Raw genomic sequence first — 57,671 nt, forward strand, 5'->3', positions numbered from 1 at the left:
CGAGCCGGGCGGCAGGGTGTCGGCGAAGGACATCCCCGGCAGATCGTGCACCCGGTTCACCGTGGTCAAAGTCAGTGAGGGCCAACGGAATTGCCATGCACCGCCGGGGCCGGGCGCGTGGTCGACGATGCGGAAGTCGCGTTCGGGCGCCAACCCGAGCTTGCTCAGGTGGTAACCGGCCGACAGCCCGGCTTGGCCGGCACCGATCACCAGGATGTCTACGTCGGTTTGCGGCACAGCTGTGGATGCTATCGCCTTCCCGGGGGTTGTCGGTGGCCTGTGGCAGAGTGTGAATATCCACTAAATCCAGTGATTCTGGGAGGGACGCATGCTCGGCGTGACCCGCGATGGCGACGCGATCACCATCGAATTGCAGCGCGAACAACGACGCAACGCGCTCAACGAGGACCTGGTCGGCCAGTTGCGCGCCGCGGTGCTCGATGCCGTGGCCCAGGGCGCGCGTGCCATCGTGCTCACCGGCCGCGGCCCGATCTTCAGCGCGGGCGCCGACCTGTCGGGGGTGTACTCCGAGTCGTTCCTCACGGGCCTGCTCGACATGCTGCACACCATCGAATCCGTTCCGGTGCCGGTGATTTCGGCGATCAACGGCGGTGCGCTGGGTGCGGGCGTGCAGTTGGCGCTGGCCTCTGACCTTCGGGTGATCGAACCCGACGCCTACATCGCCGTCCCCGCGGCCAAGCTCGGCATCTCCGTGGACCGCTGGACGGTCTCGCGACTGGCCGCGCTGATCGGCGGCGGTCCCGCGCGCACCATCCTGCTCGGCGCCGAATCCGTCTCTGCCGCAGACGCTTACGCGTACGGCTTCGCCAACAAGCTCGGCACGCTCGCCGATGCCAAGGACTGGGCCAAGTCGATCGCGGCGCTGGCGCCACTGTCGCTGCAGGCCATGAAGTTGATGCTCAACGACGACGGCACCGGCGATCCGGCCAGCGCGCAGCAGGTCGCCGCGCTGGAGGCGGCGTGGAGCAGTGATGACGCGAAAGAGGGCCGTCTGGCCCGGCAGGAGAAGCGTCCGGCGAAATTCACGGGGCGCTGATGCGTATCTCACGTCTGGCGAGTTCGGTCGCGAGCACCGTCGGTCTGGCCTGGATGGCCCGCGCGGTGTGGGGTCTACCGACCGCGATCGGTGCCGGCCCGTCCTCGATCGCGCCGACCGCCCTCGGCAAGTCCTCGTACCGCGACGGCCGTTTCCACAACACCGAACCCAGCGCCATGCTCGCCGCCGGTGCCGCGCCGTCGCTGATCTGGTCGGGCCTGACGAAGGGCCGCGTCGGTCGTCCGCCGAGGCCGGTTCCGCTGGTCACTCCGGCCGTGCCCGCGCAGGCCGCCGACCTCGCGGTCACCTGGTACGGACACGCGAGCGCACTGGTCGAGATCGACGGCTACCGCGTGCTGGCCGACCCGGTGTGGAGCGAACGGGTCTCCCCGTCCCCGGTGGTCGGCCCGGCCCGGCTGCATCCGGTGCCCGGCGAGCTGTCGCAGGTGCCCAAGGTCGACGCGGTGATCATTTCCCACGATCACTACGACCACCTCGACAAAGCCACCATCGACGAACTCGTGCGCACCCAACTGGCCCCGTTCGTAGTCCCCACCGGTATCGGCGCGCACCTGCGCCAGTGGGGTGTGCCCGAATACCGGATCGTCGAGCTGGATTGGGGCGGCTCGGTATCGCTGGGCCACGACGCCAACGACCGCGGCCTGACCATCACCTGTGCCGAGGCCAGGCATTTCTCCGGCCGCGGCCTGGTCCGCAACACCACGCTGTGGGCGTCGTGGGCGCTGTCGGGCCCGACCAAACGGGTCTATTTCGGCGGCGACACCGGCTACACGAAGGCGTTCGCCCAGGCGGGCGCGGTCCTCGGCCCCTTCGATCTCACCTTGCTGCCGATCGGCGCGTACGACGACCGCTGGACCGATGTGCACATGAACCCCGAAGAGGCGGTGCGCGCGCACGCCGACCTGTGCCTTGGCGACGCGAGCTACGGCCTGCTCGTCCCGATTCACTGGGCCACGTTCAATCTGGCCTTCCACGGCTGGTCCGAACCCGTCCGTCGACTGGTGTCGGCGGCAGCGGAAGCGGGTACCCCGGTGGTAGTGCCCAAGCCGGGCCAGAGGGTGGTTCCGAATGACCTCCCACCACGGGATTCGTGGTGGGAAGATGTGGAGTGACCCTCCTCTCGAAAGGAACATCGTCAGATGAGTCTCGTAGATACCTTGAAGGGCCTGCTCGGTAAGGGCAAGGTGGCGGTCGAGCAGAACGCCGACAAGATCAATGAAGCGGTCGACAAGGCCGGCACCTTCATCGATGACAAGACCAAGGGCAAGTACAGCGACAAGATCGAGAAGGGCAAGGACGCGGCCAAGAAGGTCGTGCCCCCGCAGGCAGGCCCCGGCACCACCCCCGGCGGCGCGGCACCGACCGATCCGGGACCCAAGGCCTGATTCGGTACGCGGGGGCCGTTGGTCGGTCCCCGCGGCTGGATCGCGTCGATGGTCCGCCGGGAGTTTCGGGGCGCACCGGGTGAACCGGATATCGAGGTTGAGCTCAGCAACCTCGACAAGGTGTTGTACCCGCAGACCGGCACCACCAAAGGCGAAGTGATCGCCTACTATTCGGCGATCGCCGATGCCGCGCTGCCGCATCTGGCGGGGCGCCCGGTCACCAGGAAACGGTGGCCCAACGGGGTCGATCACCCCGACTTCTTCGAGAAGAACCTGCCCGAGCACGCGCCGGCGTGGATTGCCCGCCGCGCGATCGAGCATTCCAGCCGCCGGGTGGTGTATCCGTTGATCGAGTCCGAGGCGGCGATGGCGTGGCTCGGACAGCAGGCGTCGCTGGAAATCCATGTGCCGCAATGGCGTTTCGACGGTGACGAGCGTGGCCCGGCTACCCGGATCGTGTTCGATCTCGATCCTGGACCCGGTGCCGGGCTGGCTGAATGTGCGCGGGTCGCGTTGGCCGTGCGCGATATGGTCGCAGACATCGGGATGCAGGCGTACCCAGTGACCAGTGGTAGCAAGGGAATTCACGTCTACGTGCCGTTGGACCGGCCGGTGAGTTCGCGTGGCGCGTCCACTGTCGCCAAGCAGGTGGCCACCAATCTCGAAGCGCTGCACCCGGATCTGGTGACCGCGACCATGGCCAAGTCGGCGCGCAAAGGCAAAGTGTTCCTGGACTGGAGCCAGAACAGCGCCGCCAAGACCACCATCGCGCCGTACTCCCTGCGTGGTCGCCCCGAACCCAATGTCGCCGCACCACGCACCTGGGGGGAGATCGAGGACGCGGAGACGTTGCGGCAGTTGCGATTCGACGAGGTGCTGGCTCGATGGAAGGCCGATGGTGACCTGTTGGCCGGACTCGACCCGCCGCTGCCCACCCGCCCCGAGGCCGACTCCCTCACCAAATACCGCAGCATGCGCGACCCCCAGCGCACCCCGGAACCCGTCCCGGCGGCCACCCCGGAACCGGGCCCCGGCAACCGCTTCGTCATCCAGGAGCATCACGCCCGCCGCCTGCACTGGGACGTGCGCCTCGAACACGACGGGGTGCTGGCGTCCTGGGCGGTGCCGAAGGGCCCGCCGACCGAGCCGAAACACAACCGTCTCGCCGTGCGCACCGAGGACCACCCCCTCGAATACCTGGATTTCCACGGCACGATCCCCAAGGGCGAGTACGGCGCGGGCGACATGACGATCTGGGATTCGGGCACCTATGTCACCGAGAAGTGGCGCGAAGACGAGGTGATCGTCGAACTCGACGGCGAGCGTGTGCAAGGCCGCTACGCCTTCATCCAGACCAAGGGTGACCAGTGGTTGATGCACCTCATGCGCGATCAGTCGCGTCGAGAACCGGTGGAGGACAAAGGGTTTCCGCGCGGCCTGTCACCGATGCTGGCTACGGCGGGTGATGTCGAATCGTTGACCTCCGCGGATTGGGCGTTCGAAACCAAGTGGGACGGCTTCCGGGTGATCGTCGAGATCGACAACGGCACCGTCACCGTCCGCAGCCGCGCGGGCAACACCGTGACCGCCCGCTACCCGCGCCTGGCCGTACTCGGCGAGGAACTGGCCGGCCACCAGGTGGTACTCGACGGTGAAGCCGTGGTGCTCAACGATGCGGGGTTATCGGATATCTCAGCGCTGCAGGCGGATTCGGCGCGCGCGGTGTTCATCGCGTTCGACGTGCTCTACCTCGACGGCACCTCGCTGCTACGCAAGAAATACACCGACCGACGCACTGTCCTGGAAGCACTGGGCAAGCTGTCGCCGTCGTTGAATATCAGTGCGCTGCTGGATGGTTCGGGTTCCGATGCCATGCGACTGAGTCGAGAGCAGGGCCAGGAAGGGATCGTCGCCAAACGCCTCGACTCGGTCTACCAACCCGGCAAACGCACCCAAACCTGGCTCAAACAACGCAACTGGCGATCCAGGGAAGTGCTGGTCGGCGGCTGGCGACGCAGCGACAAACGACTGTTCAAATCCTTACTGCTGGGCATCCCGCACGAACACGGCCTCACCTACATCGGCCGAGTAGGAACCGGATTCGGCTACGAACAGGCCCGCCGCATCGCCGCCGAACTCGACGGGTTGCGCACCGATACCTGCCCGTTCACCAACGAGATGACCGCCGACGAACGCCACGACGCGCAATGGGTCACCCCCGAACTGTCGGGCACCGTCCGCTTCCAGGCGTGGACCGACACCGGCCGCCTGTGGCATCCCGTATGGGACTCGTGAAAGCTGCAGTGTTGCTAGGGTAGTCGCGGTTGTATCGGTGAACAACGATCGAGGAGTACGCGGTGGATTTCAAGAACCTGGCCGGCAAGGCGATGGACCTGGCCTCCGAGCATGCGGACAAGGTCGACGGCGTGATCGACAAGGCCGGTGACGTGGTCGACGACAAGACGGGCGGCAAGTTCGCCGGTCAGGTCGATTCCGCCCAGGACGCGGCCAAGAACGCGCTGCGCGAACAGAATTGAGGTTTCCGAGGGGCGATACTGCGCCTGCGGCGTTCCGTCTCGCCCCTCGGATCCGAGGCGGCCGAAAATCCGGTGCTGAGAGATTGCCGGTGTCAGTTTTCGGCCATCAAACCGGTGATGGTGTCGATGTCGGTGACCAGCGCATTGCCCTGGAACGCGAAGTCGTCGTACGCCCGAGCCATCGCCTCTTTGTCGCGACCGCCGCAGGCATCGCTGATAACAACGGGCACGAAGCCCAGATCCGTGGAGTGTGACACCGTCGGCGCGATGCCGATCTCGAGCGCCACGCCCGCGATGGCGTAGGAGCCGATCCGCAGATCGCGCAGCAGTGTGGCGAGCGGTGTGCCCTCGAACGCCGACATCGACATCTTGTCCAGCACCAGTTCATCCTCGCGCGGCACCAGCTCCGGTACCAGCTCGAACGCGGGCGTATCGCGTTGCAGGATGAAGGCCACGTCGTCGACGGTGTCGGCCTGCTGCCAGCTCATCAGAAGCCGCATCCCGTACATGCCGGTCAAACGCCGGGGCGGGAAGAAGTGCCGCAGGAAGATCACCGGATAACCGCCGCGCCGGGCCGCTTCGACCACGCGCACCACGTTTTCCACGATGTCCTGGCCGTCGGGCAGTTGGCCCAGGACGCCGACCTGCATGTCGTAGACGATCAGCGCCATCCGGTCGGGCGCGCACAGATCGCGCAGGGTTTCGGGAATGTCGAGTCCGTTTCCTTGTCGCACCGACGCCAGTGTAGGCGTCGGTGCGACAAGGAGATCAGATTATTTTCCTGCCCACTGGGTGGTGCCGGGAGGCGCGTTCCAGGTGTTGATCAGGTCGATGCCCGCGATGATCAGCGTGGGCCCACCGGCGACCAGGGTGCCGATGACCCCGCCGACACTGGCCCCGGTGACCAGGCCGGGCAGCGCGCCGACCCCGCCCGCGGCCGCACCGACCACCAGGCCGATGACGGCGCCGATGGCCATGCCGACGAAACCGCCTACGGCAGTAGCCATTCCGAAGGTGGAGTTGAAGTTCGTCTGTGCCGCATAGTTTTCCTGCGGCGAGGCGACCGGTGTCAGGTTCGGCCGCGCGGCCGCGACATCCTTGACAGCGGTCAGCTCGAGCACCGTGCTGTCGGCGGAAACCGCATGCGGCAGTGGGTATTCCAACAGCCCGTCGCGCACCGACAGCGGCAGCGAGACCAGGGTCGCGCCCGCGGAGTCGCGGATGTCGACCGCGCCGCCGGTGAGCACGAAGGTGCCGTGGGTGAGGGTGGTGATGATGGTGTTGCCGACGAGTTCGGTGCGGTACTCCACATTCGGGGTCACCGGCTCGGCGCCGGCGATTCCGGTGCCCACCAGGGCGGCGGCGAGCGCGGGAATAGCGGCCGCGGCGATCTTACGGATGATCATAGGAACGTTCCCATCTGGATTTCATCAGGTGTGAAGCGTGTACGAACGCCGTAACCGCGAGTCCCCCACGGGTGACGGCGTGTGAAGCTGCCTAGCTCGAATCTTGTGAAGAACGATAGCGGCCAACAGGTTTCGTGACAGTGAAATCCGGGTATTGCGGCTACTTCAAAATGTTGATAGAGCGGGCGATCACCATCGCGCCCAGGACCAGCGAGATCACCGATTGGGCCATCATCATCACCTTGCACCAGCGCGACAGCGGCAGCACGTCGGCGGGCGCGAACGAGGTGGCGTTGGTGAAGGCCAGGTACAGGTAGTCCAGGTATTCGGGTCGCCAGTCCTTGTCGACCAGGCCAGGGGTCTGCATCTGCGGAAACAGGAAGTCCGGCTTCGGTTCTCGACCCGCGGCTCGCGCGGCCGGACCGCCACGGTCGAACTCCCAGTACCACAGGGAGAACGCGATGATATTGGTCGTCCAGATGATCGCGCCGCTGCGCAGCAGCTCGTCGGGCTGCGAGTCGATCGAGCCCGCGACGATGGCCTGTACCAGCCGCACGGTCGACAGTGCGGTGGCGAAACTGATCAGTGCCGACAGCAGCAGACTGAGCTTGCGGATCCACGGCTCCTGCCGGTCCATCCGGCTCGGGTTGGCCACCAGCAGCACCGCGAGAACACCCAGTTCCAGCGCGGGCAGCAGCCAGGCCGGCGAGGGCAGGAACTGGTTGGGCAGCATGGCCTGCACGCCCACCAGCGCGAGGATCGCGAGGGTGGCGGACAGGCGCGATTCGCCTTCGGTGGGCTTGCGCCAGGCGGGGAGCGTGTGCTCGCTGTCGGTCACATCGGTCAGTATCGCCCGCGGATCGGGTCGCGCCGGGGAGGCTCAGCTGAGCACGTTGCTCAACACCACCGACCCCGCGCAGACCGCGGCCACGATCGTCAGCGCGACGGCGTCGCGGCGGGCGGGCCGGCTGGGCAGCGCGGTGAGCATGCCGGTGCCGCCGCGCGCGGTGATCGCCTCGCCGAGTTCGCCCGCGCGTCGCGAGGACACCGCCATGCACGCCGTGAGGATGTCGATGAGCGGGTTGTCGGCGGCGCGGTGCAGCAGTTTGTCCTTGGGGCGCAGTTTGCGGGCGGCGCGCAGCACCCGGATCTCGTCGAACAGCAGGGGTAAACCGCGCAGCGTCAGTGCCACCACCACGGCCCATTCGTCGACCGGTAGACGCAATTTACGAAGGGGCGCACCGAGTTTCGCCAGGGCGGGCGCGATCTCGCCCATCGGCGTGGTGAAGGCGATCAGGAACGACGCCGCCACCAACACCATCCCGAACACGAACACCTGCGCGTAGGTGAGCACGGCCTTCATGCCGATCGGTGCGTTGATCAGACCGCCCAGCACCACCAGCCCCCAGAACCACCACGGCAGCCGGGGGATCGCGCCCAGAGGCAACCGCCCCAGCGCCCAGATCAGCACCAGGAACGCGATGATCACCCCGAGCACCGGCCAGGTCGGCAGGAACATCAGCAGCAAACTGATGCTGAACGCGGCGATCATCTTCGTGCCCGCCCACAGGCGATGGATGACGCTGTCGACGGGGACTTCACGCAGCAACACGGTGCTCATCGGATCGGGCCTTTCGGTGCGCTGATCTGCGAGTTCGCCGTGTCGCCGGGAAGAGGTGAGCCGGTTCGATGGGCCGGGCCCTGGCGTCCGATAGGCGGCGAGTCGGTGCGATGGGTCGGGCGCTGCCGTCCGATCGAAGGCGAGTCCGTACGCAGGTTGGCCGTCGCGCCTTCCTCTCCTCGGCGTCCCAGGGCAAGCCCCGCCGCGAACGACGCTCGCTCACGAGAGCGGTCCGACCTGGCGACGGCATGTGCGTCCGCCGACACGAGCACTCCCTCGTCCAGATGCACCGTGCGATCGCACACCATCGACATCTCGGCGACATCATGCGAAATGATCACCAGCGTCAGACCCGAATCTCGTAGTCGCGCAATCAGTTCCACGATCTCGGCGCGACCCTGCGGATCCAGCCCGGCCAGCGGTTCATCGAGCACGACCACCTGCGGACGGCTGGCCACCATGGCCGCGAGGACCACCCGTTTGGCCTGCCCGCCGCTGAGTTCCTCGATCGAACGCGCGGCCAGCCGACGATCCAGGCCCACCGCGTCCAGCGCCTGCCCGACCGCACCCGACCCGGTCGCACGTCCACCCCAGTCGGAGATCTCGGCACCCACGGTCTGCTTCTGCAGTTGCAACCGCGAGTGCTGGAACGCCAGCGCCACCCGTCCGACCTGCTTGTCGACCGCGGTGCCACGCAGTTCGCAGCGTCCCGAACTCGGCGCGATCAGCCCCGCGATGATCCAGGCCAGCGTCGATTTGCCGGACCCGTTGCCGCCCACGATCAGCAACGCCTCACCCTGCCGCACCGACAGGTCGACGCCGTGCAGCGCGGGCGCTTCCCACGGCGTGCCGCGGTTGTAGGTGTGTCGCACGTCGGCGAGTTCGAGCACGGGGGCGCCCATCGGCGCGCGGCGTTGATCGCGGGCGGGGTGCGGCCAGGTCGCGAGATGGTCGACCATGCGGCCGTTCGCGAGGTGGATCACCCGGTCGGCGGCGGTCGCGTCGGCTTCGTGGTGGGTGACCAACACGACCGCGGTGCCGTGGCGGCGCGGCAGTTCGGCCAGCAGCGCGACCAGTTCACGGCGACCGTCGGGGTCGATCATCGAGGTGGCCTCGTCGGCGATGAGCAGCGCGGGGCGGCGGGCCAGTGCGGCGGCCACGGCGAGGCGTTGCTGTTGGCCGCCGGACAGGGTGGCGGTCTCGCGCGCGCCCATGTCGGCCAGGCCGACCTCGGCGAGCAACCCGGTCACGTCGACCTCGGCGGCCGATTCCGGCGACAGTCCCCACACGACATCGTCGGCGACCGAGACACCCAGCGTCTGACTTTCCGGACGTTGCAGGACCAGCGCGGTCCCCCCGATCGCGCCCAAGCCCGCCGAGCCCGGCCGATCCACCACGCCCGTGGTCGGGGGTCTGCCTGCCAGCACGCGGGTCAAGGTGGATTTGCCCGAACCGTTGTGCCCGACGACGGCCACGAACTCGCCCGGATGGATGCTCAGATCGATATCGGCCAATGCGTCGGTATGTGTGCCCTCGTACCGGTAACCGACTCCGTGCAACGCGACCGGCAACGGTCCGACCGGCCGGTCATCGGCGGGCGCGTCGAGCCGATCACTGCCGGGCAGCCACTCGAGTCGATCGAGCACCGCGCCCAGCACGAACCACGACACGATGGCGCTGACCAGCACACCGAGGCCTGTGAACACACCGAGGTAGACCCACCACCAGCGCAGCACCGCATCGGTGGCCTCGGCGGCCATGCGCCCGAGCGGTTCCAGCGCGGCGACGTTGGCGGCGTGATCCTGGATCCCCTTCGCGGTGTTGCGAATCGCCTCGAAGAACAACTCCCTGGCACGTGCGAGGACCAGCAGCGTGCCGATCGAGAACACACCCCATCCCGCGCCCGCGATCACCGCGAGCACGACCACCGCGGGCAACCCACCCCCGCACCGCTTGACCGTGCCGATGATTCCGGCCAGCGTCGCCGCCCCGGCCACCCCCAGCGCGGGCATCATCCCGGCGGCCACAAAGGTCACCAGTATCGCCGCGATAGTGGCCGTGACCAGCGCCCGCAACCGATACCGCTGCGCCAGCAACCCCAACGGCACCGCCGCGACCAGCTGCAGTGCGGCGGCCATCGGGACCAGCGAGCCGACGGTGATCAGTCCGACGGTCAGTCCCGCCATCACCGCGCCACTGGCGAGCTCGATCGGGCGCAGTGGACCGCTGGGCAGACCCACAGGCTTGTCTCTCACGTGTCCAGTCTGCCAGGGGAGCGGGCTGGTGGCCGTCGGGTCAGGCGGTGCGTGCCGGGGTCAGCTCTTCGTCGTTGATGGGGGAGGGTGTGCGGAACATGCTCGGCTTCAGGCGGGCGATGGCCACGCCCGCCAGGCACAGCGTGCCGCCGAGCAGGGCGGTCGCGGTGGGGACTTCGGCGAGAAAGATCCACGACATCACGATGGCCAGTGCGGGAACCGCGTAGCTCGAGGAGGCCGTGACGCCCGCGGGAGTGTGCGTCAGCGCGTAGGCCCACAGTTGGAAGGCGATAGCGGTGGGAATCAAGCCGAGATAGACGACGCCGATCGTGGCCGACAGCGGCGCGTCGGCGAGTTCGCGGACCATGCCCGGCGCCCACGGCAGCAGGACCGCAGCCCCGGCGATGGCGCCGATCGCGGTCGCGGGCAGCGGGTCTGTCGTGCGCAGCACCAGTTTCTGCGCGACCACGCTGATGCCGTAGAGCAGCGCGGCCGCCACCGCGAGCAGCACGCCGATCCGGTCGCGATGGCCGGGCCCGGTGAACGCGATGATCGCCGCTCCGCTGAAACTGACCGCGATCCCGACGATGAGCAGCGGCGGGAACCCCTCGTTCAGAAACAGCCCGGCCAGCACCGCGACCACGATCGGCGCGATGTTCACCAGCAGCGCGGTGGTGCCCGCGTCGAGATGCTGTTCGGCGGCGTTCACGAGCACCGTATACAGCCCGAACCACAACACGCCGTACGCCAACGTGAGCCACAGCGCCAGCCCGCGCGGCATTCGTCCGCCACGAACCGCCAACAGCCCACCCAGCACGACCGCGGCCACGAGCAGCCGCCCCGAGGCCATGGCCACCGGCGAAACATACGGTGCGATACCGCGAATGATCACGAACGACGAAGCCCAGGCGACCATCACGGCGACCAGGGCGAAAGCGGGCAGGCGCGACTTCATGCCTCTACGGTGGCCTCGCCAAGAGATAAGCACAAGCGGTTATGAAGGGGCCCGCATGATCGACACCCATCGCCTGATGATCTTCCGCTCGGTGGTCGCGACCGGTTCGGTGGCAGCGGCCGCGTCGACGCTGGGCTACTCGCCGTCGGCGATCTCCCAACACCTCACCGCGCTGCAACGAGAGATCGGCTTGCAACTGCTCGAGCGCGTCGGCCGCGGCGTGCAACCCACGCCGGCGGGCCGGGTGATCGCGGGCGAGGCCGCCAAAGTGCTCGATGAACTGAACGCGCTCGGCTCGACGGTCTCGGACCTGCGAGCGGGCAAAGCGGGCCGCATCACCATCAACACCTTCAGTTCCGCGGGCACCAACTGGATGCCCGACGTCGTCGCCACCCTCACCCACGAATTCCCCGACACCCGAATCCGCCTGCGCATCGTCGACGAACTGGCCGACGTCTCGGTCCACCGCCCCGACATCGCCCTCACCATCCGCCTGGACAAACCCACCCACGTCCCCGGCTACACCCACCGCGACCTGATGACCGAGCCCTACGTGGCAGTGGTCCCCGCAGGCCACGAACTCGCGGGCCGCACCACGGTGGACGTGGCCGAGCTCGAGCAATACCGCTGGATCGACAGCGACATCAGCCGCGGACCCTGCCGCCAGGCAATGCTGAACGCTTGCGCCGCAGCAGGTTTCACGCCCCGCTTCGAAGTGGAAACCACCGACTACCCGTCGGCCCTGCGCTTCGTGGCTCGCGGAATCGGCATCACCGTCATCCCTCGCCTGGGCGCCACAGAACTTCCGCCAGGGGCTTGCGCGTTGGAACTGACCAACCCGACGCCGAGGCGCACGGTCTGCGCGCACGTCAAAGATTCCGAGTCCTACAACCCCGTCGTCATCCGAACGATGGAATTGCTCTGCGCTGCAGCCGGACCGGCGTAATCGTCCAAAACGCTCCAGAAAAAACAGAATCTGGCCTTTCGAGCGGCCGATTGGACGATTACGCCGGGTCGTGGCTTCCGTAGTCGGTCAGCCGGGTGGCGGCTCTCCCAGCCAGCCGCCCATCGCGACGGTGCGGAAATGTGTTGTGAGCCCGAAGTTCTCGTCGATCACGTGCAGGGCGATGGCGGGGTCGGGGGCGTAGTCCATCACGCGATGGGGTGGCGTGACCTCCCACGCACCACCCAGCACCGACGCCGTACTGGGGCAGGTGATCATGGGTTTGCCCGCGAACGTGGTGGCGATCGGGGAGTGGGCGTGGCCGGTGAGGATGCCGACCACGCGCGGATCGCCAGCGACCACGGCGGCCAGGCGACCGGGATCGGCGAGCGCGATGACATCCACGACCGGGCTGAACACCTTCTTCGGCGGGTGGTGCAGCGCCACCAGGATGGGACCGTCGGCCGGTGCGTCGGCGAGGGTGGCGCGCAGCCAATCGAAGGTGTCCTCACCGAGCAGACCTGCGGGTTCGCCGGGGATGCTCGAGTCGAGCATGATCACGGTGAGCGCGCCGATGCGGTGCACGGAGTTGATCGGAGTTGTCGCGGCGGGCTCGCCCAGCAGGGCGGTGCGGAAGTTGGCTCGGTCGTCGTGGTTGCCGGGCAGCAGGTACACGGGGATGTCGGTGCGCAGGGCCAGGCGTGCTTGCGCGTACTGCTCCGGCGCACCGGAATCGGTGATGTCGCCGGTCACGAGGATGACGTCGGGCCTGCGCGGCAGGTCCGCCAGATAGCCCATCACCGCCTCCACCCGTTCGGTGTTGCGTGCGCTGAGGTCGAAGTGGGTATCGCTGAGCTGAGCCGCCAGGATCATCGGCAGTCGCTTTCTTCTCTGGGATCGCTCCGTTGCGTCAGAGTGTGCCGGGATTGCTCATCGGCACCATTCCAGGCTAGATGACCTGCGTTTATTCGTCTCCATGAGTCGCACCACGGGCGAAAACCTGCATAGTGGTCTGTGTCACCTTTCACGCCTGCGGATCTGTGCGTTCCGGTGTGTGGGATGCGGCGGGGTGCTACGTCGCGCACTGCGTAGCTTTACCGGTGTGTCACTCTCTTTTGCTGTACCCAAAGCGCGAGTCCTACTGGGCGCGTTGACGATTCCGCTCTCGCTGGCCCTGTTCGGATGCGAGGCGTCGTTCTCGATCGGCGGGCCGGACTACGACGCCCTGGAAAAGGACATCACCACCGAGCTCGACAAGGCCTACGCGTCGATGTCGCGCAAGGTCTCCTCGGTCAAGTGCCCACGGCTGGCCGACGATCCGAAGACCGGCGATGTGTTCGTCTGCATCGCCGTACTCGACGGCAATGACGTGCGCGTCGACGTGAAGGTCGAAGACAACGAGGGCGCGGTCAAGTTCACCACCCGCGACGTGGTGTTCGACCTCGCCGAAACCGCTGCCGGACTGACCACCGAGGTCGAGGCGCAGGTGGGTTTCCCGGTGACGGTGGATTGCGGGCAGGGGATGAAGATCGTCGAGGTCGGCAGCATCTTCAACTGCACAGCGGTCGACGAGCAGGGTGAGACCGCGACGATCGAGGTGACCGCTCGCAACGCCGGCGGTAGCGACTGGCGACTGGTCTGAGTGGACCCGGCGGCTGGATCAGCCGCCGGTTTTCGCGGCCTCGAGCAGTGCTGCGGCCTCGTCGGGGTCGGTGGTCAGCGGGGTCCAGAAATCGGGGCCGGGGGTGGCCTCGAGGTCGAGGACCGGTGGGGTCAGCCAGTTCGCGTCCAGGCCCAGCTTCCAGGAGTGCAGGTGGGTGCGGGGGAGTGCGGCGGTGCGGTCGAACAGGGGATCGCCCAGGATCGGGTGGCCGATCCAGGCCAGTTGCACGCGGATCTGGTGACGTCGCCCGGTCACCGGCCGCAGCGCCAGCAGCGCGTGCTCGCCGCGACGGGCGACGGTGGTGAAGTCGGTGCGTGAGGGGTAGTTCTTGGCGGGCAGCAGGTCGGCCTCGTCGACGAACCACCGGTCGCCCTCACGCTTGATCGCTTCGCGGGGCGCGGCAATGCGCACCCGGTTCTTGCGCCCCACACTCAACGGCAGATCGATCTCGCCACGATCGGGCAGGTCGGCATCGGCCACGATCGCCAGATAGGTTTTGCGCGCGGTCTGATTGTTGAACTGCCTGGTCAACGGACCGTGCGCGGCCAGATCGGTGGCCAGCAGCACCAGCCCCGAGGTCACCTTGTCGATCCGGTGCACCGGGTACAGCTGCGTGCCCGCGGCCTGCGCCAACTCCACCAGATCGGTGTCGTGCCGCTCCCCGGTCACCGAAATCCCCGACGGTTTGTTCAACGCGAGGACCGCGTCGTCGGCGAAGACGGTGTAGTCCGCGCGCACGCTGTGCCAATCCAAGTCCACTACAACACCCTAGGCAACGGTGCGTCAGCCCAGCACACGGCCTTGATCATGCGTGTCGCAAGCGGTGCGGGCGCAGGCGGTTGAAGCCGCGCACGCGCACGCTGCGCAAATGCCGGATGGCGAATTCGGGATTGTCGTCCAGGGCATCGGCGGCGGCATCGTCGATCAGAATATTGCCCGGCCTGGCCACGCCGGTGAGCCGCGCGGCGATATTGACCACCGACCCATACAGGTCACCGAAACGCTGCAAAACCTCGCCATAGGCGAAAGCGACCCGCAATTCCGGCGTCCCACCCACGAGCATGGTCGATTCCTGAATAGCCAGCGCGATCCGGGCCGCGTCCTCCGCGTTCTCGGCGGCGAACATCACCTCGTCGCCGACATTCTTGATCACCCAACCGCCGTTGTCGGTGATCGCCGACGTCGTCGTGGACTCGAAAGCTTCTAGCAGCGTGGACAATTCGTCAGGATGCAGGTGCCGGGTGAGTCGAGTGAACCCGACCATATCGGCGAACCCCACCGCCAACGTGCGCATCGAACCCTCGCCGGTCACCTCGTTGGACCGGGCGAGCGCGGCCACTAGATGTCGACGCCACACATACGACTGCAACTGTTCGATGCTGGCCATCGTGGATTCGGTTGCGGCGCTGATTCTTTCCTCGAGCGGAACAGCCGGATCGGCCGCCGCGGCCCGCGCCTTGATCTCGGCCAACACCAGATCGGCCTGCCACTCGGCCAGCCGCGCCATCCCCTGACCGATCGTGCGTGCCGCCGCCGCCTGCTGCCGAATATTGGACGCCGCAACAACTTTCATGCTCCGAAAGTTGGTGACCGAGGTGATGTCGATCTGTGCGAAGTCGATCTCGTCGTCGGAGTTGGCCGGAAACCCCATCGCGGTCCACAACCGCCGCGACTCCGCCTCGGGCACCCCCGACTGCTCCGCGACCTGTTTCCGGTTATAGCGCCGCGGCCCACCCAGCAACGCGTCCTCGACGCTGCGCTGCACCAATTCGGTCATCTCGGGGTCCGACATAACTCGAACTCTACGGCGCGGCGAGCGTGGCGCGTGGACCTCGTCGCGGCGTTGGCAAGGTTCACAAATCCGCACGCCGATCCTGCGGCCGCGGTGGCCCGCCACACAGTCCGCTTCGCCCCGGTGGCGCTGACCTGGTCGATTACCTGAGGGTGCGCAACTGGCGACCAAAGTGCGTACTTGTCCGCCTCATGAGTGCGCGCCGAGACTTCGGGTAGGAGGAAGGTCGCCCGGCCTTCCCCTGATCGGAGCGAAGATGACCGACAAACACGTGACCGTGCTCGGCACCGGATCGATGGGCAGCGCGCTGGCGGGGGCCTTCCTCGCCGCGGGCTACCGCACCCACGTGTGGAACCGCAGCCACGCGCGGACCGCACCCCTGGTCAGCGCCGGCGCGATCGCGCACGAGCGCATCGCCGACGCCGTCGCGGCCAGTCCGGTGATCATCGCCTCCCTGACCACCTTCGCTGCTACCGGCGAGAGCCTGCGCGGAGTCGCCGAGTTGGCGGGTCGTGATCTCATCACTGTCAACAGCGGAACACCTTCGCAGGCAAGGGAATTCGCGGCGTTTGCGACTGGTGCCGGTGCGCGCTTCCTCGGCGGCGCGATCAAGAATGTCCCTGCGGCAGTGGGCAATCCGGACGCCCTGCTGTATTTCGGTGGCGACCGTGAGGTGTTCGCCGATCAGGAACAGACCCTGCGCGTGCTCGGTGGCGATCTCGAATTCCTCGGCCCGGAACCGGATCTCGCCGCCCTCTACGAATCCGCGGTCGGCGCGACCCTGCTGCCGACGCTGCTCGGCTTCTTCGAAGGCGCGGCGATTCTGGCCGCCCGTGGTCTGCCCGCGCGCACCATGGTGCCGCATTCGACGAAGTGGTTGCAGATGATCGAATCACTGCTGCCGATCATGGCCGCGGAGATCGACAGCAAGGACTACACCCGGCTCGGCTCGTCGATCGAGGTGTTCCACACCGCCATCGACGGCGATGCGCACCTGGCCGCCGAATCCGGTGTCGACCTGCCCTGGCACGGCCCTGTCCACGAGTTGCTGCGTCGCGCCGTCGCCGAAGGCCGCGGCGAGCAGAGCGTCACGGCGCTGATCGAGTTGCTGCGAACAGGGCAGTGAAACAGGGCACTCGCAGCGTCGCTACCTGGCATTTCGCTTTCCGGTCACACGTAGTTCACCGGTGCGCACCGATCTGCCTCGCACGATGCCACGCGCGCAAGCCGCCGTTTACCTGGGTCCCGAAGTTACAGGCTGTGGGCGGGCTCCTACGCTGTCTGGCATGTCGTCACCCGCTCTCGGCGAGTTCCTGCGAACCCGGCGCGCCCGCATGCAACCCGCCGCCGTCGGACTGAGCGAATACGGACGCCGCAGGATCGGCGGTTTGCGACGCGAGGACGTCGCGGCGCTGGCCGGGATGAGCGTGGACTACTACACCCGGCTCGAGCGTGGTCGCGGCGCGGATTTTCCCGATTCGGTGCTGGACTCCGTGGCCCGCGCGCTGCGCATGGACGCCGCCGAACGCGACCACCTCTACACCCTGGTCCGCCCGTCAGACCCCGATCACCACTACGCCCCGATGGTCCGCCCCGGCACCCGGGCCTTGCTCGACTCGATCACCACACCGGCGTTCGTGCTCGGGCGACACATGGAGGTCTTGGCCTGGAATGCCGTGGGCGCCAAGGTATTCGGGATCTCCGCAGGTGGCCACCGCAACCTGGCACGCTTCACCGTCCTCGACCCCGACGCGGGTGTCTTCTACCCCGACTGGGAACCCGTCGCCGCGGAAACCGCCGCGTACCTGCGTCGCCAGGTGGCCCGCTGCCCCCGTGATCGCCGACTGACCTCGCTGATCGACGAACTCACCGCGGAAAACCCTGTGTTCCACCGCATCTGGTCGATCCAGACCCAGGATTGCGCCCCCCACGGCAACCGGCTGATCCAGCACCCCGTGGTCGGCCGCCTCGAATTCGCTTACGAGGCACTGGATCTCCCCGGCGACCAGGATCAGACGCTGGTGGTCTACACGGTGCAACCGGAATCCCCGACGCACGATGCCCTCGAATCGTTGCGCGACCGCGAACTGGTCGGCGCCAACTAACCCATTCACGTGACGGCGCCGTGAAATGGGGCGTCGTGAATGGGTCGACAATTTCGGTCGCTGACAATTTGCTGATGACAGTTCAGCCACAGCCGGATCTGTCAACCGCGGATTCACACACCGACCGCGGTACCTTTCTTTTACCAACGAAAGGGGAGGTCATGTCAGTGCATATCAAGCCCATGCGGTCGCTATCCAATTTCACACTGGGCACCGTCGAATTGATCACCGGCGGATTGCTACTGACCGCCGCAGGCCTGGGAATGGTCGGCCCCCTCACCGCGGCCCTGCTCATCCACCGTAGCGCCCCCGCCCACCCCAACGCGGTCCTCCCACTGATCCTGCTCGCCATAGCCGCCTCCCTGGCCCTGCTCACCGGCCTCGCCCTGTTCGCCCTCGCCCACCACCGCAAAAATTGACTACCTTTAGGTAGTCGCGGCTGATGACTCCTAAAAGGTAGTCAGGTATGCTGACTCCTAAAAGGTAGTCAAGGAGCTGTCGTGGCATATCAAGGCAAGGTGACCAGCGCCGAATCGCTGGGCCGAATCCTGCAACAGGCACGCCTGCTGAACGGCCTGAGTCAGCGCGAACTCGCCCAGCGCCTCGGCACCACCCAGCGCTATATCTGGGAGATCGAAGCGGGCAAACCCTCGATCTACACCGACCGCCTCTTCGCCATGATGCGCGAAACCGGAATGCACCTCACCGCCACCATCGACCCGAAGAACGACCATGGCTGACCTGCTCGTCGAGTTGTACGACACCCATATCGGAACCCTCGTCGGAACCTGGCGAAACTTCGACTTCATCGCGGATTCGGCAGCAGTCGAGAAATTCGGCATCGACAGCACGATCCTGTCGATGTCCACTCCCTTGACGGCCATCGCGACGCGGCCACGTAAAGACCGGCGGCAGAACTTCTTCCGCGAGCTGCTGCCGGAAGGGCGGATGCTGACCCGCTTGGCGGCAAGACCTCGTTGGCAGGCGTGCAGGACAAGATCGTCCTGGCGCATACCGTCCACGGCTGGAACCGGGTGATCGACGGCTACCCGTCGACGCACATTCTCAAGCCGTCTTCGCGCGACCACCCGACCGCCATCTACGACGAGGAATACGGTGCCCGCTTCGCTCGCGCGATAGGGCTGGCTGAATTCCACACTGTTATAGAAGAATTCGACGGCACGCCCGCGTTGGTCGTCGAGCGGTACGACAGGTCTGTCGATTGCCCCGCCGGAAGGATTCATCAGGAAGACTTCAGTCAGGTGCTCGGAGCGGGCGGCGATCAGAAGTACCAGAAGTTCGGGGGTCGAGTCAGCACGGCCCGCATCGCCGCCGTCCTGTCTGCGGTCGGTGATCGGGTATCGATGGAGAAGCTACTGCGCATGACGACAATGTCGGTCGCACTGGGCAATCTCGACATGCACGCGAAGAACATCTCCCTGCTCCACCACCTCGACGGCTCGACCGTTCTCGCTCCCGCGTACGACGTCGTCCCGCAGGTCCACCAGCCCAATGACGGTGAAATGGCGCTCGCGGTACACCGCGAATACCGTCACCGAGCTATCACCCGCGCCCACCTCGTCGCCGAGGGCCATGCCTGGGGTCTGACCGACGCTGAGCGCATCATCGATGAAACCCTCACCACGATCGCCGATCTCGCCGTCAGCGAGGCCCCGCACCCCTGCGCACATCCCGCCCTGTCCGCGGACATCGCCCGATTCACCGAGAATCTCATCGCAGGTCGCGCCGCCGGCCATCCGACGGAAACCGGTGGCGCATAGCCGAATCGGCTATCCTGGTGACGATCACGGAGGTCACCCATGCCCATCAAGTTCCGCCAGCGCAAATCGTTCGGCCCGCTGAAGTTCAACTTCACCCAAGCCGGCCTGTCCTCCTGGGGCCTCAAAATCGGCCCCTGGTCCTGGAACTCCCGCACCCGCAAAAACAGCGTCGACCTCCCCGGCCCCCTGAGCTGGCGCCAGCGCTGATCGCCGGGATTCACCGAGTCAGCGCCAGGCCTATCGCGAGTGCGATGAGGGCGGTGCCGCAGACCCGCGAGGCAATGATCGCGGGTTTGTCCGAAGTGCCGAGCGCGCCCACGAGCTTGTTGCTGACCAGCGCTACCGCCAGCAGCAACGTGGTGCCGAGTACGTTGAAGGTCATGCCGTAGAACACGACCTGCTGCCATTCGGGGCCGTCCGACGGGCGGAGGAACTGCGGTAGGAAAGTCAGGTAGAAGAGGATGACTTTCACGTTGAGCAGATTGGTCAGCACTCCTCGCCGAAAGGCATCCGACGATCCCGTCTCGACGGGCAGCGTGGCAGCTGACGGGCGTCGCACCATCGCGACCCCGATCCACACCAAATAGGCAGCTCCCGCGTAGGTCAGCACGCTGAGCAACACGGGAGACGCCGCGACCAGAGCCGAAATGCCCACTGCGGCAAGCACCGTGTGGCACGCGGACCCAGTGGCGATCCCCAGCGCGCCCCGAACGCCTGCCCGAATCCCGCCCCCCATTGTCTGACCGATCACGAACATTGTGTCGAGCCCGGGAGTGAGATTCATGGCGAGGGCGGCACCGAGAAACGCGAGGAAGATCGGGAGGGATGGCATGAACAGGTCCGGGGTGTGGATCACTACCGAAGTATCGTCGGTGGACGTGCCGATTATCGGCTGAGGTTCGTCGGCCGTTGTAGCGGTAGCGGTTGGGCGGCAACGGCTGTAGCATTCGCCGGTTGTGATCGGCGCGGCATGGCCGCATAGACGTTGGGGGACTTGTTCTCGTGTGGAAATTCTTGGTGGAGAGCGCGTTCGGGCCAGTGTTCGCGATCGCAGGTGCGGGGCTCGTCTTTCTCATCGTCGCGGCGTTTCTCTGGGATGCGGTCAGTGCTGGGGTGGACTGGGTTCGGGCGCGTATCGGGGGAGGGGTTCCAGCGCAGGTCGAGGAACCGGCGCCGGTGCGTGCGCCTTCGGATGCGCGTCGCACCGCGCAGAGTCGTCAGCGTCGTGAGGCGCGTATCGCTGCCCGTCGCGACGCGATCCATACCAAGCGCGCGGAGGTCGAGGTTTCGCGGGCGGGGCAGTAGGGCGGTTCCCCATCGTGTCGGTTTCGTCCAAGACAGGGTGGGGACGGGGTCTTTAAGCTGACCGCAGGAAGTTTCGGAGCACGGATTTCAGGAGGATTGTGATGGCACGCGAACTGGTTTACACGGGATTCATGTCGCTCGACGGTGTGGTGGATTCGCCCGGCGGGAAGGTCGAAGGGCACCGTAGCGGCGGCTGGGTGATGGAGACCGAGTTCGTGCCGGAGGCGTATTCGCTGAAAGGGGAGGAGCTGGCCGACACCACCGCGCTGATGTTCGGTCGTCGCAGTTACGAGGCGTTCGCGCCGATCTGGCGTGATTCCGAGGATCATGCCGCGTACAAGGATCTGCCGAAATATGTTGTCTCGGAGACTCTTTCCGATGACGCGCTGATCGACGGCTGGGGCGAGATCACCATCCTGCGCTCGACCGAAGACATCGAGAAGCTCAAGCAGACCGAGGGCGGTCCCATCTACATCCACGGCAGTGCCGAACTGGCACAGCGTCTTTCGGATGCCGACCTGATCGACAGGTACAACCTGCTCGTGTTCCCGGTGCTGCTCGGCGCGGGCAAGAGCCTGTTCGGTCGCACCGATCGCCCCAAGCAGCAACTGCGCCTGCGTGATTCGGCAACCTACTCCAACGGTGTCGCCAAGATGGTCTACGACGTCGTGCGCTGAGTGAGATCCAGCGCGATCACACCCTCGCCGCCCTCGCGCAGCTGCCCCGCCGTCCGTCCGACGAAGCGGCGCAGCGCGCGGGCCAGGTGGGGTTCGTCGTAGAAGCCGAGCTTGTCGATGACATCGGCCGACGTCTCACCCGCACTCAGCAGCAGCGCCGCAGTGCGCGCACGGTCGATCTGACGGATCGCGCCCTGGGTCAGCCCGGTCGCCGCCCGGAATCGACGTTCGAGAGTCCGCTCGGTGATCGCCGGTTCCAGCCCACGCAGCGTGTCGGCGACCAGGGCATCACGAACCACCACACCCTGCCCGACCAGCCGCTCGACCAGCGCCTCCACATCGTCGGCGCGCGGAGTCTCCCAGCGTTGCCCATCCAGCCAGAACCCCCGCGCGGTCACATCGGGCAGCACGATCCCACTGTCGACCAGGGTCGGTGCTGTCACCGCACGCAGCGAAGTCCCGACCGCGAACTGCACCCCGACGAAGTCCGCCCCCTCGGGAACCGGCGCGGTACCCGTGCGACTCTCCGGCCCGGTCACCGCCGCACCCGGCACCCCGTTTTCCGCCCAGAACACCAACCCCCACGTCTGCGTCGCCACCGAGGTCATCTCCGCGACCTGCTCACTACGGCAGGTCCACACCGACTCCACCCACGCAGAATCCGACCACCGGGTCTCGAACACCAGTCCCACGGCAGCGATCCTAGTCAGCCGAAGGACCCGTGGTCATGGCGTCTGGGTTCCCCGCAGGGTGGTGATGGCCTTTTCGATTCGGCGCTGACGTGTTTCGGGTTTCTTCGCGCTGTCGATCGCGTGCACGTGGGTGCGCTTGTTGCTGTGCGAAAGGTTGTCGTATGCGGCGCGGGCGAGGGGGTCGGCGTCCAGGGCGTGGGCGAAGTCCTCGGGTTCGACGACGGTGCGGGGCTCGGTGTCCAGTTCCAGTTCGACTTCGACCTCGTCGCCGATCTCGACACCTGCGGCCTGCCGGTTGGCGTGGCTGAGGCCGATCAAATGGCGGCCGCGTAGGAGGGCGATTCGGCTCTTCCAGGAGTGGCCGTTGAGGGTGATGGTCACCGGTGGTCGTGCGCCCGCGTCGAGTGCCGCGACGACGTCGGACGGGACTTCGAGACCTCGCATGGGTTCCGGCGGCTCAACGGTGGAACGAAACTTCATGACCGTCTCCTGTTGTCAGCGGTGAATTCCCTTGCGGCAATTATCAACCCGTTGCGTTCCCGGCACCTTCCGGCGCGAGGATCAGGGCGGTGGGGATGGCGGCGAAGGCGTGGTGCAGGCGGTCGATGAGGGCTGGGCGGCCGTTGTCGCCGTCGGATCGGACCCATGCGCGGGCGGCGATGCTCCACGCCGTGGTGGTCAGTTCGGCGAGGATGTGCGGGCGCAGGTCGTCGGGGGCGAGTCCGAGTTTGGTTGTCAGACAGTCGATTACCTGGTGTTCGACGCGGGAACGTTGGTATTCGACGTGGCCCAACAGGGTTGGGGCGGTGAGGATCAGGCTGCGGGTGGCGATGTAGCGGCGGTCCCAGTCCTCGGGCAGGGACTCGACAGCTTCGGTGAGGGTGTCCCGGAGTTCGGTGAGGATGTGTCCCTCGGGTTCCCGATATTCAAGCACCGCAAGGTATTTCGACCACAGCTCCGTCTCGGATTCGACGGCGACGGCTTCCTTGGTGGCGAACGCCCGGAAGAAGGTGCTGCGTGAAACCTCGGCCTCGTCGACCAGTTGCTCCACGGTGGTGGCGTCGAACCCCTGCTCGGTGAACAGGCGAAGGGCGACGTCGGCGAGGGTGCGGCGGGTGCGCAGTCGCTTGCGTTCGCGCAGCGGTAAGGCGCGGTCGTCGGAAGGCATGTCGTCATCATAGTTCGCACCGAAACCGAGTCGCTGAAGAAACTGCCTCTAAATTGATACTTGTGCACAAATGGTACTGAGTGTCAGAATATGACCACGCCGAACGGCGCACGCGACCAAGGAGCCCGACATGACCACCACCCTGAACCCGTCGATCATCGGCCAGGCCGAAAAGCACCACACCGCGATCCTGACCCGCGCACTGTCGGGCACCACCCTGAACGAGCAGCGCTGGATCACCCTGAACCAAGCCCTGTCCGCCGACGGCCCGATCGACCGCACCGCCCACATCACCCGAGTCGCGCACATGACCCAGTGGGACCCCGCCACCATCGCCGACGCGATCACCGCCCTGGTCGAAGGCGGCCTACTCGGCGAGTCGACCGACGGTCAGCTCGAACCCACCGAAGCAGGCCGAGTCATGGTTACGCAGGTACGCACCGCATCCAGCAAAATCCTGACCCCCGCCTACGGATCCGTCTCCCCCGAAGACCTGGCCATCGCGGCCCGAGTGCTGACCACCATCACCACCTGCATGTCCGAGGAACTGGCCCGCGCGTGAGCTCGATGAGCGCCGACGGCACTTGAATCAGCGGGCCGTCAGTATTCGGCCGAACAACTACAGGCCACCGTCAACGGAGCCTTGGCGGCCGGGGGCGCACAGGCCGCGCCCCGTTGAGGGCGGGTCGTTCCCGGACGGTGCGGGCCGAACGCATGGTGGTCTGACTCACAATGCTTGACCTGAACCATTATTGAGGGTTGAGGGTTGTGTGCATGAGTACGAACATGATTCAGCCCCCGGTGATCGACGACGACACCGTGGACCACACCGCCGACATCGCCGCGATCCACCAGATTGTCACCGACACGCAGACCGCGTACAACACCAACGACGCGGAACTCATGACCGCCCAGTTCATCGCGAATGCCGTGGTGGGCAATGCCGCCGGCATGCTGATCAGCGGACGTGACGCGCTACTCGACGCGAACAGGCGCGGGTTGGCCGGATTCCTGAAGGACGAATACGTCCGATACGACGTCGCCGACGTGACCTTTTTGCGCCCAGACGTGGCCGTTGCGCGCAAGACGGCCCGCGCCACCACAGCTGACGGCACCCTGCTCGACGCCGACCCCGCAATGGTCGCACTCTACGTACTGGTCAAGCAGGACGGACAGTGGTGGACCGCGGCCAGGCAGAACACCCTGGTGCCGTCGGCGGGATGATCCCGACTCAACCACCGGTATCGCCCTGTTCGCGTGGGCTCAGTATTCGAGGTCGGTCCAGCTGAGTGTGAGAGGGAAGGGGTGGTTCAGGTCGACTTCAGGATGGACGGTCGGAGACCATTCGCTGACCAGGGCGTATTGGCGCGGTCGCAGCGGGGTGACGCCTGCCGGTAGGTCGGTGGGCGTGGCCAAGACGTAGGTCAGGATGGTGTCGATGCGTCGGCCCTCCCGGTCGAGAAGAACCTCCCAGTACTCACCGATCCCCGCCTCGGCGTAGCGGGCTTGCTTGGTCAGCATCTGGCCGATGTGGTTGGACGGGGAGAGCACTTCGCCGACGATGACGACGTCCTCAGCGAAAATCGGCGTCCATGGCTCGTCGGGGCAGTGGTAGACCATGAAATCCGGGGTGAGGAAGTCGTCTTTCGAGCGGCTCAGAAAGACATTGGTTTCGGTGTCCACTTGCCAGCACTCGCCCGGGCGGGCCTTCATGCTGCCTCGCGCGGCGTTCTCCAAGGCGTTGCGCAGGCGAGTGGCGAAACGTTGGTGCTCCGGCGGGCCGGTGCGAACCCAGACCGGATGCCCTTTGACCAGTTCGATACGTTCCGACTGATCAGGGGGTAGGGCGCTCAGCTCGGCCCAGGTCATTCGCGCGGGCAGGGGAGGGAACTCTGCGGACGGTTTCGACACCGCTTACTCCTCCTCGCACCCTGGCGAACTGTGATGCCCTCGAAAAAGCCAGGTCATAGTCGGTCGCAACTCGATCTGAGTCTAGCGCCCGGTGGGGCGGTCGCCTGCCGTTCCCGGGCTCTCGACCGATTCGCAAATTCCAGACAGCCAGGTTCCATCCCACCTCGAGGGGTCAACGGTGGGGCGAGCTGCGTCCGAGGCGGACCATGGCGCGGTAGAGGGCGCGGGGACTCGGGGCCGGTGGCAGCAGCGGTGTTTCGGTGCCTGGGGTGGCGAAGGCGCGCAGCAACTAGTTTCTGAACATCTCGAGTGGAAGGGAAAGTAGTATGGGGCAGTTAATTTATGGCCGGACCAGGAGCGATGTCAAGCGTTGGCCTTCTGACCTTGCGGCTCGAGCGGCTCTGGGACTCTATCTGGATCAATTGCCACCGGTGTCGATGTCGATGTCGGCATCCAATCTCTTCCATGGGGACGGTCTGGATCTTTCCCGCTCTGATGTATCGGGTTTGTTCTTGGAGGGCGCATCCTTGAATGGGGCCGATCTGACTTCGGCATGTGTATCCGATGCGGATCTGTATACAGCGTGGATGATTTCGGCCGATTTGCGTAATGCTGATTTCAGTCGTAGCGATCTCCGCAAGGTCGAAGGTCGTGACTGTTCGGCATCTGGTGGTATTTTCTGTGATGCTCGTCTTCAGAGCGCGGTCTTCGAGGACTCGGACTTCCGGCGTGCAAATCTGGTTGGTGCTGACTTGCGGAGCGCAAGCTTTGCGGATGCCGATCTCGGATCCGCCGATCTGCGAGGCTGCGAGTTTTCTTCGACAGACTTTTCGGACGCTCGAATGGGTGGATGTTCGGTGGCGGGCGCTTCGGGGTCCATAATTGGTCCAGTGGATGTCGGAGTGAACTCGGCTATGGTTCTCGCGGGTCCCGAGCTTAAGAAATGGTTCAGCGAAAATGGAGCTGTGGATGTCACCATTCGATCGTGAACCCCTGTCATCGACTCCGAACTTTCGAAGGCGAGGAAACACGCAAGACAACTCGGTGACTACGGAACGAGTACAACAAAATCGAGAAGTACGGTGATCGCGCTTGGCAGGATCCAGAATAGTGAGGAGGAGATGGTATGGAACCCGACAAGAATGTCTTCGTGGTTGATCACTGGTACGAACTCGACAATGGTGAGGATGTAGTTCGGACCATTGGAATTTACTCATCGGCGGAGGAGGCGGAAAAGGCAGTGGAACGCATGTCGGTCCTGCCGGGTTTTCGTGATCGACCCGATGATTTCTGTATCAATAGATTGACGCTGGGGCATGACAATTGGTCTGAAGGATTTGCGTAAGGAGAGGAGTTTGTCATGGAAGATGTCTTCCTGCTGAAGCACTCATATCGAAAACAGGGCGGAATTGATGAGGTGAAACGGATCGGCGTGTACGCCACCGAGGAAGACGCTCGCGCAGCGATCGACCGGTTGCAAGAACAAGAAGGATTTCGCGACCATCGGTACGGATTTATTATTCAGCGCTACGTGGTCGACTCCGACAATTGGACCGACGGTTATTGAGCCGAGGCTTCCTACCAGCCCACACCCGCCGCGCCTGCGTGCTGCGCTGCCTCGTCCGCCACCGGGCTGATGCCTGCCGATGGTGTCGATGCGTCGGCCTTGGTTGGTGAGCGCATGGGCGGGGAAGCGTCGGGAACTGGAGATTCTGGTGCCCTCGAAAATACCTGGTCATAGTCGGTCGCAAGTCGATCTGAGTCTAGCGCCGTGGTGGAGCGGTCGCCTGCCGATCCCAGGCCCTCAGGTCGATTCACAAATTCCACGCTGGTGCTACCATTTTGGTATGACCACCATGAGTGTCAGGATCCCCGACCACATCGCCGAGGGGCTGAAGTCGGCTGCGGATGACCTGCATATCAGCGTGAACGCCGCGGTCGTGCAGGCCATCGAGCAGTGGCAGGCCGCTCAGGGTCACCGGCGCCGCGTCGATACCGCGCTAACCGACATTCTCGGAGAGGACGCGGTGCTGCTCGAGCGGCTGGCCGACGCGTGACCGAGTACCTCAGTGTCACCGACCTGTTGAAGGTCAATGCCGCGGTTCTCGGCGCTGCGCGGCCGGCTATCCGCGATGCCGGTCTGGTGGCGGCGGCTGCGGCCCGGCCTGCAGCCACGGTCTTGGGCGAAGACGCCTACTCTGACTTGGCAGGCAAGGTGGCGGCCATGATGCATTCGATCGTGCGCTCGCATCCATTCCTGGACGGCAACAAGCGCACCGGCTGGGTCGCGGCGCGGCTGATGGCTCGTTTGAACGGCCATACCATCGCGCTGACCGAGAACGAGGCCTTCGATCTGGTCGTCGAACTCGCCGCGGTGGACACCGAGGTGCCGGCCTTGGCCAAGCAGCTGAGAGTCGAACCGATCACCTGATCGACCGCGCATCGAGGTCGAGCAGCCGTCGTTCGTCAACGGAAAGGCGCGAATTCTGGTGCCCTCGGCAGGACACACAAAACATGGGCAACCGGAAAACGCCTGGTCACCGTGGGTGACTACGCATTGTAGGTCTGGACCAAATATACCCGGCACCCGTCTCGTGAGGGAGCCGGTGCGGGTTGTGGCGAGACGGACCGGCCGGATCGACCGGGTTGCTAGCCGACCCCGACTGTGGTGCGGAAGGGCCGTTGTTCGGTGTGGATTGCCCATAGTTGTTCGGGGAGTGCGTCGGGTGCGTACTGGGGGTCGCCGCCGCCGATGGCGCCGGGGATGATCAGTTGCCCGACCCGGATATTGCGTGGCTCGAGTGCTTCGTGCAGCATCGCGCCGTAGGCGGACTCGCCTGCGAAGGCGATCGAGGTGCCCGCGACGCTGGTGTTGGGTTGAGCGGCGCTGGAGCCGTTGACGAACAAAGATCGTGCCTCTGCCGAGTTCGGTCATTCTGTCGAGTACCTGTTCGACGGCGGTGACGGGGCCGAGGATGGAGAATTCGGTCGCGGCGGAGAGGTCCTCGGCGGTGGTGTCGAGGACGGGTCGCAGGAAGTCCTGGCGGGGGACTGGGCTGTACTGGAGAACTTCGATCGGGCCGAGGTCGCTGGAGTCTGTGTCGAGCGCGGCGGCCAGGGTGGTCCGGTTTTGCACATCGGCGGGGTACCCGGCGGCTGTGGTGGATTCGGTGGTGAGTTCGTGGACGGTGCCGCTGGTGTATTCGGCGGGGCCACCGGTGAATTCGACGTCGCGCTGGGCGACGGCGGTATCGATCATGGCTTTGCCCTGGTCGAGGGTGACCGAGTGGTTGAGCCCGTTGCGGGCTGCCGCGCCCATGTCGTAGCGACTACCGCGCGGGCCAACTCGGCTACTGGTCGCGACGGTGTTTTCGCAGGATTCGCCATGTCGACGGCGCGGAAGGAGAGCGCCTCGCCGCGATGCAGACCAAGGCGATTGCCGCGCTGTTGGTTGGTCTGTCTCCGCGATCATGGGGACGGTGACGGTGGGAGCTGAATACAGGCGGTGCTGGTCGGGACAGGCGATCCGGTTGATCTGCGTGTCGTGGCAGTTTGATCGGTGTGTCGGTGACCTGACCCCGAGCCACGCGTTCGCGTTATTGCGACAGAAGCGGGCGCACGGTTTGTTTAGAAGCCCCGTTACGCGCGGCCTGCGGCAAGATCGTCCCCGGTGCTGCTAGACATGCATCCGTGCACCCAGCGCTCTCGCCATCACAGATTCGGGTTCTGCATCATCTCGTGACCGCCGAGATTCCGTTCCCTGATGCTATAGCGGCCGCAGTCCGGGGGCTTGACCAGGAGAGCATCGCAGCCGACGTGCGAACTCTCAGTTGGATGGGCCTACTGGAAGTCACCGGTGAGAGTCTGGTTATCACGCCGCGAGGCAAGGCAGTCTACTTCGAAGCCGAGTGCGCCACGCTTGGCGAACGCCTGGCTGAGGTGAGCGTATTCGCCGATGAGATGCAGCGACGTACACCCTCACTCAGTCCGGAAATGCACGCGCTCCGTGAACTCGCAGAAGGTGCATGGACCGGAACAGAGGCGGTAGCGTATGTCGAGCGTTGTGCGAAGACGCGCTGAGCTGGCGCTACGGTTTCTCGTCGGCGTTCAGATGAAGCTCGTCGTGACTGGTCTTGAGTTGACGACGGGGCCTGCGAGCCTTGTCGGACACCGGCAAGATCGCGACCTTCTCAAGGTCTGCCACCGTGACCTTGGGTCCGGCGAGGATCCGGTCCAGCAGTTCCTGTTGCACGGGAGCGAGGTCGGTGAGTCGGCGCAGCACGGAGAGCAGTTCCATGAGTTCGCGCGACCAGCTGGATGGCCACGAGTCGACATGCAAGTCGTCCAGTGGGCTCGTCTTGCGGCTGTTGGGGTTCGCCTTGCGGTATCCGAACCACTTCTTGACGATCTGCATGCCGCCGACGTCATAGTTCCACACCTCTGTGGGGACCGGGCTCACGAATCCGGCACCCAAGTACAGGGTTTGGTTCATCTCGGCGTAGTGGATTTCGCTCGGAACCTCCGTCCCGATGTGCTGGTCGTAGCGGAGCCGACGCGGATCGCCTGGAGGGAAGAGGACATCTCCTGCTGGTCGGCCGTCGTTCGGATCGATGTACCGTTCCCCGTAGGTCGAGGCCCACAGCAGACGCTCGCCAAGCTTCACGGCCTCGTGCCACAGATCGGGATCGCGAGTGAGCGGCAGCCGTACGCCAGGAGTGAGTAGTTCCTCGGCGAACCGCTCGGTGAACCCACTGTGCCCGGTGACAGCCGCCACATATGCGGCCAGGTCGTGCACCGTGATGCGGTCGAGGCCGAGCTCGGTTGCCAAGTGGGCGAGCAGCCGCGGATGCACATTGGGTGTGCCGTCCGGGTGGAGGATCGGCATGATTTTGCCGCCGCGGCCGTTGAAGTGGTGGGTGTCGGGGAGCAGCGCGGTGGCGACGACGGCCGGCCCGGTCTCGATCTCCTGGGAGGACTGCTGGTTGAGGAAGAGCTGTCCCGGCTGGAGGGCTTCCCACAGCGTGGGTCGGGCGAAGTCGATGACGCGACTGTCGGAGATCAGCCACTGCCGGTCGAAGCTGCGCATGGCGATGCGGATCAGGTCCGGCGTGAGGTCAGTTTCGTCTGCAAGCCCGTGGGCGTGCTCAGGTTGTCCGGGCAGCGGGGGCCGGCGGGCGTGCAGTGAACGATCTCGCGTCCCCTTGAACAGCTTCGCCTGTTTGTCTGGGTCGGCCTCGTGGATCAGACGCGCCCAGCGCCGTTGGAGCAACTGCTCGCTGGGGGCGTTGACCCACGAGCGGTTGGCGGTAATTCCCAGACTTCCCCAGAGGAAAAGATCATCGAGAGCGGGATGGTCCTCCCACCCCGTCTCGGTGACTGGGCGGAACGGGCGGATGGCGGCAGAGTGCGTGTCCTGCCAGCCGTCGTCGTCCAGTTGGATCTCTTTGAGCTGGCGGTACTTATCCGCTCGCCTGCCCTGTACGGCTCGGTAGTGGATGTGGGCGGGCCGATCGGGATCGGTGTCCTTGCTGCGGACGAAGATGCAGATGGCCAGCGGCTGGGCAACACCAGGGAAAATCCGGGTGGCCACATCTGGGCGATGCCCTTCCGGAGAGAGGTCTATAACCCAACCCTCGTCGCAGGTGCGCCTCAGGTAGTTACGCATGCCACGGCCACCGGGGCCAGTGGTGAAGCCAGCGGGGGTGATGAAACAGACGACTCCCTGCTGGTCCTGTTGATCGGCGTCGAATACCTTCCAGGTTGCCCAACGCCAAAAGTAGATGTAAAGGTTCTTGAGCACGTGCTCATAGCGGCCGTTTCCGGGCCACTTGAACGCTTCGATCGGGGTGCTGCCCTGCGCCGGGCTTCCCTTCTCTATCCAGCCTCCGCGGCCCATGGCCTTGTCGTCGTAGGGTGGGTTGCCGATTGCGACGGTGACCGGTGTGTTTGCCTTCACCTGGTTCGCTCGTCGACGCGATTCCGAGATCACGCCGTACGTTGAGGCGAGGGTTTCCTCGGCCAGATACGGGTTGTCCAATGTGTCGGTGACGAACAGCTTCATACCGTCGGGCGGTGCGACTGCTTGGTACCGCTTGAGCAAGTCCGAAGCCCTTAGCTCGGCGACGGCGAAGGGGCCCATCTGCAGCTCGAAACCGATGAGGCGCTTTGCCAGACTGCCTATCGCATCCGGAATCGCCCCAGGGCCATCGTTATCCGCCGTCCAAGCGGCGACGTGCTCGATAACCGCGTGTAGGTATGTGCCCGTCCCCATCGCCGGATCGACGATGCGCACGCCGTCGTCCGCGTATCCGGCCTGGCGACCCAAGCGGGTACGGAGCACATCCTCGGTGAGGCGCACCATCTCCTCGACAATTTCCCGAGGGGTGTAGTACGAGCCGCTCTTCTGGCGGAGCTTCTCGTCGTATACCTCCAGGAACGATTCGTACAGGTGTAGGTACGCATCCCGTCGACCCTTGCGGATCTCCGCCCAGTCGACAGCGTCGATCACCTGGATAAGCAGGTCGAGGCTGACCTCGAAGCTTACTGTGATGTTGTCGGTCAGGAGCTGGAGGGCTTTGCCCATCAAGGCGTGTCCGTTATCCAGGCGTCGGCCGATCTCGTGTAGCCCCACTCCTTTCACGGAGATGTCCTCTGTACGCGCCAGCAGAAGCGCGAAGGTCACCGTCTGGGCATATCCGTCGGCAAAGGTAGCGTCGTCAGCTGACGGGAAAAGCAGCCTACGCCAGTCGTTTTTCAGCCCAGTGAACCGCAGTTCCTCGGGACGCGCGCCCTCAGCTGCATACTGTCCCTCCCATTCCAGCTGCTCCAGGACGGCCGCACGTAGCAGGCGGCACAGCGGCGCGGTGCGACGGACCAGTGTGTTGATACGGCGGATCGGCTCAGGAACCCAGTGGAGGAAGGTCCTCAGAAGGGCATGGAACGCTGCAGGCTCCCGGACGGACAACGAGCGTCCTGCGCTTCCGAGATCGCCGTCGAAGAAGACTGGCGCACCGATCAGCTCGCCGGAGCGAAAGAGGCGCCATTCAGTGCCGTTGGTGTAGAGGACGTTCGGCAAGTCGCGGAGCCGTTCCCACTGCTTCTTGTTACGCCCGGTGAACTTCTCTGGATCGACCGTCTGACCGGGGCGCTTGACCTCGACATAACCTACGATTTCACCGTGCACCTCGACCGCATAGTCAGGGCGCACGCCAACATCACGCAGGGGCGTTTCGGAATGCCACAGGACGCCGTCCATGGCGTCGTGGCTGCCCACAGCTTCCAGGAGATTCTGCAGCGGTGGTCGAATTGACGCCTCGGGATCGCCCGGTCCGTTCACCATGGCCTTGCATGACGCACCGAAGATCGAGATAGCTTCTGCCAGCCAGTCGAACTCCCGACCCTGCGTCACTGCCACACCCCCGCCCTATCGATCGCGACGCGAGGAGTATGTCACATCCTAGCCCTAGAGGATGACGTGAAAGCGCTTGGGACCAAACACGTTTCGGTGCGATGATCGGCGACGGTGCGATTATCCGGCCAGAGATCGTACTCCAGCCCGCCACCCTTCATCGGCACGCACGCTCGGCCTGGCCGAAGATGTCGCATGCCGTTGACATCCGTCAATGGGCTTGCATCGGACAGGTCAGCCGTGATCGAGGATTCACAGCCGCTTCAAGACAAGTTTCGAGCTGCCCCGGTGGGCGTTGTGAACCAACACGGACCGGCATGGGTGTCAGCAATCCGAGAAGACGCTGGTCAGATACGGTACGTCTCCTCCAAGACCAACCGCTCCGCGGTTGGCCAGTTTTGGGTGCCCTCGGCAGGATTCGAACCTGCGACACCCGCTTTAGGAGAGCGGTGCTCTATCCCCTGAGCTACGAGGGCGGGGGGCACGTTTCGGCGGGCCGAGGTGAGTATAGCGTGGGGGGAGGGGTGGGGGTGTTGGCCCGTTCAGAAGGTGTCGAAACCGCCCGCGCCGCTGTCGAAGCCGGTGCCTGTGTCGAAATCGCTGGGGTTGTCGTAGGCGGTTTCGGTGGGGGTGGGGTCGTATCCGCCCTGGTCGTAGGTGGGATCCAGGGATGATTCGCCGGTGCCGTCTTCGAAGGCTCTGGTGTCGTAGTCGACTCCGCTCATGCCGGCGAACAGAGTGGTGAACAGCAGGGCTGCGCCTGCGCCCCAGGCGCCTGCGATGAGGGCGGGTTTCCACCAGGGTTCGGAGTACCAGCCCGCGGGGACGGGGCGGCCTGCTACTCGGCCGCCGGGGAAGTAGTTGGGGGTGCCTGCGGAGGGGGTGGGGGAGGCGGTGATGGCTCGGCCGTTGTGGTCGACCGTGCGTTTTTCGTCGACCTGGCCTGCGATGTCCTGGCCGTCGAGGGTGGGGATCGCGGGGCCCGGGTCCATGTTCATGGCGGTGCGGGCGGCGCGGATGTAGTAGAGGCCTTCCAATGCGGACTGTTTGGCCAGGCGGGCTTGGGCGGGGGAGCTCGCGCGGTCGATCTGGCCGCCCGCGGCGTTGTAGCGCTCGGAGGCGTCGGCCAGCGCCTGGCGGGAGGCTTCGTTGCGCGGGGTGAGTTGGTAGACCTGGCCGCCGAGTCGCTCGATGGTGACGCGGGCGTCGGCCTGCGCTTCCTCGAGGTCACGCAGGTTGCGCTTGTTCTGTTCGGCGCGCAGGTACAGCAGAGCGCCGACGGACACGATCACGATAACGACCAGCCACCACACCATCGGGCGCCTCATTTCGTCGAGGTCTCGAGATGAGGTCCAGTTTACTGACCAGTTGCCAGAACCATCCGACCGCCACTGATCAGCACATTACAGATTAGCTACCGACACCTTTTCGAGCCGTGTACCCCCCACAAGGCTCAACCCGAAGTGGCCATCACCTTTTCGGTTCGGGCAATCACCAGGAAGTCTCTACCAAAGGGGCCCACAGGGCCCCGCTCGAGCGCGCCAGCGCTCCAAAAACACAGCCACCAAACGACCCCGAACGGGCAGACCCCGACCCCTCACCCAGCCAAATGTCGCGCAATCACCAACCGCTGGATCTGATTGGTCCCCTCGAAAATCTGCATGACCTTCGCTTCACGCATGTACCGCTCGACGGGGAAGTCCTGGGTATACCCGTAGCCGCCGAAGACCTGGACGGCGTCGGTGGTCACCTTCATGGCCGCGTCGGTGGCCACGAGTTTGGCGACCGATGCCTGACGGGAGTACGAAAGGCCGGCGTCGCGGCGGCGGGCGGCGTCGAGGTAGGTGGCGCGCGCGGTATCTACCGCAGCGGCCATATCGGCAAGAACGAAACCCAGTCCCTGATGGTCGATGATCTTGCGGCCGAAGGCTTCTCGCTCTTTGGCATAGGCAACCGCTTCATCGAGGGCGCGCTGAGCAACACCGGTAGCGACCGCAGCGATGCCGAGCCGCCCCGCATCCAAAGCGCTGAACGCGATCGAAAGCCCTTGTCCCTCTTCGCCGATCAGCCGCTCAGTAGGCAGAAAAACATCGTCATAGGCCGCGGTGGTGGTGGGAATACCCCGCAATCCCATCTTCTCCTCGGGCTTGCCGAAGCTCAACCCAGCAGTATCGGCGGGAACCAGGAAGCACGAGATCCCCCGCGACCCTTCGCCGGTACGAGCGAACAGCGTGTAGAAATCAGCACGCCCACCATTGGTGATCCAGGCTTTGGTGCCGTTGAGCAGATAACCCCCGTCGACGGCGGTGGCCCGGCAGCGCAGGGCGGCCGCGTCAGACCCCGCGTGCGCCTCGGAAAGACTGTAGGCGCCAACAGTTTCGCCGGAAAGCATCCGTTCCAGCCACTGCTGTTTCTGCTCGTCGGTGCCGTAGGTGAACAACGGATGGCACGACAACCCGTGCACACTCACCGCCACGGCGACCGCGGCCCACCGACTGGCCAACTCCTCGAGCACCTGCAGATACACCTCGTACGGCTGCGCCCCACCGCCGAACTCCTCCGGGTAAGGCAGGCTGAGCAACCCTGCCGCCCCGAGCGCCGCGAACACCCCCTCGGGAAACACGCCGGTCTTCTCGCTCTCGACCACGCGCGGCTCGAGCACCTTGTCGGCGATATCGCGAGTCAGTTCGATCAGGTCGCGCGCCTCGTCGGTGGGCAGCATCCGCTCAACAGCCATGCGCGTCACAGTACGGCGGGCATTCGTCGTTCACATAGCGGCCCGGAGCCGGCCTCGCGAACGGCCGCGGATCTATTATCTGCGCATGAATGCAGGTGCACGCCCACCCCTCGCCGACGACCAGGTGGGCCTGGTGGTCGAAGTGTTCCGGATGCTGGCCGACGCGACCCGGGTCCAGGTGCTGTGGGCGCTGGCCGATCAAGAACTCTCGGTGAACGAACTGGCAACGAGGGTGGGCAAACCGGGCCCTTCGGTGTCCCAGCACCTGGCGAAATTGCGGATGGCGCGGCTGGTGCGAACCCGCCGCGAGGGCACCACGATCTACTACAGCCTCGACAACGATCACGTCCGCCAGCTGGTCGTCGACGCGGTGTACAACGCCGAGCACGCGGGTCCCGGCATTCCGCCGCACCATAGCGGCCCCGATGGTCAGCCGCCGCACAAATAGCCTGGTGACGCGCGTGAACGAGCCGACCTGCAGGAATGTTGTCGGAGGAAACGATTGCGACGTTCAAACCTTTCGGTAACATCCGTTGTGACGTGGCTCATGCCACGGCAGGGACTTGAAGGAGCACCGATGCGCAGCACCATGCAGGAAGACCAGCTTTCGCTGGCCACACTGCTCAATTACGCCGCCACCTTCCAGGGCGACTCGTACGTGTCCACCTGGACCGGCGACGGCGTGCGGACGATGACCTACCGCGAACTGGGTGCGGATTCGGCTCGGCTGGCCAACGCGCTGCGTGGTCTTGGCATCGAACAGGGTGACCGTGTCGGCACCTTCATGTGGAACAACAACGAGCACATGACCGCTTACATCGCGGTGCCCGCCATGGGTGCTGTGCTGCACGCGCTGAACATCCGCCTGTTCCCGGAGCAGTTGGTGTTCGTGGCCAACCACGCCGAGGACAAGGTCGTGCTCGTGGACGGCACGCTGCTGCCGTTGTTCGCGCAGTACCTGCCGAACCTGAAGACCGTGAAGCACGTGATCGTGGTCAACGGCGACGCCGCCGCGCTCACCGCGCCCGAGGGCGTGACCGTGCACTCCTACCGTGAGCTGCTGGACGCGCAGTCCGCGGACTTCGACTTCCCGGTCATCGACGAACGTTCCGCTGCCGCAATGTGTTACACCTCCGGCACCACCGGCGACCCCAAGGGTGTCGTCTACTCGCACCGTTCCAACTGGCTGCACGCCATGCAGGTGAACTCGCCGAACGGCATGGGCTTCAACGGTTCCGATTACGTGCTGGCCATCGTGCCGCTGTTCCACGCCAACGCGTGGGGCCTGCCGTACGCGGCGCTGATGTCGGGCGCGAACATCTTGATGCCGGACCGTTTCCTGCAGCCGGGACCGCTGCTGGAGATGATGGCCGCGGAGAAGCCCAGTTTCGCCGCCGCCGTGCCGACCATCTGGGGTGGCGTGCTGGCCACACTGGCCGCCGCGCCGCAGGACATTTCGCACCTGCGTACCGCCGTTGTCGGTGGTTCCGCGGTGCCGCCGGCGATGATGCGCGCGTTCGAGGAGAAGCACGGCGTGCGCATCCTGCACGCGTGGGGCATGACCGAGACCTCCCCGCTGGGCAGCGTCGGGCACCCGCCCGCCGGTGTCGAGGGCGAGGAAGCGTGGGCGTACCGCTACACGCAGGGTCGTTTCCCGGCCAACGTCGAGGCGCGTCTGGTCGGTGACGACGGCAAGGTCGTCCCCAACGACGGTGAGTCGCTGGGTGAGCTCGAGGTGCGTGGCGCCTGGATCACCGGCTCGTACTACTCGCCCACCGGCGCGGAGATCGACCCGGACAAGTTCGACGACGGCTGGCTGCGCACCGGCGACGTCGGCAAGATCAGCCCCAACGGCTACCTCACCCTGGTCGACCGCTCCAAGGACGTCATCAAGTCCGGTGGCGAGTGGATCTCCTCGGTGGACCTGGAGAACTCGGTGATGGGCCACCCGGCCGTGGCCGAGGCCGCGGTCATCGGCGTGCCGGACGAGAAGTGGGACGAGCGTCCGCTGGTGGCGATCGTGCTGGCCGAAGGCGCCGCCGCCGAGGCCGCCGAGCTGCGTGACTACCTGGCCGACAAGTTCGCCAAGTGGCAGCTGCCCGAGCGCTGGACCTTCATCGCCGAGGTCCCGAAGACCAGCGTCGGCAAGTTCGACAAGAAGCGTCTGCGCGCGCAGTACGCCGAGGGTGAGCTCGACGTCGTCACGGTGTAAAAGCTGAAAAGGGCGGGCGCGGAAGAAATTCCACGCCCGCCCTTTTGCTATCTCAACAGTTACGAAGCTCCGGGCTCTGGTTCAACAGCTGAGCGCGGGGGCTGATGTAGCGGGTGTAGGTTTCCCCGCCGACGGCCGAGAGCGGGAATGCCGCGACCCGATGGCAGTTCTGGAAGGCCAGTTTCACGCCGAAATGCCGTTCCAGCCCGCCGCGAATGGCGTCGGAGGCCAGTGCGCGCAGCAGCTGACCGCGGGCTACTTCGTCCGGCGGCGGGATGCGGTTGTCGGCGTATTCGTCGGTGCCGGTGCGAAGATCGTCCGCGACCCGGCTCACCACCTCCCACGCGTAAGGCAGTGAGGTACGGACACATTCGACGAATTCCGCGTCGTCGATGTCGCCGCTTTCGGCGCGTTCGAGCAGTGCTGCTGGTACATCGAGGGACATGGCGCTCTCCTCCTGCTTGGGGGTGGTCGGCGGGATGCGATGCCAGGTCCGAGTCTAAACGAAATCCGTTGTCAATAACCCTGGATTCGTTCCGAAAGTGCTTTCCGCAGTGCCGCTTTCGCGTCTGAAGCCAGGTCGGTGATCAGTTCGCCTGCCGGTTGCCCCGTGCTCAGCGAATGGGCTTGGCCCGCCCACAGATTCACCTCGTCGGTGTTGCCGGCCGCGCGGGCGGCGGCGCGCAATGGCGCTGTGGCGTAATGAATTTCGGGGTACGCGGCGGGCGCGTCGGCGGTGTGTTCGGTCAGGAATCGGTTGCGGATGCCGCGCGCGCGGCGTCCGGTGAACGCGCGGGTGAGCATTGTCGGTTCCGGCGTGCCGACCGCGCCGCGATGCACAGCGTTGGTGCCGGCTTCGGGGCAGCGCAGCAGTGCGGTGCCGATCTGTGCCGCCGCCGCGCCCGCCGCGAGCACCGCGGCCACGCCCGCGCCGGTGGCGATGCCGCCCGCCGCGACGAGTGGGCGGGAGGTGACGGCGGTGAGCAGTTGGATCAGCGTCAGCAGGCCGGGCGGGTCGATCGGGTCGCCCGCGGGGTCGTCGACGAAGCTCGCGCGATGCCCGCCCGCCTCCGCGCCCTGGGCGATCAGCACGTCCGCGCCCGCGTCGACCGCGAGCAGTGCCTCGGCGGGCGAGGTGACCGTGACCCACACCTGGGAGCCGACCCCGTGCAACCGGTCCACCTCCACCGCGGTGGGGCAGCCGAAGGTCACCGAGACCACCGCGACCGGATCGGCGACCAGCAGATCGAGCTTCTCGGCCCACCCGTCGGTGTCGTGCTCGGGGGTGCCGAGGGGGAATTCGGCGCCCAGTTCCGCGAGGTAGGTCGCGTAGGTCGACGGATCGGCGACCGCGCCGGGCGCGAACAGATTCACGCCGAACGGTGCCGCGGTGGCCTTGCGCGTGGCGGCGATCTGCGCGGCCACCGCGTCGGCGCCGAGGTATCCGGCGGCGAGTTGGCCGAATCCGCCCGCGGCCGACACCGCGACCACCAACTCGGGTGTGGACGGGCCGCCCGCCATGGGCGCGGCGACGATGGGGACGGTCAAGTTCTCGATCACCATGCGTCGAGTCTGGCCGGTCGGGGCCGTGTTCACCCCCCTGGCGAACTCGCACCGTGTCGTGTGACCCGTTCGACGCCGGGATCGTTACTGTGTGACACGCCATCTACCTGCGTCTTCGTGACAGAAGGTTGCGGAATGGTCACGGCCGGGTACAGTTCCCATCACAACGTATGCCGAACCGTTACACATAGTTCGGCAGTGGGGAACATCCAGGTGATCCCCGGACCGATCTCCGATCGGTTTCGTTCCCCTTTGTTTCCGACACGCTAGGACGAGACTTTGTCGCAGCACCGTGTGGGCCCCGAATCGGTTTCCGTGCAGGCCCTGCTGGGTCATTCGGATGGTCGGCGCCCGAGCAGGAGCAGGCACCGCGCAGAATCCTCGCGTGGCGATCGGGTGCGAGTCGCCGCCAGCGCCGCGGTCGCCGCGGGCGCCCTGGTGGGCGTCACCGCCCAGATCGCTCCGGCCCTGGCTTTCGCCGCGCCGCTGCTGCCCACCCACGACGACAACGTCGAGGAGTCGGTTGTTCCCGAGTCCGCGCGTCAAGACGTCGACCTGGTCGCCGCGCAGGCCGTCTCCGCTCACGTGGAGACTCCCGAGGTGACCGCGGTCGCCGCGCCGATCGCCGCCCCCGTGGCCGCGCCGTTCGGCATCGGCAACCTGCCGCCCGAGATCTCCGGGCCGTTATCGCAGGTCGAAGACATTCTGCAGGGCATCCAGCACCAGGTCGCGCCGCCGCAGTCGGCTCGTCCGGTCGCGGGCCCGATCAGCTCCGGCTACGGCGCCCGCTGGGGTGCCATGCACTACGGCCTGGACTTCGCCGACTCGATCGGCGCCCCGATCAAGTCCGTGTCCAGCGGCACCGTGATCGAAGCGGGCCCGGCCTCGGGCTTCGGCCTGTGGGTGCGGGTGCTGCACGACGACGGCACCACCGGCGTCTACGGCCACGTCAACGACATGCTCGTCAGCGAAGGCCAGCGGGTGAACGCGGGCCAGGTCATCGCGACCGTGGGCAACCGCGGCCAGTCCACCGGCCCGCACCTGCACCTCGAGATCTGGGATCAGGCCGGCGGCAAGATGGACCCGATTCCGTACCTGGCTTCCAAGGGTGTGCCGCTCGAATGGGGCCCCTCCGCGCACTGAGCGTGTGAGCGCGTAAATCAAGGCAAGCGAGTGACGGTGGTTCTTATGAGCCCCGTCACTTTGCCGTTTGAAGCGGCAACACGTTCTACGGCCGGGCCGATACTCCTCTAGGCCCCGAAGCCTGGCTCGGGCGACGCGTGCTCGGTCTATATGATTGCTCGATCTGCACGTGCGGGAATCGCCGCGCGTTCAGGTTCGATGAGAGGTGAATGAACTCGAATGGAAACTGCCCGTCGTTCTGCCCGCGGTAACCGTCGTCGCAGGTCGAGCAGTCCGACATTCGGGCAGTTGCTGACCGGGGCCGTCGAGTCGGCCGCCGATCGCGTCGCGGTCCGGTTCAACCCGACTGGTGCACCCGAGGACCAGCGTCAGCTCACCTACTCCGAATTCGATCAGCGGTCCTCGCAGCTGGCCCGCACTCTCATCGCCCGTGGCATCGGCCCCGGTGACGTGGTCGCCATCGGCATCGCCCGCAGCATCGAGTCGGTGCTGGCCGTGTGGGCCATCGCCAAGACCGGTGCCGCCTACGTGCCCGTCGACCCGAACTATCCGGCCGACCGCAGAGCGCACATCGTGTCCGATTCCGGCGCGGTGCTGGGGCTCACCACCGCCGCGCATCGCCCCGGGCTCGGCGACCAGGTCTCCTGGCTCGAACTCGACGACGCCGACACCGCAGCGGCCATCGCCGCGCAGCCGGTACACCCGATCTCCTACACCGACCGGATCCGCACGCTCGACGAGCGGCACCCGGCCTACGTCATCTACACCAGCGGCTCCACCGGCAAGCCCAAGGGCGTGGTGGTGACCCACACCGGCCTGGCCGGCCTGGTGGCCGCCGAGCGCGCGCACTACCGCGTCACCGCCGATGCGCGCGTGCTTCACGTGTGCTCCCCGAACTTCGACGTGTCGGTGCTGGAACTGCTGCTCACCTTCTCGGCGGGCGCCACCCTGGTGATCGCGCCGCCCGCGGTGTTCGGCGGTTTCGAACTGGCGGATCTGCTGCGCCGCGAACAGGTTTCGCACATGCTCATCACCCCGGGCGCGCTGGAATCGGTAGATCCCACCGACCTCGATGACCTGGCCGTGGTGGTCGTGGCCGGTGACAAGTTCGGTCCCGAACTGGTGGGCCGCTGGGCCGTGGGTGAGCGCGAGTTCTACAACGGTTACGGCCCCACCGAGGCCACCATTCTGGCCACCAGCACCCCGCCGATGGATCCGGCCGCGCCGGTGACGATCGGTGCCGCGATCGCCGGTGTCGGTGCGTTCGTGCTGGATGCCCGGTTGCGCCCGGTGCCCGCAGGCGTGATCGGTGAGCTGTATCTGTCCGGTCCGGCGCTGGCGCAGGGTTACCTGAACCGTCCCGGACTCACGGCCGAGCGGTTCGTCGCCAGTCCCTTCGGCGCGGAAGCCGGTGACGCGAACGCGCGCCTGTACCGCACCGGTGACCTGGTGCGGCGTGCCGAATCCGGTGACGGCGTCATCGAATACATGGGCCGCTCCGATTTCCAGGTGAAGATCCGTGGTTTTCGGATCGAGCTCGGCGAGATCGACAACGCGCTCACCGCGCACCCCGATATCGACTTCGCGGCCACGCTGGGCAAGACCCTGCCTTCCGGTGTGACAGCGCTGGTTTCGTATGTGCTGCCGCGTGCGGGTGCCACGATCGAGGTGGCCGCGCTCGATGCGTTCCTCGCGAAATCGTTGCCCGGCTACATGATTCCGGCCTCGATCATGGTGCTGGATCAGATCCCGTTGACGCCGGTGGGCAAGCTCGACCGAAAGGCGTTGCCGGAACCGGTCTTCGCCGTGCGCGAGTTCCGTGCGCTGTCGACGCCGGTGGAGGAGATCGTCGCGGAGGTCTTCGCGGCGTTGCTCACTGCGGGCGATGGCGAGGACCTGCGGGTCGGCGCCGACGACGATTTCTTCGAACTCGGCGGCAACTCGCTGCTGGCGGCGCAGGCCGCGGCGCGCATCGGCGCGGCGCTGGACACCCGGGTGCCCGTGCAGACGTTGTTCGAGGTCAGCACCGTCGCGGGCCTGGCGCAGCGGCTCGAGCATCATGTCGGTGCCGGTAACGGTCACCCGCTCGTGCGCCAGGAACGTCCCGATCAGATCCCGCTGTCGTTCGCGCAGCAGCGGATGTGGTTCCTCAACCGGTTCGACACCGCCGGTGCGGTGAACAACATGCCGGTCGCGGTGCGCCTGTCCGGTGCGCTGGACACCGCCGCGTTGCGGGCCGCCGTGCACGATCTGGTGGCCCGGCACGAAGTGCTGCGCACGGTCTACCCCGAGATCGACGGCGCCGGGTACCAGGTGGTGCTGCCGCTGTCCGATCCCGCCGCGCTGCCCGACCTGCCCGTGGAGGACGCCACCGCGGACCGGATTCCCGCGCTCGTGGCCGCGGAGGTCGGCACCGGCTTCGACGTGGCCGCCGCCCCGCCGATCCGGCTGCGCCTGTTGCGCCTGGCCGCCGACGAACACGTCCTGATCTGCGTGGTGCACCACATCGCCGGCGACGGCGTCTCGATGGGACCGCTGACCCGCGACCTGATGAGCGCCTACGTGCAGCGCAGTGCGGGCAGCGCGCCGCAGTGGGCCGAATTGCCCGTGCAGTACGTGGATTTCACGCTGTGGCAGCGTGCGGTGCTGGGCACCGAGGACGACCCGGAATCGGTGCTGAGCGAACAGGCCGACTACTGGCGCACGCAACTGGCCGGACTGCCCGACCAGCTGGACCTGCCGTCGGACCGCCCGCGCCCGACCACCGCCTCGTTCCGGGGCGCCGGTTTGGATTTCCGGATCCCCGCCGAGATCCACGCCGGGCTGAATCAGCTTGCGCACAGCCAGCATTCGACGTTGTTCATGGTGGTACACGCGGCGCTGGCCGCATTGCTGGCCCGCCTGTCCGGCACCACCGACATCGCCATCGGCACCCCCGTCGCGGGCCGTGGTGAACGCGAACTCGACGATCTGATCGGCATGTTCGTCAACACGCTGGTGCTGCGGACCGAAGTCGATCCGTCACGCGGTTTCGACGAGCTGCTCGCCGCGGCCAGGACCACCGATGTGGCGGCCTTCGGACACGCCGACGTGCCGTTCGAGCGAGTGGTCGAACTGCTGGATCCGGCGCGTTCGCAGGCGCGTCATCCGCTGTTCCAGGTGATGTTCGCGTTCCAGAACATGGACCGCACCGCGCTGGAACTGCCGGGCCTGGCGGTATCGGGCGTGGAGCTCGAGATTCCCTACGCGAAATTCGATCTGCAGTTCGAGATGGTCGAGGACATCGACCGGCACGGCACCGCACAGGGCATCGCGGTCGGTCTCACCTATGCCGTGGACCTGTTCGACGAGGCCACGGTCGCCGCGATCGCCGATCGTTTCCTGCGGTTGCTCGCCGGAATCGTCGCGTCGCCGCAGCAGCCGCTGGGCTCGATCGAGTTGTTGGATGCGGCCGAGCGGCAGCGAATGCTGGTGCAGTGGAACGACACCGGTCACGAACTCGCGCCCGCCCTGCTGCTGGACGGGTACCGGCGCACCGTCGCCACGCGCCCCGACTCGGTGGCGATCACCTTCGAAGGCACCGAGCTCACCTACCGCGAGTTCGACGACAAGGTCAACAAGCTGGCCCGCGTGCTCATCGAGCGGGGGGTCGGGGCCGAGTCGCTGGTCGGCTTGGCGATGCGTCGTTCCACCGAACTGGTGATCGGCATGTACGCGATCCTGACCGCGGGCGGTGCGTACGTGCCGCTGGACCCGGATCATCCGGCCGAGCGGATCGCGCACATCCTCGACACCGCCTCGCCCGCGTGCGTGCTCAGCACCACCACCGACCTGGTCGACGTGCCCGCCGGTACACCGGTGATCCTGATGGATACCGTTGCGCTGGACGAGATTTCGGGTGCCCCCGTGACGCCGGCCGAGCTGCTGCGTCCGGTGCGTCCCGCCCATCCCGCCTACGTGCTGTTCACCTCGGGCTCCACCGGACGCCCGAAGGGTGTGGTGATCTCGCACGAGGGGATCGACAACCACATCGCGTCCATGCTGGCGCGGTATCAGCTCGGTCCCGACGACGTGTACCTGCAGAAGTCCACGCACACCTTCGACGTGACGCTGTGGGGCTACTTCATGCCGCTGCGGGTCGGCGCGCGACTGGTCGTGGCCACGCCCGACGGTCACCGCGACCCGGTCTATCTCGCGGAAACCATTGCGGCGCAAGGCGTTACCGTGGCCGACTTCGTGCCGTCGATGCTCGCGGTGTTCGCCGCGCACACCCCGGCCGGTGCGGTGCCCTCGTTGCGTCTGCTGCTGGCCGGTGGCGAGGCGCTGCCGCCGGAGACGGTCGCCGCGGTGCGCGCGATCACCGACGCGCGCCTGGACAACCTCTACGGCCCCACCGAAGCCTCGGTGTCGATGACCTCCTGGCCCGCCGCGCACACGCCGCGCGGCTCGGTGCCGATCGGCGTCCCGCACTGGAATGCTCGTGTCTACGTGCTGGATTCGTCGCTGCGACCAGTCCCCGTCGGGGTGGCGGGGGAGCTGTATCTGGCCGGTGTGCAGCTGGCGCGCGGATACGCCGACCGTCCCGATCTGACCGCGGATCGCTTCGTGGCCAACCCGTTCGAACCGGGTGCGCGGATGTATCGCACCGGTGACCTGGTGGTGTGGCGCCACCCCACGCCCGACACGCACGCGCTGGAATACTTGGGCCGCACCGACTCTCAGGTGAAACTGCGCGGTCAGCGGATCGAGCTCGGCGAGATCGAGACCGCGTTGCTCGCGCAGCCGACGGTGAGTCAGGCTGTCGCGCTGGTGGTCGACTCGCCGATCGGTGAGCAGTTGGTCGCCTATGTCGTGGCCAAGCCGGGGGAGCGGATCGAGGACGCGACATTGCGTGCCGAGATCGGTAAAACCCTGTCCGCCTACATGATTCCGTCCGTGATCGTGGAGCTGGACGAGTTCCCGCTCAACCCCAGCGGCAAGCTCGACCGCAAGGCACTGCCCGCCCCGACGTTCGTCGCGGGCGAGTTCCGCGCACCGGTCACCGCGGTCGAGGAGATCGTCGCCGGGGTCTACGCCGAACTGCTCGGCCGCCCGCGAGTCGGCGCCGACGACGACTACTTCGCACTCGGCGGCAATTCGCTGCTGGCCACGCGGGTGATCGCCCGGATCAACGAAGCCCTCGACGCCGATATCGCCATCCGCGACCTGTTCGAGGCGCCCACGGTGACGGCACTGGCCGCGCGCGTGGATCGCGGCGGTTCCGCGCGTGCCGCACTGGTGGCAGGCCCCCGGCCCGACCTGATCCCGCTGTCGCTGGCACAGCAGCGCATGTGGGTGCTCAACCAGTTGGACCAGGCCTCGGCCTCGTATAACATCCCGCTGGTCATCCGCCTCACCGGCGCCCTGGATGTGCCCGCCCTGGATGCCGCGGTGACCGACGTGCTCGCCCGGCACGAGTCGCTGCGCACGCGTTTCCCCGCCGTCGACGGCCTGCCGGTGCAGGACATCCGCTCGGTTGCCGAGGTGCTGCCCGAGGGCCTGGAAGTCCTGATCACCGACGACGTGCTCGCCGCGGCGACGGCAGCGACCGCCACCGGTTTCGATGTGGCCACCGAAGTTCCGCTGCGAGTCCAGCTGCTGGGTGACGGCAGCGGCACCGACTGGCTGCTGGTCTTCGTGGTGCACCACATCTCCGCCGACGGCGCGTCGATGGCCCCGCTGGCCCGCGACCTGATGACCGCCTACCTCGCCCGCGCGCAGGGGCAGCGTCCGCAGTGGTCGCCGCTGGAAGTGCAGTACGCCGACTTCGCGGTGTGGCAGCGCGAGGTCGTCGGCGCCGACGACCAGCCGGACACGGTGGCCGCGCAGCAGCTGGCCTACTGGCGTGACCGCCTCGCCGACGCCCCCGGCCCGCTCGACCTGCCGCAGGATCGTGCGCGCCCGGCCACCCCGACACTGGCGGGCGCGACCACCGAACTCCGCCTGCCCGCGCAGGTGCACGAGCAGCTGAATCACCTTGCGCACGAACACAAGGCCTCGCTGTTCATGGTCGTGCACGCGGCGCTGGCCGTGCTGCTGGCCCGCCTGTCCGGCACCACCGACATCGTGGTCGGCACCGCCGTGGCCGGTCGTGGTGAACGTGCCCTGGACGAGTTGGTCGGCATGTTCGTCAACACCCTGGCGCTGCGCACCGTGCTCGATCCGGCGGCGAGTTTCGAGGAGACGGTCGGGCTGGTGCGCGATACCGATCTCGGTGCGTTCGGCAATGCCGATCTGCCGTTCGATCGGGTCGTCGAGGTCGCCGCGGCGGGTCGTTCCGGCGCGCACAACCCGCTGTTCCAGGTGGCGTTGACCTTCAGCAACAACGAGGCGCCCACTCTCGAACTGCCCGACCTCACCGTCAGCGGTCTCGCGACGCCGACGGTGGCCAAGTTCGATCTGCAGGTCGACGTCGAACCCCGCTTCACCACCGAGGGCGCCCACGACGAGCTGGTGACTCTGTTCAACTACGCCACCGACCTGTTCGACGAGTCGACGGTGCGCACCCTCGCGGACCGCTTGGCCCGCATCCTCACCGCCGTCGCCGCGGACCCGCGAATCCTGATCGGCGACATCGACATCCTCGCCGACAGCGAACGCGCCGTCGCCACGGCAGCGGCCCCGAGCGCACCGGTGAGCTCCGGCGGCACTCGCCTGACCCAGCTGCTGCCCGACGCGGTCGAGTCCGACCCCGACGGTCCCGCGCTGGTCTTCGACGACGCGGAACTGGCCTACACCGCACTGGACGCGCGCTCGTCGCGGCTGGCCCGGGTGCTCATCGACGCGGGCTGCGGCCCCGGCATGGGCGCGGCGATCAGGATCGAACCCGGCGTCGAATGGGCGACCGCGGCCTGGGCCGTGCTGAAAACCGGTGCGGCACTGGTGCCTTGGTCGGATCAGCAGGACGTGGCCTCGGCGATGCCCGCGGTGAAGATCGGCCTGACCACCCTGGCGGAAGGCGCCGCGCCCGACGGATTGAACTGGTTCGTGATCGACGATCCGGCCCTGGGCGCCGAGCTCGCGAAGCAGTCGCCGCGCCCGATCACCTACGCCAACCGGACCGGTGTGCTGCGCGGTGGCGATCCCGCCTTCGTGCCCGCCACCGGTCGGGTCGTGAGTTACGACGAACTGGCGGCCGCGGCGGTGCGGCTGCGCGATGTCACCGGGCTCACGCTCGAATCGCGGATCTACCGGCACGGCGACCAGGCCAGCCCCGCCGCGGTGCTGGAACTGGTGGCGGCCGCGCTGGTCGGTGGCAGCATCGTGCTCGCCGATCGCACGCGCGCGGACCTGTCCGACGCGCTGGCTGACGCATGGGTGACACACCTGATGGTGGACCAGGCGGGCTCGACCGCGATCGACGTCTCGGTGCTGGAGGATCTGGAAGCGGTCGTGCTGGACGAAGGAGTGTCGGAAGCGACGCCGATCGCCGGGGACATCACCGTCACGCGGCTCGACGAGGTGTTGGGGAACCGATGACGCGAACACAACGGGTGCGCCCGACCAAGCCCCGCCGGACCCGGGTGCTGACCCTGCCGCAGCTGCTGTCCGCGGCCGCGGAGGCGAACCCGTTCGGCACCGCGCTGGTCTACGCCGACACGTCGGACTCGACCGCGCAGCTCAGCTATGCCGAGCTCGACACCCGCTCGACCCAGCTCGCGCGCCTGTTGATCGAGCGCGGGGTCGGCCCGGAAGACCTGGTGGCCCTTGGCATTCCGCGTTCGGTGGAGTCGGTGCTCGCGGTGTGGGCGGTCGCCAAGACCGGCGCCGGTTTCGTGCCCGTCGACCCGAACTACCCGGCCGACCGGGTGGCGCACATGCTCAGCGATTCGGGCGCGGTCTTCGGCCTCACCGTGGCCGCCGCACGCGATCAGCTGCCCGACGGGGTCTCCTGGCTGGCCATCGACAGCGCGGATGTGACAGCGCAGGCGCAGGAGCAATCGGCGGAGGTCATCACCAACGGTGACCGGATCCGGCCGTTGCGTGCCGAGAATCCCGCGTGGGTGATCTATACCTCCGGGTCCACCGGTTTGCCCAAGGGTGTGTCGGTCTCGCACGCGGGACTCGCGAGCTTCACCGCCGCCCAGCGCGAACGCTACGAGGTCGAATCCGATGCGCGCACACTGCATTTCGCGTCACCGTCGTTCGACGCCTCGATGCTGGAGTTGCTGCTCGCGATCGGCGCCTCGGCCACGATGATCATCGTGCCGCCGGGCATCTACGGTGGCGAGGACCTCGCGGCACTGCTGCGTCGCGAACGCGTGAGCCACCTGTTCATCACCCCGGCCGCGCTGGCTTCCGTCGATCCGGCCGGCCTGGATCACCTGCGGGTGATCGCGGTCGGTGGCGAGGCATGGCCGCCCGAACTCGCGTGGCGCTGGCTGCGGCCGATCGCCGGCGGTGTGCGCCGGTTCCACAACGCCTACGGGCCGACCGAGACCACGATCGTCACCAATATCAGTGTGCCGCTGGAACAGGGCGCGGCGATCCCGATCGGCGCGCCGCTGTCGGGCGTGGTCGAGTACGTGCTCGACGAACGCCTGGGCCAGGTGCCCGACCGCGTCGTGGGTGAGCTGTACATCGGTGGCGGGCAGGTGGCGCGTGGCTACCACCGGCGGCCCGGGCTCACCGCGTCGCGTTTCGTGCCGAACCCGTTCGACCCCAACGGTTCCCTGCTCTACCGCACCGGCGACCTGGTGCGCTGGACCGCGGACCGTGAGCTGGAATACATGGGCCGCAACGACTTCCAGGTGAAGATCCGCGGCTTCCGGATCGAACTGGGCGAGATCGACGCGCAGCTGTCCGGGTACCCCGGCATCGACTTCGCGGCCACCGTCGGTCACGAACTCGACAACGGCACAACCATTCTCGCCTCCTACGTCCACGCTGATCCGGGCGTGGAACTCGACATCGAGGCGGTGCTCGACCATCTCGGCGCGCACCTGCCCGCGCACATGGTGCCGACCGCGCTCACCGTGCTCGACACCATTCCGCTGACCCCCGTCGGCAAGCTCGACCGCGCCGCCCTGCCCGCGCCGCAGTTGCGGGTCAAGGAATTCCGCGCCCCCACCGGGCACCTGGAAGAGCTGGTCGCGGGCGTGTTCGCCGATCTGCTCGCCGGTGTCGACCCGGTCGGCGCCGACGACGACTTCTTCGAACTGGGCGGCAACTCGCTGATCGCCACCCAGGTGGTCGGGCGGCTCAGTGCCGCGATCGACACCAGGGTGGCGCCGCGCGAACTGTTCGAGGCACCGACGGTGCGTGCGCTGGCCGCGCGACTGGCCGGGCTCACCGGCCAGGGCGGACGCCTGCCGTTGGTGGCCGGACCGCGCCCGGAGCGGATACCGTTGTCGCTGGCGCAGCAGCGGATGTGGTTCCTGAACCGCTTCGACACCAGTTCGGTGGCGTACAACATTCCGATCGCGGTGCGGTTGAGCGGCGCGCTGGACGTGTCGGCCATGGCGGCGGCGGTCTCGGACCTGGTGCAGCGGCACGAGGTGCTGCGCACCGTCTACCCCGAAACACCGGACGGCCCCGTGCAAGTGGTGCTGCCCGCCGATGCCGCGGCGCCCGAACTGATGGTGCGCACGGTGGCGTTGGACGCGGTGGAAGCCGGTGTGGCGCAGCTGATGGCGTCGAGCCTGGACGTCACCACCGAGGTGCCGTTGAAGGCCGCGCTGTTCGACATCGGCGGCACCGGAACCGAATACGTGCTCGCGATGGTGGTGCACCACATCGCGGCCGACGGTTCGTCCATCCCGCCGATGACCCGCGATCTGATGACGGCCTACGTGGCGCGCGCCAATGATGTTGCCCCGCAGTGGGATCCGCTGCCGGTGCAGTACGCCGACTACGCGCTGTGGCAGCGTGCGCTGCTGGGTGACGACAGTGACCCGGAGTCGATGGCCGCACGTCAGCTGGCCTACTGGAAGACCGAGCTGGCCGACCTGCCCGACCAGCTGGAACTGCCGACCGACCGGCCACGTCCTCCCGCGCAGACCTACGCGGGTCGCCGAGTCGATCTGCGGGTGAGCGCCGAAACCCACCGTGCCCTGGTCGCTTTGGGTCGCGAGCACGGTGCCACACCGTTCATGGTCGTCCACGCCGCGCTCGCGGTGCTGCTGGCACGGCTGTCGGGCTCCGACGACATCGCGGTCGGTACGCCGATGGCGGGCCGCGGCGAGTCCGAGCTCGACGATCTGATCGGCATGTTCGTCAACACCCTGGTGTTCCGGTCGCGGGTCGACGCGGGCGAGACCTTCCACGACCTGCTCGCCCGGCAGCGCGACAGCGATATCGCCGCCATGGCGAACACCGACGTGCCGTTCGAGCGCCTGGTCGAGGTGCTCAACCCGGCCCGTTCCACCGCGCACCACCCGCTGTTCCAGGTGGGTCTGTCGTTCCAGAACCTGACCCGCGCCTCGCTGGAGCTGCCGGGTCTCACGGTGGCCGGTGTCGAACTGGAGGGCGAGACCTCCCAGTTCGATCTGCATTTCATCGTGATCGACAGCTACGACACCGACGGTGCGCCCGCGGGCATCGGCGGCACGATCACTTACGCCACAGACCTTTTCGACGAATCCACGGTGCGGGAGATCGCCGCGCGGTTCGAGCGGTTGCTGGTGGCGATCGGGGCGGCACCGCAGACGCAGGTGGGCGAGTTCGACCTGCTCACCGAGGCCGAGCGCACGGCGATCGTGGTGGAACGCAACGACACCGCGCACGCCGTGGACGTCGACGCGACGCTGGTGTCGCTGCTGGACGCGACCGTGGCGGCTACGCCCGAGGCGATCGCGCTGGTCGTGGACGAGGCCGACGGCCGCCGTGAGCTCACCTATGCCGAACTCGATGTCGAAGTGAACTGCCTTGCGCGGCACCTGATCTCGCGGGGGATCGGCGCCGAGGATCGGGTGGCACTGGCAATTCGACGGTCCGCCGAGTTGATCATCGCGATGTACGCGGTGGCGCGTACGGGTGCGGCGTATGTGCCGATCGATCCGGATCAGCCTGCTGATCGCACCGACTACATCCTGGAAACCGCCACGCCCGCGGTGGTGTTGACCACCGCCAGTGCCGAGTTCGCCACGGCGGCAGCGGAAGTGGTGGTACTCGACGAGCTCGACCTGAGTGCTGTCGCCGGTACCGCGATCACCGCCGCCGAGCGTGGTCCGCTGGTGCCCGCGAACACCGCATATGTGATCTTCACATCCGGCTCGACCGGTAAGCCCAAGGGCGTGGCGGTGTCGCACGGTGCGATCGTCAACCAGTTGCTGTGGGAGACCGCCGAATTCGGGATCGGTGCCGATGACGCGGTGCTGCTCAAGACCGCGGCGACCTTCGACCTGTCGGTCTGGGAGTTCTGGACCGCCGCTGTCGCTGGTGCGCGTCTGGTGGTCGCCACCTCCGAGGGTCATCGTGACCCGGCCTATCTGAACGATCTGATGCGGGCCACCGGTGTCACGACATTGCACGTGGTGCCGTCGATGCTCGACGCGCTGCTGACCGAATCCGGTGGGGCGTTGCCGCGCAGGTTGCGTCGGGTGCTGGCGATCGGTGAGGCCCTGCCCGCCGCGACGGCGCAGCGTTTCCGGTCGTCCAATATCGCCGCGCTGTTCAACCTGTACGGCCCGACCGAGGCCGCGGTCTCGATCACCAACCATGCGGTCGGTGACGCGGATCAGGTGTCGGTGTCGATCGGTGCGCCGGAGTGGAACAGCCGTGTCTACGTGCTGGATTCGCGTTTGCAGCCGGTCCCGGACGGTGTGTCGGGCGAGCTGTATCTGGCCGGCGCGCAGTTGGCCCGCGGGTACTTCGCGCGTCCGGATCTGACCGCCGATCGCTTCGTCGCCAACCCGTTCACCCCCGGCCAGCGCATGTACCGCACCGGCGACCTGGTGGCATGGAACAGCGGCGAACTGGACTACCGAGGCCGCACGGACTTCCAGGTGAAGATCCGCGGTTTCCGCATCGAACTCGGCGAGATCGAAGCCGCACTGCTGGCCCTGCCGCAGGTCGCGCAGGCCGCCGTGGTCGCCAAGTCCGATCCGCACACCGGTGACCGCCTCGTGGCCTACCTCGTGGGCTCCGAAATCGATGTGGCGCAGGTGAAGTCGGCACTGTCGACCGGTCTGCCGTCCTACATGGTCCCCGCCGCGTTCGTCGTACTCGACGCGCTACCGCTCAACGCGAACGGCAAGCTCGACCGAAAAGCCTTGCCGGAACCTGAGTTCGAAGCACACGCCTTCCGTGCGCCGTCGACACCGGTCGAGGAGATCGTGGCCGGGGTGTTCGCCGAGGTGCTCGGTGTGCCCGCCGACCGTGCCGTCGGCCTCGACGACGACTTCTTCGCCCTGGGCGGCAACTCGCTGATCGCCACCCAGGTGGTGGCCCGGCTGGGTGCCGCGCTGGATACCCGCGTGCCGGTGCGGGTGGTGTTCGAGGCGCCGTCGGTGGCGGCGCTGGCGGCCGCGGTGGGTGTGCACGCGGGCAGCGGCAGCCATCGCGCGCTCGTGGCGGGGCCGCGTCCGGAGCGGATTCCGCTGTCGGTGGCGCAGCAGCGCATGTGGTTCCTCAACCAGTTCGATCCCGCGTCGGCGGCGTACAACATCCCGGTCGCGGTCCGGCTGACGGGCGCGCTGGACGTGGCGGCACTGCAGGACGCCGTCGCGGATGTGGTGAGCAGGCACGAGGTCTTGCGCACGATGTACCCGTCGACGGACGGCATCCCCCACCAGCTGATCGTGGCCGCGGAACAGGCCGTGCCGAGCCTGACCCCCGAGGACGTCACCGAGCCTGCCGAACGGATCGCCGAACTCGTCTCCGCCGGTTTCGACGTCGTGGCCGAAGTGCCGGTGCGGGCGAAACTGCTGCGGATCGCGCCCGACGAGCACGTGCTGGTGTTCGTCGTGCACCACATCAGTGCCGACGGCTGGTCGATCGGCCCGCTGACCCGAGATGTGATGGTGGCCTACGCAACTCGCGCGTCAGGCCAGTGGCCCACCTGGGCGCCGCTGCCGGTGCAGTACGCCGACTTCAGTGTGTGGCAGCGCGAGATGCTGGGCTCGGAGACCGACCCGACCAGCCTGATCTCCCAGCAGGCCGACTACTGGAAGCGCGCACTGGCCGGTGTGCCCGACGAGCTGAATCTGCCCCTCGACAGGCCGCGTCCGAGCACGCCGTCGTCGGTCGGTGGGCGGGTGTCGTTCCCGATCGATGCCGACGTGTACGCGGGGCTGACCGCGATCGCCCGCGAGCACAACGCGACCCTGTTCATGGTCGTGCACGCGGCACTGGCGGTATTCCTGGCCCGGATGTCGGGGACGCAGGACATCGTGGTGGGCACGCCCATCGCCGGTCGTGGCGAGGCCGAACTCGACGATCTGGTCGGCATGTTCGTCAACATGCTCGCGCTGCGCACGCAGGTGCCGGGGCAGGCCGGTTTCGCCGAGGTGCTCGCCCAGGCCAAGGACGCGGACCTGGCGGCGTTCGCCCACGCCGACATCCCGTTCGAACGACTGGTGGAGCTCATCGACCCCGAGCGGTCCACCGCACGGCACCCGCTGTTCCAGGTGGCGCTGTCGTTCGCGAACCTGCCCGACTCGGGCTTCGAACTGCCCGGACTTTCGGTCTCGGCGGTCGATTTCGACTTCGACACCGCCAAGTTCGACCTGCAACTCACCGTCCACGGAACGCACGAATCCGGTGCGCACGCCGAATTCACGTACGCGCGTGACCTTTTCGATCGATCCACGGTCGAGGGGTTCGCGCAGCGTTTTCACCGTCTGCTCGCCGGGATCGTCGCCGATCCCGCCCGACCGGTCGGTGACCTCGAACTCCTGGATGCGCCCGAACGCGGTGAATTGCTCACTCGCACAGGCGGTCCCGCACTCGCGACGGGCACCTTGCCGCAGTTGCTGGCACGGGCGGTGGCGTACAACCCGTACGGGATCGCCACGGTCGAGCCGAGCACGGGGCGTCGCCTGACCTACGCCGAGCTCGACGCGGCTTCCTCGCGACTGGCGCGGGTGCTCATCGCGCGCGGTGCGGCACCGGAAACCGTGGTGGCCATCGGCATGCAGCGTTCGCTGGACACCACCGTGGCCATCTGGGCCGTGATCAAGACCGGCGCGGCGTTCCTGCCGGTCGACCCGAAATATCCGGCCGAGCGCATCGCGCACATGTTGTCGGATTCCGGTGCGGCACTGGGTATTACCAGCGCGGCCGAGCTCGGGAACCTGCCCGCGCTCACGGATTGGCTGGTCATCGACGACACGGCCAGCGAAGCCGAGCTCGCCGCACAGTCCGACCTGCCGATCACCGATGTGGATCGTCGCGGCACGGTCCGCCCCGGGAACACGGTCTACCTGATCTACACCTCCGGTTCGACGGGCCTGCCCAAGGGCGTCGTGGTCACCCATGCCGGTGTGGTCAACTTCGCCGCCGCCCAGGTCGCGCAGTTCGGCCTCGGAAGATACACGCGCACACTGGCTTTCGCGTCACCGTCCTTCGACGCGTCGATCCTGGAGTTCCTCCTGGCCGTCGGTTCGGCGGGTACCTCGGTCATCACCCCGCCCGGAATCGTCGGCGGTGCCGAACTCGCCGACCTCATCGCTGACCAGCGCCTGACCCACGTGTTCCTCACCCCGCTGGTGGCGGCGTCGATGGACCCCGCGGCGCTGACCGGGGTCGAGGCGTTGATCGTCGGTGGCGACAAGGCCCCGGTGGACCTGGTCGCGAAGTGGCACTCGGTGTCCGATCTCGCGACTTCCGAAGCGGGCGGGATCAATCCGGCGCAGCACCGGTTCTACAACGCCTACGGCCCGACCGAGGCGACGATCGCGACGAACCTGTCCGATCCGCTGCTGCCCGGCGACATCATGAACATCGGTGGCCCGATCGCGGGTGCCACCGCCTTCGTGCTCGACAGTCGGTTGCGTCCGGTTCCCGCGGGCGTGGCCGGTGAGCTGTACCTGGGCGGTGTCCCGCTGGCCCGCGGTTACCACGCGCGTCACGGCCTCACCGCCGAGCGTTTCGTGGCCAGCCCGTACGTGGCAGGCGAGCGTCTGTACCGCACCGGTGACGTCGTCGCCTGGCGCACGGTCAACGGCAAGCCCGTCGTGGAATACGTGGGCCGCAACGACTTCCAGGTCAAGATCCGCGGTTTCCGCATCGAACTCGGCGAGATCGACGCGGTCCTCACCGCGCACGACGACGTCGAGTTCGCCGCCACCATCGGCCGCACGACCGACGCGGATTCCACCATCCTGGTGTCGTACGTGCGCGGCACTGCCGACCCGGCTGCCCTGGTCGAGTACGCGGCGCAGCACCTGCCCGCGCACATGGTCCCGGCCGCGGTGATGGTCCTCGACGAGATCCCGCTGACGCCCGCGGGCAAACTCGACCGTCGCGCCCTCCCGGATCCGGTGTTGCGAGCCCACGAGTTCCGCGCACCGACCACGGCGCTCGAGACCGCCGTCGTCGCGGCCTTCGCGGACGTGCTCGGCCACCAGCGAATCGGCCTGGACGACAGCTTCTTCGAACAGGGTGGCAACTCGCTGCTGGCCACCCAACTGGTCGCGCGCCTGAGCACCGTGTTCGGGCAGCCGGTTCCCGTGGTGACGGTGTTCGTCGCGCCGACACCGGGTGCGCTGATCGCCGAGGTGACCGGTACCGCCACGGCCGACCGCACCGCGTTCGACGTGGTGCTGCCGCTGCGCACGGGCGGGTCGGCGGAACCGTTGTTCTGCATCCATCCGGTGGGCGGCATCTCCTGGTCGTTCGCCGGCCTGGCCGCGCATCTGGACGCGGATCGCCCGCTGTACGGCCTGCAGTCGCCCGCGCTGTCGGGTGAGCCGGGCTTCGCCTCGCTCGACGAGTGGGCGAGCCGCTACGTGGCGGAGATCCGCGCCGTCCAGCCGACCGGCCCCTACCACCTGCTCGGCTGGTCGCTGGGCGGCATCCTCGCCCACGCGGTCGCGGTCCAACTGCAGGAACAGGGCGAGCAGGTCGCGCTGCTGGCGATGATGGACAGCTACCTGAGCGAGGCCGACGCGCAGGCCGTGGCGGCACCGGAGTCGCCCACGGAGATCTTCGGCGGACTGCTCGGCACAGTCGACCCACTGGGAACGGACCTGAGCGCCGACGCGATCGCCGAACGGTTCGCCGCATTGCCGGAGCCGTTCGCCTCGTTCGATACCGCCATGGTCACCCGGGCGCTCGACGCGGCCGCGGAGTCGATCGAGTTGCGCAGACAGCACCGGCCGCGCAGTTTCCGGGGCGACATCGTGTATTTCACCGCGGCCGCGGGCACCACCGACACCACGGCCGGTGCCGCCGGTTGGGCCGACGCCGTCGCGGGCACGGTGGTCAATCATCAAGTCCAGGCGACACATTGGGGTATGGCCGGTCCCGAGGCCCTCGAGGTCATCGGCACCACCCTGTCCGAAGTCCTCGACGGCGGCGATGAGGCGGCCGCACCGCACCGCTGACAGCGCCCCGGATTCGCCCCCGGACCTGCGGTGGATGCCGGTGCGCCGCCGCGGGGAAAGCATCACCGGTGACAGCGCGCGTCGGGTACCCTCTGCGCGTAACGTGCGAGAGGTGTATTGCTCTGTGGAAAACCCCCGTCGCCCTGGTCATGCCGGCAGGCGTCGTACCACCGGCACCACACTGTTCGGTCAGTTGCTCACGGCCGCGGTCGAGTCCGCCGCGGCGTCGACAGCGGTCCGTGACAACCCCACCGGGCTACCCGACGATGCCCGCGAACTCACCTATCACGAGCTCGACGAGCGGTCCTCGCAGCTGGCGCGCGAACTCATCGACCGTGGCATGGGGGCAGGCGATGTCGTAGCCATCGCGATCGCCCGCTCGATCGAGTCCGTGCTCGCGGTGTGGGCCATCGCGAAAACCGGTGCCGCGTATGTGCCGGTCGACCCGTCGTACCCGGCGGACCGGATCGCGCACATCGTCGCCGACTCCGGTGCCACCATCGGCCTGACCACCGCGGCGCATCGCGCGTTCCTCGGTACCACCGCGTACTGGATCGAACTCGACGATCCGGTGGTCGCGCAGCGCATCGCCGTGCGGCCCGCGCACGCGGTGAGCTATGCCGACCGGGTCCGCCCGATCCACGAGGCGCACCCCGCCTACGTCATCTACACCTCCGGCTCCACCGGCAAACCCAAGGGCGTGGTGGTGACCCACGCGGGGCTGGCCTCGCTGGTCGCCGCCGAGGTCGAACACTTCGACGTGCACGCGGATTCACGGGTGCTGCACGTGTTCTCGCCGAACTTCGAC

50 protein-coding genes, 1 tRNA gene and 1 pseudogene (2 of these 52 cut by a window edge) are annotated in these 57,671 nt (G+C 66.9%); 30 read left to right on the forward strand and 22 right to left on the reverse strand.

Going from position 1 to position 57,671, the window contains the following annotated elements; all coding sequences use genetic code 11:
* On the reverse strand, positions 1-237 hold the 5' end (the start) of the coding sequence (locus ACFWU5_RS05190; RefSeq protein WP_379266257.1) for an NAD(P)-binding domain-containing protein. 885 nt of this gene lie to the left of the window's left edge; 237 of the gene's 1,122 nt are visible here — the first part of the coding sequence; its start codon is at positions 235-237; its stop codon lies off the left edge, out of view.
* A gap of 91 nt (positions 238-328) precedes the next feature.
* Between ACFWU5_RS05190 and ACFWU5_RS05195 the strand changes: the two genes are divergently transcribed.
* The 5 genes from ACFWU5_RS05195 to ACFWU5_RS05215 all read left to right on the forward strand — a co-directional run bounded on the left by ACFWU5_RS05195 (position 329) and on the right by ACFWU5_RS05215 (position 5,000).
* Positions 329-1,057 (forward strand): enoyl-CoA hydratase, encoded by a 729-nt coding sequence (locus tag ACFWU5_RS05195; RefSeq protein ID WP_379266258.1) that lies wholly within the window; start codon positions 329-331, stop codon positions 1,055-1,057.
* Complete coding sequence (locus ACFWU5_RS05200) at positions 1,057-2,190, forward strand: MBL fold metallo-hydrolase (RefSeq protein ID WP_379266259.1); 1,134 nt, start codon at positions 1,057-1,059, stop codon at positions 2,188-2,190. Before ACFWU5_RS05195 ends, ACFWU5_RS05200 begins: the two co-directional genes overlap by 1 nt.
* Before the next feature lie 27 nt (positions 2,191-2,217).
* Positions 2,218-2,463, forward strand: a complete 246-nt coding sequence (locus ACFWU5_RS05205) for an antitoxin (RefSeq protein ID WP_379241322.1) — start codon at positions 2,218-2,220, stop codon at positions 2,461-2,463.
* 48 nt (positions 2,464-2,511) lie between these two features.
* Positions 2,512-4,758, forward strand: a complete 2,247-nt coding sequence (locus ACFWU5_RS05210; protein ID WP_379266335.1) for an ATP-dependent DNA ligase — start codon at positions 2,512-2,514, stop codon at positions 4,756-4,758.
* Between the two features lie 62 nt (positions 4,759-4,820).
* Positions 4,821-5,000, forward strand: a complete 180-nt coding sequence (locus ACFWU5_RS05215) for an antitoxin (protein ID WP_379266260.1) — start codon at positions 4,821-4,823, stop codon at positions 4,998-5,000.
* A 92-nt stretch (positions 5,001-5,092) separates the two neighbouring features.
* Here the strand turns inward: ACFWU5_RS05215 and ACFWU5_RS05220 are convergent, their stop codons facing one another.
* The 6 genes from ACFWU5_RS05220 to ACFWU5_RS05245 all read right to left on the reverse strand — a co-directional run bounded on the left by ACFWU5_RS05220 (position 5,093) and on the right by ACFWU5_RS05245 (position 11,237).
* Entirely contained in the window at positions 5,093-5,734 is a 642-nt protein-coding gene (locus ACFWU5_RS05220; RefSeq protein ID WP_379266261.1) for a cysteine hydrolase family protein, read from the reverse strand.
* Positions 5,735-5,773: 39 nt separating this feature from the next.
* Entirely contained in the window at positions 5,774-6,406 is a 633-nt protein-coding gene (locus ACFWU5_RS05225) for an ammonium transporter (RefSeq protein ID WP_379241327.1), read from the reverse strand.
* Between the two features lie 160 nt (positions 6,407-6,566).
* Positions 6,567-7,244 (reverse strand): DUF1345 domain-containing protein, encoded by a 678-nt coding sequence (locus tag ACFWU5_RS05230; protein ID WP_379241328.1) that lies wholly within the window; start codon positions 7,242-7,244, stop codon positions 6,567-6,569.
* 42 nt (positions 7,245-7,286) lie between these two features.
* Entirely contained in the window at positions 7,287-8,027 is a 741-nt protein-coding gene (locus tag ACFWU5_RS05235; protein WP_379266262.1) for an energy-coupling factor transporter transmembrane component T family protein, read from the reverse strand.
* Positions 8,024-10,213 (reverse strand): ABC transporter ATP-binding protein, encoded by a 2,190-nt coding sequence (locus ACFWU5_RS05240; protein ID WP_379266336.1) that lies wholly within the window; start codon positions 10,211-10,213, stop codon positions 8,024-8,026. The genes ACFWU5_RS05235 and ACFWU5_RS05240 overlap by 4 nt, the downstream gene beginning before the upstream one ends.
* 109 nt (positions 10,214-10,322) lie before the next feature.
* Positions 10,323-11,237, reverse strand: a complete 915-nt coding sequence (locus tag ACFWU5_RS05245) for a DMT family transporter (RefSeq protein WP_379266263.1) — start codon at positions 11,235-11,237, stop codon at positions 10,323-10,325.
* 55 nt (positions 11,238-11,292) lie between these two features.
* Here ACFWU5_RS05245 and ACFWU5_RS05250 point away from each other — a divergent pair, with 55 nt between their 5' ends.
* On the forward strand, positions 11,293-12,183 hold the full coding sequence (locus tag ACFWU5_RS05250) for a LysR family transcriptional regulator (RefSeq protein WP_379241332.1): 891 nt from the start codon (positions 11,293-11,295) through the stop codon (positions 12,181-12,183).
* Positions 12,184-12,270: 87 nt separating this feature from the next.
* On the opposite strand, the gene ACFWU5_RS05255 is transcribed toward ACFWU5_RS05250, so the two are convergent.
* Entirely contained in the window at positions 12,271-13,053 is a 783-nt protein-coding gene (locus ACFWU5_RS05255) for a metallophosphoesterase (RefSeq protein ID WP_379266264.1), read from the reverse strand.
* A gap of 229 nt (positions 13,054-13,282) precedes the next feature.
* On the opposite strand from ACFWU5_RS05255, the gene ACFWU5_RS05260 reads away from it, so the two are divergent.
* The gene (locus ACFWU5_RS05260; RefSeq protein ID WP_379266265.1) at positions 13,283-13,822 is read left to right on the forward strand and encodes a DUF4333 domain-containing protein; all 540 of its coding nucleotides are present in this window, start codon (positions 13,283-13,285) and stop codon (positions 13,820-13,822) included.
* Positions 13,823-13,840: 18 nt separating this feature from the next.
* Here the strand turns inward: ACFWU5_RS05260 and ACFWU5_RS05265 are convergent, their stop codons facing one another.
* Entirely contained in the window at positions 13,841-14,602 is a 762-nt protein-coding gene (locus ACFWU5_RS05265) for an RluA family pseudouridine synthase (protein WP_379266266.1), read from the reverse strand.
* A gap of 46 nt (positions 14,603-14,648) precedes the next feature.
* Positions 14,649-15,635, reverse strand: coding sequence for an adenylate/guanylate cyclase domain-containing protein (locus ACFWU5_RS05270; RefSeq protein ID WP_379241337.1), 987 nt, complete (start codon positions 15,633-15,635; stop codon positions 14,649-14,651).
* Between the two features lie 256 nt (positions 15,636-15,891).
* On the opposite strand from ACFWU5_RS05270, the gene ACFWU5_RS05275 reads away from it, so the two are divergent.
* The 7 genes from ACFWU5_RS05275 (at position 15,892) to ACFWU5_RS05305 (ending at position 19,728) form a co-directional block, all read left to right on the forward strand.
* Positions 15,892-16,761 carry an NAD(P)-dependent oxidoreductase gene (locus ACFWU5_RS05275; RefSeq protein ID WP_379266267.1) on the forward strand — a complete coding sequence of 290 codons (870 nt, stop codon included), beginning with the start codon at positions 15,892-15,894 and terminating at the stop codon, positions 16,759-16,761.
* 160 nt (positions 16,762-16,921) lie between these two features.
* Entirely contained in the window at positions 16,922-17,740 is an 819-nt protein-coding gene (locus ACFWU5_RS05280; RefSeq protein ID WP_379266268.1) for a helix-turn-helix transcriptional regulator, read from the forward strand.
* A 161-nt stretch (positions 17,741-17,901) separates the two neighbouring features.
* Positions 17,902-18,159 carry a hypothetical protein gene (locus tag ACFWU5_RS05285; RefSeq protein ID WP_379266269.1) on the forward strand — a complete coding sequence of 86 codons (258 nt, stop codon included), beginning with the start codon at positions 17,902-17,904 and terminating at the stop codon, positions 18,157-18,159.
* 81 nt (positions 18,160-18,240) lie between these two features.
* Positions 18,241-18,480 (forward strand): helix-turn-helix domain-containing protein, encoded by a 240-nt coding sequence (locus ACFWU5_RS05290; protein ID WP_379241342.1) that lies wholly within the window; start codon positions 18,241-18,243, stop codon positions 18,478-18,480.
* Positions 18,473-18,778 (forward strand): HipA N-terminal domain-containing protein, encoded by a 306-nt coding sequence (locus ACFWU5_RS05295; protein ID WP_379241343.1) that lies wholly within the window; start codon positions 18,473-18,475, stop codon positions 18,776-18,778. Before ACFWU5_RS05290 ends, ACFWU5_RS05295 begins: the two co-directional genes overlap by 8 nt.
* Complete coding sequence (locus ACFWU5_RS05300) at positions 18,727-19,521, forward strand: type II toxin-antitoxin system HipA family toxin (protein WP_379266270.1); 795 nt, start codon at positions 18,727-18,729, stop codon at positions 19,519-19,521. Before ACFWU5_RS05295 ends, ACFWU5_RS05300 begins: the two co-directional genes overlap by 52 nt.
* A 39-nt stretch (positions 19,522-19,560) precedes the next feature.
* Positions 19,561-19,728: a DUF4236 domain-containing protein gene (locus ACFWU5_RS05305; protein WP_379266271.1), complete on the forward strand. Its 168-nt coding sequence runs from the start codon at positions 19,561-19,563 to the stop codon at positions 19,726-19,728.
* A gap of 10 nt (positions 19,729-19,738) precedes the next feature.
* On the opposite strand, the gene ACFWU5_RS05310 is transcribed toward ACFWU5_RS05305, so the two are convergent.
* Positions 19,739-20,377 carry a LysE family translocator gene (locus tag ACFWU5_RS05310; RefSeq protein WP_379266272.1) on the reverse strand — a complete coding sequence of 213 codons (639 nt, stop codon included), beginning with the start codon at positions 20,375-20,377 and terminating at the stop codon, positions 19,739-19,741.
* A 161-nt stretch (positions 20,378-20,538) separates the two neighbouring features.
* Here ACFWU5_RS05310 and ACFWU5_RS05315 point away from each other — a divergent pair, with 161 nt between their 5' ends.
* Both ACFWU5_RS05315 and ACFWU5_RS05320 read left to right on the forward strand, forming a co-directional pair.
* Positions 20,539-20,826: a hypothetical protein gene (locus tag ACFWU5_RS05315; RefSeq protein WP_379266273.1), complete on the forward strand. Its 288-nt coding sequence runs from the start codon at positions 20,539-20,541 to the stop codon at positions 20,824-20,826.
* 101 nt (positions 20,827-20,927) lie between these two features.
* Positions 20,928-21,503, forward strand: a complete 576-nt coding sequence (locus tag ACFWU5_RS05320; RefSeq protein WP_379266274.1) for a dihydrofolate reductase family protein — start codon at positions 20,928-20,930, stop codon at positions 21,501-21,503.
* Here ACFWU5_RS05320 and ACFWU5_RS05325 read toward each other — a convergent pair.
* From ACFWU5_RS05325 to ACFWU5_RS05335, 3 genes are read right to left on the reverse strand one after another with little or no spacing between them, the layout of a single operon-like run.
* Positions 21,485-22,195 (reverse strand): helix-turn-helix domain-containing protein, encoded by a 711-nt coding sequence (locus ACFWU5_RS05325; protein ID WP_379266275.1) that lies wholly within the window; start codon positions 22,193-22,195, stop codon positions 21,485-21,487. The two genes, ACFWU5_RS05320 and ACFWU5_RS05325, sit on opposite strands and share 19 nt — an antisense overlap.
* Positions 22,196-22,228: 33 nt before the next feature.
* Positions 22,229-22,675, reverse strand: coding sequence for a YdeI/OmpD-associated family protein (locus ACFWU5_RS05330; RefSeq protein WP_379241349.1), 447 nt, complete (start codon positions 22,673-22,675; stop codon positions 22,229-22,231).
* A 43-nt stretch (positions 22,676-22,718) separates the two neighbouring features.
* Positions 22,719-23,363, reverse strand: a complete 645-nt coding sequence (locus ACFWU5_RS05335; protein WP_379266276.1) for a TetR family transcriptional regulator — start codon at positions 23,361-23,363, stop codon at positions 22,719-22,721.
* Positions 23,364-23,493: 130 nt separating this feature from the next.
* Here ACFWU5_RS05335 and ACFWU5_RS05340 point away from each other — a divergent pair, with 130 nt between their 5' ends.
* Together ACFWU5_RS05340 and ACFWU5_RS05345 are read left to right on the forward strand one after the other, a co-directional pair.
* A complete protein-coding gene (locus ACFWU5_RS05340; RefSeq protein ID WP_379266277.1) occupies positions 23,494-23,925 on the forward strand; it encodes a hypothetical protein in 432 nt (143 codons plus the stop codon).
* A 212-nt stretch (positions 23,926-24,137) separates the two neighbouring features.
* Positions 24,138-24,587, forward strand: coding sequence for an SgcJ/EcaC family oxidoreductase (locus tag ACFWU5_RS05345; protein ID WP_379266278.1), 450 nt, complete (start codon positions 24,138-24,140; stop codon positions 24,585-24,587).
* A 39-nt stretch (positions 24,588-24,626) separates the two neighbouring features.
* On the opposite strand, the gene ACFWU5_RS05350 is transcribed toward ACFWU5_RS05345, so the two are convergent.
* The gene (locus ACFWU5_RS05350; RefSeq protein WP_379266279.1) at positions 24,627-25,274 is read right to left on the reverse strand and encodes a Uma2 family endonuclease; all 648 of its coding nucleotides are present in this window, start codon (positions 25,272-25,274) and stop codon (positions 24,627-24,629) included.
* Between the two features lie 326 nt (positions 25,275-25,600).
* Between ACFWU5_RS05350 and ACFWU5_RS05355 the strand changes: the two genes are divergently transcribed.
* The 5 genes from ACFWU5_RS05355 to ACFWU5_RS05375 all read left to right on the forward strand — a co-directional run bounded on the left by ACFWU5_RS05355 (position 25,601) and on the right by ACFWU5_RS05375 (position 27,705).
* A complete protein-coding gene (locus tag ACFWU5_RS05355) occupies positions 25,601-26,263 on the forward strand; it encodes a pentapeptide repeat-containing protein (protein WP_379266280.1) in 663 nt (220 codons plus the stop codon).
* Between the two features lie 137 nt (positions 26,264-26,400).
* Positions 26,401-26,619, forward strand: coding sequence for a hypothetical protein (locus ACFWU5_RS05360; protein ID WP_379241356.1), 219 nt, complete (start codon positions 26,401-26,403; stop codon positions 26,617-26,619).
* A gap of 15 nt (positions 26,620-26,634) precedes the next feature.
* On the forward strand, positions 26,635-26,841 hold the full coding sequence (locus ACFWU5_RS05365; RefSeq protein ID WP_379266281.1) for a hypothetical protein: 207 nt from the start codon (positions 26,635-26,637) through the stop codon (positions 26,839-26,841).
* A 280-nt stretch (positions 26,842-27,121) separates the two neighbouring features.
* Positions 27,122-27,331 (forward strand): hypothetical protein, encoded by a 210-nt coding sequence (locus ACFWU5_RS05370; RefSeq protein ID WP_379266282.1) that lies wholly within the window; start codon positions 27,122-27,124, stop codon positions 27,329-27,331.
* Entirely contained in the window at positions 27,328-27,705 is a 378-nt protein-coding gene (locus tag ACFWU5_RS05375; RefSeq protein WP_379266283.1) for a type II toxin-antitoxin system death-on-curing family toxin, read from the forward strand. Before ACFWU5_RS05370 ends, ACFWU5_RS05375 begins: the two co-directional genes overlap by 4 nt.
* Before the next feature lie 218 nt (positions 27,706-27,923).
* Here the strand turns inward: ACFWU5_RS05375 and ACFWU5_RS05380 are convergent, their stop codons facing one another.
* On the reverse strand, positions 27,924-28,181 hold the full coding sequence (locus tag ACFWU5_RS05380) for a hypothetical protein (RefSeq protein ID WP_379266284.1): 258 nt from the start codon (positions 28,179-28,181) through the stop codon (positions 27,924-27,926).
* 831 nt (positions 28,182-29,012) lie between these two features.
* On the opposite strand from ACFWU5_RS05380, the gene ACFWU5_RS05385 reads away from it, so the two are divergent.
* Positions 29,013-29,354, forward strand: coding sequence for a hypothetical protein (locus ACFWU5_RS05385; protein WP_379266285.1), 342 nt, complete (start codon positions 29,013-29,015; stop codon positions 29,352-29,354).
* Between the two features lie 7 nt (positions 29,355-29,361).
* Here ACFWU5_RS05385 and ACFWU5_RS05390 read toward each other — a convergent pair whose 3' ends face one another.
* The 4 genes from ACFWU5_RS05390 to ACFWU5_RS05405 all read right to left on the reverse strand — a co-directional run bounded on the left by ACFWU5_RS05390 (position 29,362) and on the right by ACFWU5_RS05405 (position 35,419).
* On the reverse strand, positions 29,362-32,682 hold the full coding sequence (locus ACFWU5_RS05390) for a type ISP restriction/modification enzyme (RefSeq protein ID WP_379266286.1): 3,321 nt from the start codon (positions 32,680-32,682) through the stop codon (positions 29,362-29,364).
* A 403-nt stretch (positions 32,683-33,085) separates the two neighbouring features.
* Positions 33,086-33,158 (reverse strand) — tRNA-Arg (locus tag ACFWU5_RS05395).
* Positions 33,159-33,224: 66 nt separating this feature from the next.
* A complete protein-coding gene (locus tag ACFWU5_RS05400) occupies positions 33,225-33,998 on the reverse strand; it encodes a DUF1542 domain-containing protein (RefSeq protein WP_379266287.1) in 774 nt (257 codons plus the stop codon).
* Positions 33,999-34,279: 281 nt separating this feature from the next.
* Positions 34,280-35,419: an acyl-CoA dehydrogenase family protein gene (locus tag ACFWU5_RS05405; RefSeq protein WP_379266288.1), complete on the reverse strand. Its 1,140-nt coding sequence runs from the start codon at positions 35,417-35,419 to the stop codon at positions 34,280-34,282.
* Positions 35,420-35,504: 85 nt separating this feature from the next.
* On the opposite strand from ACFWU5_RS05405, the gene ACFWU5_RS05410 reads away from it, so the two are divergent.
* A complete protein-coding gene (locus tag ACFWU5_RS05410; RefSeq protein ID WP_379266289.1) occupies positions 35,505-35,867 on the forward strand; it encodes an ArsR/SmtB family transcription factor in 363 nt (120 codons plus the stop codon).
* 129 nt (positions 35,868-35,996) lie between these two features.
* Positions 35,997-37,631 (forward strand): long-chain fatty acid--CoA ligase, encoded by a 1,635-nt coding sequence (locus tag ACFWU5_RS05415; protein ID WP_379266290.1) that lies wholly within the window; start codon positions 35,997-35,999, stop codon positions 37,629-37,631.
* A gap of 52 nt (positions 37,632-37,683) precedes the next feature.
* Here the strand turns inward: ACFWU5_RS05415 and ACFWU5_RS05420 are convergent, their stop codons facing one another.
* Entirely contained in the window at positions 37,684-38,076 is a 393-nt protein-coding gene (locus ACFWU5_RS05420) for an SCO5389 family protein (protein WP_379234155.1), read from the reverse strand.
* Between the two features lie 71 nt (positions 38,077-38,147).
* Positions 38,148-39,194 (reverse strand): NAD(P)H-dependent flavin oxidoreductase, encoded by a 1,047-nt coding sequence (locus tag ACFWU5_RS05425; protein ID WP_379266291.1) that lies wholly within the window; start codon positions 39,192-39,194, stop codon positions 38,148-38,150.
* A gap of 279 nt (positions 39,195-39,473) precedes the next feature.
* Here ACFWU5_RS05425 and ACFWU5_RS05430 point away from each other — a divergent pair, with 279 nt between their 5' ends.
* The 4 genes and pseudogenes from ACFWU5_RS05430 to ACFWU5_RS05445 all read left to right on the forward strand — a co-directional run.
* Positions 39,474-40,337, forward strand: coding sequence for a M23 family metallopeptidase (locus ACFWU5_RS05430; RefSeq protein WP_379266292.1), 864 nt, complete (start codon positions 39,474-39,476; stop codon positions 40,335-40,337).
* Between the two features lie 219 nt (positions 40,338-40,556).
* The gene (locus tag ACFWU5_RS05435) at positions 40,557-47,855 is read left to right on the forward strand and encodes an amino acid adenylation domain-containing protein (RefSeq protein ID WP_379266293.1); all 7,299 of its coding nucleotides are present in this window, start codon (positions 40,557-40,559) and stop codon (positions 47,853-47,855) included.
* Positions 47,856-47,902: 47 nt separating this feature from the next.
* Positions 47,903-56,863, forward strand: a pseudogene (locus ACFWU5_RS05440) (amino acid adenylation domain-containing protein); the annotation flags it as partial.
* 124 nt (positions 56,864-56,987) lie between these two features.
* A protein-coding gene (locus ACFWU5_RS05445) for an amino acid adenylation domain-containing protein (protein WP_379266294.1) crosses the window boundary here: on the forward strand, positions 56,988-57,671 show its beginning. It continues 6,945 nt past the right edge of the window; 684 of the gene's 7,629 nt are visible here — the first part of the coding sequence; it begins with the start codon at positions 56,988-56,990; its stop codon lies off the right edge, out of view.

Origin of the sequence: Nocardia sp. NPDC058640 (genome assembly GCF_042716995.1) — a bacterium.
Classification (GTDB): Bacteria; Actinomycetota; Actinomycetes; order Mycobacteriales; family Mycobacteriaceae; genus Nocardia.

Coding starts and splice junctions, on each gene's coding strand:
- ACFWU5_RS05195 (WP_379266258.1), top strand. CDS start 329: ATGCTCGGCGTGACCCGCGATGGCGACGCGATCACCATCGAATTGCAG.
- ACFWU5_RS05200 (WP_379266259.1), top strand. CDS start 1,057: ATGCGTATCTCACGTCTGGCGAGTTCGGTCGCGAGCACCGTCGGTCTG.
- ACFWU5_RS05205 (WP_379241322.1), top strand. CDS start 2,218: ATGAGTCTCGTAGATACCTTGAAGGGCCTGCTCGGTAAGGGCAAGGTG.
- ACFWU5_RS05210 (WP_379266335.1), top strand. CDS start 2,512: ATGGTCCGCCGGGAGTTTCGGGGCGCACCGGGTGAACCGGATATCGAG.
- ACFWU5_RS05225 (WP_379241327.1), bottom strand. CDS start 6,406: ATGATCATCCGTAAGATCGCCGCGGCCGCTATTCCCGCGCTCGCCGCC.
- ACFWU5_RS05235 (WP_379266262.1), bottom strand. CDS start 8,027: ATGAGCACCGTGTTGCTGCGTGAAGTCCCCGTCGACAGCGTCATCCAT.
- ACFWU5_RS05240 (WP_379266336.1), bottom strand. CDS start 10,213: ATGGCGGGACTGACCGTCGGACTGATCACCGTCGGCTCGCTGGTCCCG.
- ACFWU5_RS05245 (WP_379266263.1), bottom strand. CDS start 11,237: ATGAAGTCGCGCCTGCCCGCTTTCGCCCTGGTCGCCGTGATGGTCGCC.
- ACFWU5_RS05250 (WP_379241332.1), top strand. CDS start 11,293: ATGATCGACACCCATCGCCTGATGATCTTCCGCTCGGTGGTCGCGACC.
- ACFWU5_RS05255 (WP_379266264.1), bottom strand. CDS start 13,053: ATGATCCTGGCGGCTCAGCTCAGCGATACCCACTTCGACCTCAGCGCA.
- ACFWU5_RS05270 (WP_379241337.1), bottom strand. CDS start 15,635: ATGTCGGACCCCGAGATGACCGAATTGGTGCAGCGCAGCGTCGAGGAC.
- ACFWU5_RS05275 (WP_379266267.1), top strand. CDS start 15,892: ATGACCGACAAACACGTGACCGTGCTCGGCACCGGATCGATGGGCAGC.
- ACFWU5_RS05280 (WP_379266268.1), top strand. CDS start 16,922: ATGTCGTCACCCGCTCTCGGCGAGTTCCTGCGAACCCGGCGCGCCCGC.
- ACFWU5_RS05285 (WP_379266269.1), top strand. CDS start 17,902: ATGTCAGTGCATATCAAGCCCATGCGGTCGCTATCCAATTTCACACTG.
- ACFWU5_RS05295 (WP_379241343.1), top strand. CDS start 18,473: ATGGCTGACCTGCTCGTCGAGTTGTACGACACCCATATCGGAACCCTC.
- ACFWU5_RS05305 (WP_379266271.1), top strand. CDS start 19,561: ATGCCCATCAAGTTCCGCCAGCGCAAATCGTTCGGCCCGCTGAAGTTC.
- ACFWU5_RS05320 (WP_379266274.1), top strand. CDS start 20,928: ATGGCACGCGAACTGGTTTACACGGGATTCATGTCGCTCGACGGTGTG.
- ACFWU5_RS05330 (WP_379241349.1), bottom strand. CDS start 22,675: ATGAAGTTTCGTTCCACCGTTGAGCCGCCGGAACCCATGCGAGGTCTC.
- ACFWU5_RS05335 (WP_379266276.1), bottom strand. CDS start 23,363: ATGCCTTCCGACGACCGCGCCTTACCGCTGCGCGAACGCAAGCGACTG.
- ACFWU5_RS05340 (WP_379266277.1), top strand. CDS start 23,494: ATGACCACCACCCTGAACCCGTCGATCATCGGCCAGGCCGAAAAGCAC.
- ACFWU5_RS05345 (WP_379266278.1), top strand. CDS start 24,138: ATGAGTACGAACATGATTCAGCCCCCGGTGATCGACGACGACACCGTG.
- ACFWU5_RS05355 (WP_379266280.1), top strand. CDS start 25,601: ATGGGGCAGTTAATTTATGGCCGGACCAGGAGCGATGTCAAGCGTTGG.
- ACFWU5_RS05360 (WP_379241356.1), top strand. CDS start 26,401: ATGGAACCCGACAAGAATGTCTTCGTGGTTGATCACTGGTACGAACTC.
- ACFWU5_RS05365 (WP_379266281.1), top strand. CDS start 26,635: ATGGAAGATGTCTTCCTGCTGAAGCACTCATATCGAAAACAGGGCGGA.
- ACFWU5_RS05370 (WP_379266282.1), top strand. CDS start 27,122: ATGACCACCATGAGTGTCAGGATCCCCGACCACATCGCCGAGGGGCTG.
- ACFWU5_RS05400 (WP_379266287.1), bottom strand. CDS start 33,998: ATGGTGTGGTGGCTGGTCGTTATCGTGATCGTGTCCGTCGGCGCTCTG.
- ACFWU5_RS05405 (WP_379266288.1), bottom strand. CDS start 35,419: ATGGCTGTTGAGCGGATGCTGCCCACCGACGAGGCGCGCGACCTGATC.
- ACFWU5_RS05410 (WP_379266289.1), top strand. CDS start 35,505: ATGAATGCAGGTGCACGCCCACCCCTCGCCGACGACCAGGTGGGCCTG.
- ACFWU5_RS05415 (WP_379266290.1), top strand. CDS start 35,997: ATGCGCAGCACCATGCAGGAAGACCAGCTTTCGCTGGCCACACTGCTC.
- ACFWU5_RS05420 (WP_379234155.1), bottom strand. CDS start 38,076: ATGTCCCTCGATGTACCAGCAGCACTGCTCGAACGCGCCGAAAGCGGC.
- ACFWU5_RS05425 (WP_379266291.1), bottom strand. CDS start 39,194: ATGGTGATCGAGAACTTGACCGTCCCCATCGTCGCCGCGCCCATGGCG.
- ACFWU5_RS05435 (WP_379266293.1), top strand. CDS start 40,557: ATGGAAACTGCCCGTCGTTCTGCCCGCGGTAACCGTCGTCGCAGGTCG.